Source organism: Nocardia asteroides (assembly GCF_021183625.1).
Lineage (GTDB): Bacteria > Actinomycetota > Actinomycetes > Mycobacteriales > Mycobacteriaceae > Nocardia > Nocardia asteroides_A.
Window position 1 is genome coordinate 3,331,696 of sequence record NZ_CP089214.1, and the last position, 54,143, is coordinate 3,385,838.

At 72.3% G+C, this 54,143-nt stretch carries 63 protein-coding genes (2 of these 63 only partly in view); 23 read left to right on the forward strand and 40 right to left on the reverse strand.

Features of this window, described 5'->3' with window-relative positions; translation table 11 throughout:
- The 10 genes from LTT61_RS15805 to LTT61_RS15850 all read right to left on the reverse strand — a co-directional run.
- Positions 1-48, reverse strand: partial view of a hypothetical protein gene (locus LTT61_RS15805; RefSeq protein WP_233020711.1) — the 5' end (the start) only. Its footprint begins 186 nt before the window's first position; the window shows 48 of its 234 coding nt (coding positions 1-48); its start codon is at positions 46-48; its stop codon lies beyond the left edge, outside the window.
- Between the two features lie 67 nt (positions 49-115).
- Complete coding sequence (locus LTT61_RS15810) at positions 116-367, reverse strand: hypothetical protein (RefSeq protein WP_233020712.1); 252 nt, start codon at positions 365-367, stop codon at positions 116-118.
- An 11-nt stretch (positions 368-378) separates the two neighbouring features.
- Positions 379-1,077, reverse strand: coding sequence for a hypothetical protein (locus LTT61_RS32810; RefSeq protein WP_332909244.1), 699 nt, complete (start codon positions 1,075-1,077; stop codon positions 379-381).
- A 296-nt stretch (positions 1,078-1,373) separates the two neighbouring features.
- Positions 1,374-1,934: a hypothetical protein gene (locus LTT61_RS15820; RefSeq protein WP_233020713.1), complete on the reverse strand. Its 561-nt coding sequence runs from the start codon at positions 1,932-1,934 to the stop codon at positions 1,374-1,376.
- 5 nt (positions 1,935-1,939) lie between these two features.
- Positions 1,940-2,917, reverse strand: a complete 978-nt coding sequence (gene hemB / locus LTT61_RS15825) for a porphobilinogen synthase (RefSeq protein ID WP_233020714.1) — start codon at positions 2,915-2,917, stop codon at positions 1,940-1,942.
- Between the two features lie 31 nt (positions 2,918-2,948).
- Positions 2,949-4,511: a uroporphyrinogen-III synthase gene (locus LTT61_RS15830; RefSeq protein ID WP_233020715.1), complete on the reverse strand. Its 1,563-nt coding sequence runs from the start codon at positions 4,509-4,511 to the stop codon at positions 2,949-2,951.
- Positions 4,508-5,590: a hydroxymethylbilane synthase gene (gene hemC / locus LTT61_RS15835; protein ID WP_233020716.1), complete on the reverse strand. Its 1,083-nt coding sequence runs from the start codon at positions 5,588-5,590 to the stop codon at positions 4,508-4,510. Before hemC ends, LTT61_RS15830 begins: the two co-directional genes overlap by 4 nt.
- On the reverse strand, positions 5,590-6,987 hold the full coding sequence (locus tag LTT61_RS15840; RefSeq protein ID WP_233020717.1) for a glutamyl-tRNA reductase: 1,398 nt from the start codon (positions 6,985-6,987) through the stop codon (positions 5,590-5,592). Before LTT61_RS15840 ends, hemC begins: the two co-directional genes overlap by 1 nt.
- Positions 6,984-7,850, reverse strand: coding sequence for a redox-sensing transcriptional repressor Rex (locus LTT61_RS15845; RefSeq protein ID WP_233020718.1), 867 nt, complete (start codon positions 7,848-7,850; stop codon positions 6,984-6,986). Before LTT61_RS15845 ends, LTT61_RS15840 begins: the two co-directional genes overlap by 4 nt.
- A gap of 271 nt (positions 7,851-8,121) precedes the next feature.
- A complete protein-coding gene (locus tag LTT61_RS15850; protein ID WP_233021038.1) occupies positions 8,122-8,382 on the reverse strand; it encodes a glutaredoxin family protein in 261 nt (86 codons plus the stop codon).
- Positions 8,383-8,515: 133 nt separating this feature from the next.
- Here LTT61_RS15850 and LTT61_RS15855 point away from each other — a divergent pair, with 133 nt between their 5' ends.
- Positions 8,516-9,523 carry an HAD family hydrolase gene (locus LTT61_RS15855; RefSeq protein ID WP_233020719.1) on the forward strand — a complete coding sequence of 336 codons (1,008 nt, stop codon included), beginning with the start codon at positions 8,516-8,518 and terminating at the stop codon, positions 9,521-9,523.
- 198 nt (positions 9,524-9,721) lie between these two features.
- On the opposite strand, the gene LTT61_RS15860 is transcribed toward LTT61_RS15855, so the two are convergent.
- The 9 genes from LTT61_RS15860 to LTT61_RS15900 form a co-directional block, all read right to left on the reverse strand.
- The gene (locus LTT61_RS15860) at positions 9,722-10,747 is read right to left on the reverse strand and encodes a lysophospholipid acyltransferase family protein (protein ID WP_233020720.1); all 1,026 of its coding nucleotides are present in this window, start codon (positions 10,745-10,747) and stop codon (positions 9,722-9,724) included.
- A complete protein-coding gene (locus LTT61_RS15865) occupies positions 10,744-11,817 on the reverse strand; it encodes an NAD-dependent epimerase/dehydratase family protein (protein ID WP_233020721.1) in 1,074 nt (357 codons plus the stop codon). The genes LTT61_RS15860 and LTT61_RS15865 overlap by 4 nt, the downstream gene beginning before the upstream one ends.
- A 284-nt stretch (positions 11,818-12,101) precedes the next feature.
- Positions 12,102-12,203: a 30S ribosomal protein bS22 gene (locus LTT61_RS15870; protein ID WP_003402602.1), complete on the reverse strand. Its 102-nt coding sequence runs from the start codon at positions 12,201-12,203 to the stop codon at positions 12,102-12,104.
- 159 nt (positions 12,204-12,362) lie between these two features.
- Positions 12,363-12,659, reverse strand: coding sequence for a helix-turn-helix domain-containing protein (locus LTT61_RS15875; RefSeq protein ID WP_378613804.1), 297 nt, complete (start codon positions 12,657-12,659; stop codon positions 12,363-12,365).
- Between the two features lie 145 nt (positions 12,660-12,804).
- Positions 12,805-13,623 (reverse strand): pyrroline-5-carboxylate reductase, encoded by an 819-nt coding sequence (gene proC, locus LTT61_RS15880; protein ID WP_233020723.1) that lies wholly within the window; start codon positions 13,621-13,623, stop codon positions 12,805-12,807.
- A gap of 30 nt (positions 13,624-13,653) precedes the next feature.
- A complete protein-coding gene (locus LTT61_RS15885) occupies positions 13,654-14,541 on the reverse strand; it encodes a thioesterase family protein (protein WP_233020724.1) in 888 nt (295 codons plus the stop codon).
- A 94-nt stretch (positions 14,542-14,635) separates the two neighbouring features.
- The gene (locus tag LTT61_RS15890) at positions 14,636-15,502 is read right to left on the reverse strand and encodes a sugar phosphate isomerase/epimerase family protein (RefSeq protein WP_233020725.1); all 867 of its coding nucleotides are present in this window, start codon (positions 15,500-15,502) and stop codon (positions 14,636-14,638) included.
- Between the two features lie 13 nt (positions 15,503-15,515).
- Complete coding sequence (locus LTT61_RS15895; RefSeq protein WP_233021332.1) at positions 15,516-18,056, reverse strand: hypothetical protein; 2,541 nt, start codon at positions 18,054-18,056, stop codon at positions 15,516-15,518.
- Positions 18,053-19,081, reverse strand: a complete 1,029-nt coding sequence (locus LTT61_RS15900) for a Ppx/GppA phosphatase family protein (RefSeq protein WP_233020726.1) — start codon at positions 19,079-19,081, stop codon at positions 18,053-18,055. Before LTT61_RS15900 ends, LTT61_RS15895 begins: the two co-directional genes overlap by 4 nt.
- A gap of 66 nt (positions 19,082-19,147) precedes the next feature.
- Between LTT61_RS15900 and LTT61_RS15905 the strand changes: the two genes are divergently transcribed.
- Both LTT61_RS15905 and LTT61_RS15910 read left to right on the forward strand, forming a co-directional pair.
- Positions 19,148-20,011, forward strand: coding sequence for a hypothetical protein (locus tag LTT61_RS15905; protein WP_233020727.1), 864 nt, complete (start codon positions 19,148-19,150; stop codon positions 20,009-20,011).
- A gap of 53 nt (positions 20,012-20,064) precedes the next feature.
- Positions 20,065-20,430, forward strand: a complete 366-nt coding sequence (locus LTT61_RS15910) for a hypothetical protein (RefSeq protein ID WP_233020728.1) — start codon at positions 20,065-20,067, stop codon at positions 20,428-20,430.
- A gap of 245 nt (positions 20,431-20,675) precedes the next feature.
- Here the strand turns inward: LTT61_RS15910 and LTT61_RS15915 are convergent, their stop codons facing one another.
- The 7 genes from LTT61_RS15915 to LTT61_RS15945 all read right to left on the reverse strand — a co-directional run bounded on the left by LTT61_RS15915 (position 20,676) and on the right by LTT61_RS15945 (position 27,494).
- Positions 20,676-21,365, reverse strand: coding sequence for a response regulator transcription factor (locus LTT61_RS15915; protein WP_233020729.1), 690 nt, complete (start codon positions 21,363-21,365; stop codon positions 20,676-20,678).
- A gap of 64 nt (positions 21,366-21,429) precedes the next feature.
- A complete protein-coding gene (locus tag LTT61_RS15920) occupies positions 21,430-22,659 on the reverse strand; it encodes a sensor histidine kinase (protein ID WP_233020730.1) in 1,230 nt (409 codons plus the stop codon).
- Between the two features lie 274 nt (positions 22,660-22,933).
- Positions 22,934-23,671 (reverse strand): phosphoglyceromutase, encoded by a 738-nt coding sequence (locus LTT61_RS15925; RefSeq protein ID WP_233020731.1) that lies wholly within the window; start codon positions 23,669-23,671, stop codon positions 22,934-22,936.
- The gene (locus tag LTT61_RS15930; protein ID WP_233020732.1) at positions 23,668-24,633 is read right to left on the reverse strand and encodes an ROK family protein; all 966 of its coding nucleotides are present in this window, start codon (positions 24,631-24,633) and stop codon (positions 23,668-23,670) included. The genes LTT61_RS15925 and LTT61_RS15930 overlap by 4 nt, the downstream gene beginning before the upstream one ends.
- Before the next feature lie 78 nt (positions 24,634-24,711).
- Positions 24,712-25,206 (reverse strand): YbjN domain-containing protein, encoded by a 495-nt coding sequence (locus tag LTT61_RS15935; protein ID WP_233020733.1) that lies wholly within the window; start codon positions 25,204-25,206, stop codon positions 24,712-24,714.
- Entirely contained in the window at positions 25,203-26,618 is a 1,416-nt protein-coding gene (gene mshA, locus LTT61_RS15940) for a D-inositol-3-phosphate glycosyltransferase (RefSeq protein WP_233020734.1), read from the reverse strand. Before mshA ends, LTT61_RS15935 begins: the two co-directional genes overlap by 4 nt.
- 54 nt (positions 26,619-26,672) lie before the next feature.
- The gene (locus tag LTT61_RS15945; RefSeq protein ID WP_233020735.1) at positions 26,673-27,494 is read right to left on the reverse strand and encodes an alpha/beta fold hydrolase; all 822 of its coding nucleotides are present in this window, start codon (positions 27,492-27,494) and stop codon (positions 26,673-26,675) included.
- 90 nt (positions 27,495-27,584) lie between these two features.
- On the opposite strand from LTT61_RS15945, the gene LTT61_RS15950 reads away from it, so the two are divergent.
- Positions 27,585-28,319, forward strand: a complete 735-nt coding sequence (locus tag LTT61_RS15950; protein ID WP_233020736.1) for an SDR family NAD(P)-dependent oxidoreductase — start codon at positions 27,585-27,587, stop codon at positions 28,317-28,319.
- Positions 28,320-28,387: 68 nt separating this feature from the next.
- Positions 28,388-28,870, forward strand: coding sequence for a large conductance mechanosensitive channel protein MscL (gene mscL, locus LTT61_RS15955; RefSeq protein WP_233020737.1), 483 nt, complete (start codon positions 28,388-28,390; stop codon positions 28,868-28,870).
- Here the strand turns inward: mscL and LTT61_RS15960 are convergent.
- Together LTT61_RS15960 and LTT61_RS15965 are read right to left on the reverse strand one after the other, a co-directional pair.
- Positions 28,867-30,018, reverse strand: a complete 1,152-nt coding sequence (locus tag LTT61_RS15960; RefSeq protein ID WP_233020738.1) for a L,D-transpeptidase — start codon at positions 30,016-30,018, stop codon at positions 28,867-28,869. The two genes, mscL and LTT61_RS15960, sit on opposite strands and share 4 nt — an antisense overlap.
- A gap of 77 nt (positions 30,019-30,095) precedes the next feature.
- The gene (locus LTT61_RS15965) at positions 30,096-31,187 is read right to left on the reverse strand and encodes a UDP-N-acetylmuramate dehydrogenase (RefSeq protein WP_269821903.1); all 1,092 of its coding nucleotides are present in this window, start codon (positions 31,185-31,187) and stop codon (positions 30,096-30,098) included.
- Positions 31,188-31,227: 40 nt separating this feature from the next.
- Here LTT61_RS15965 and LTT61_RS15970 point away from each other — a divergent pair, with 40 nt between their 5' ends.
- From LTT61_RS15970 to LTT61_RS15980, 3 genes are all read left to right on the forward strand, one after another.
- Positions 31,228-31,713, forward strand: a complete 486-nt coding sequence (locus tag LTT61_RS15970; protein WP_233020739.1) for a DUF2505 domain-containing protein — start codon at positions 31,228-31,230, stop codon at positions 31,711-31,713.
- Between the two features lie 103 nt (positions 31,714-31,816).
- Positions 31,817-32,335, forward strand: a complete 519-nt coding sequence (locus tag LTT61_RS15975) for a DUF2505 domain-containing protein (protein WP_233020740.1) — start codon at positions 31,817-31,819, stop codon at positions 32,333-32,335.
- A complete protein-coding gene (locus LTT61_RS15980) occupies positions 32,305-33,108 on the forward strand; it encodes a class I SAM-dependent methyltransferase (protein ID WP_233020741.1) in 804 nt (267 codons plus the stop codon). Before LTT61_RS15975 ends, LTT61_RS15980 begins: the two co-directional genes overlap by 31 nt.
- A 111-nt stretch (positions 33,109-33,219) precedes the next feature.
- Here the strand turns inward: LTT61_RS15980 and LTT61_RS15985 are convergent, their stop codons facing one another.
- The gene (locus LTT61_RS15985; RefSeq protein WP_233020742.1) at positions 33,220-33,816 is read right to left on the reverse strand and encodes a hypothetical protein; all 597 of its coding nucleotides are present in this window, start codon (positions 33,814-33,816) and stop codon (positions 33,220-33,222) included.
- Between the two features lie 132 nt (positions 33,817-33,948).
- Between LTT61_RS15985 and LTT61_RS15990 the strand changes: the two genes are divergently transcribed.
- Positions 33,949-34,680 carry a DUF2993 domain-containing protein gene (locus LTT61_RS15990; protein ID WP_233020743.1) on the forward strand — a complete coding sequence of 244 codons (732 nt, stop codon included), beginning with the start codon at positions 33,949-33,951 and terminating at the stop codon, positions 34,678-34,680.
- Positions 34,681-34,682: 2 nt separating this feature from the next.
- On the opposite strand, the gene deoC is transcribed toward LTT61_RS15990, so the two are convergent.
- Positions 34,683-35,351, reverse strand: coding sequence for a deoxyribose-phosphate aldolase (gene deoC, locus LTT61_RS15995; RefSeq protein ID WP_233020744.1), 669 nt, complete (start codon positions 35,349-35,351; stop codon positions 34,683-34,685).
- Between the two features lie 71 nt (positions 35,352-35,422).
- Between deoC and LTT61_RS16000 the strand changes: the two genes are divergently transcribed.
- Both LTT61_RS16000 and purU read left to right on the forward strand, forming a co-directional pair.
- Positions 35,423-35,947, forward strand: a complete 525-nt coding sequence (locus tag LTT61_RS16000) for a GNAT family N-acetyltransferase (RefSeq protein WP_233021040.1) — start codon at positions 35,423-35,425, stop codon at positions 35,945-35,947.
- A 23-nt stretch (positions 35,948-35,970) separates the two neighbouring features.
- Positions 35,971-36,852, forward strand: coding sequence for a formyltetrahydrofolate deformylase (purU, locus tag LTT61_RS16005; RefSeq protein WP_233020745.1), 882 nt, complete (start codon positions 35,971-35,973; stop codon positions 36,850-36,852).
- Here purU and LTT61_RS16010 read toward each other — a convergent pair.
- From LTT61_RS16010 to LTT61_RS16030, 5 genes are all read right to left on the reverse strand, one after another.
- Positions 36,849-37,856: an alpha/beta fold hydrolase gene (locus LTT61_RS16010; RefSeq protein ID WP_233020746.1), complete on the reverse strand. Its 1,008-nt coding sequence runs from the start codon at positions 37,854-37,856 to the stop codon at positions 36,849-36,851. The genes purU and LTT61_RS16010 overlap by 4 nt on opposite strands.
- A gap of 69 nt (positions 37,857-37,925) precedes the next feature.
- Positions 37,926-38,231, reverse strand: a complete 306-nt coding sequence (locus LTT61_RS16015; protein ID WP_233020747.1) for a DUF2516 family protein — start codon at positions 38,229-38,231, stop codon at positions 37,926-37,928.
- Positions 38,232-38,289: 58 nt separating this feature from the next.
- Entirely contained in the window at positions 38,290-38,931 is a 642-nt protein-coding gene (locus tag LTT61_RS16020) for a heparin-binding hemagglutinin (protein ID WP_233020748.1), read from the reverse strand.
- On the reverse strand, positions 38,928-39,407 hold the full coding sequence (locus LTT61_RS16025) for a helix-turn-helix domain-containing protein (protein ID WP_233020749.1): 480 nt from the start codon (positions 39,405-39,407) through the stop codon (positions 38,928-38,930). Before LTT61_RS16025 ends, LTT61_RS16020 begins: the two co-directional genes overlap by 4 nt.
- A gap of 84 nt (positions 39,408-39,491) precedes the next feature.
- Positions 39,492-40,745, reverse strand: a complete 1,254-nt coding sequence (locus LTT61_RS16030; RefSeq protein WP_233021041.1) for a DUF445 domain-containing protein — start codon at positions 40,743-40,745, stop codon at positions 39,492-39,494.
- Between the two features lie 282 nt (positions 40,746-41,027).
- On the opposite strand from LTT61_RS16030, the gene LTT61_RS16035 reads away from it, so the two are divergent.
- The 4 genes from LTT61_RS16035 to LTT61_RS16050 all read left to right on the forward strand — a co-directional run bounded on the left by LTT61_RS16035 (position 41,028) and on the right by LTT61_RS16050 (position 45,173).
- Positions 41,028-41,702, forward strand: coding sequence for a TetR/AcrR family transcriptional regulator (locus tag LTT61_RS16035; RefSeq protein WP_420094816.1), 675 nt, complete (start codon positions 41,028-41,030; stop codon positions 41,700-41,702).
- A gap of 125 nt (positions 41,703-41,827) precedes the next feature.
- Positions 41,828-43,258, forward strand: a complete 1,431-nt coding sequence (locus LTT61_RS16040; RefSeq protein WP_233020751.1) for an ABC1 kinase family protein — start codon at positions 41,828-41,830, stop codon at positions 43,256-43,258.
- 32 nt (positions 43,259-43,290) lie between these two features.
- Positions 43,291-44,544: a saccharopine dehydrogenase family protein gene (locus LTT61_RS16045; protein ID WP_233020752.1), complete on the forward strand. Its 1,254-nt coding sequence runs from the start codon at positions 43,291-43,293 to the stop codon at positions 44,542-44,544.
- On the forward strand, positions 44,541-45,173 hold the full coding sequence (locus LTT61_RS16050; protein ID WP_233020753.1) for a class I SAM-dependent methyltransferase: 633 nt from the start codon (positions 44,541-44,543) through the stop codon (positions 45,171-45,173). Before LTT61_RS16045 ends, LTT61_RS16050 begins: the two co-directional genes overlap by 4 nt.
- Here LTT61_RS16050 and LTT61_RS16055 read toward each other — a convergent pair.
- Positions 45,170-45,349, reverse strand: a complete 180-nt coding sequence (locus LTT61_RS16055) for a hypothetical protein (RefSeq protein WP_233020754.1) — start codon at positions 45,347-45,349, stop codon at positions 45,170-45,172. The genes LTT61_RS16050 and LTT61_RS16055 overlap by 4 nt on opposite strands.
- A 106-nt stretch (positions 45,350-45,455) precedes the next feature.
- Entirely contained in the window at positions 45,456-46,247 is a 792-nt protein-coding gene (locus LTT61_RS16060) for a GntR family transcriptional regulator (RefSeq protein WP_233020755.1), read from the reverse strand.
- A 150-nt stretch (positions 46,248-46,397) separates the two neighbouring features.
- On the opposite strand from LTT61_RS16060, the gene LTT61_RS16065 reads away from it, so the two are divergent.
- From LTT61_RS16065 to LTT61_RS16080, 4 genes are all read left to right on the forward strand, one after another.
- Positions 46,398-46,778 carry a hypothetical protein gene (locus LTT61_RS16065; RefSeq protein ID WP_233020756.1) on the forward strand — a complete coding sequence of 127 codons (381 nt, stop codon included), beginning with the start codon at positions 46,398-46,400 and terminating at the stop codon, positions 46,776-46,778.
- A 143-nt stretch (positions 46,779-46,921) separates the two neighbouring features.
- Positions 46,922-47,545 carry a PPE domain-containing protein gene (locus LTT61_RS16070; RefSeq protein WP_233020757.1) on the forward strand — a complete coding sequence of 208 codons (624 nt, stop codon included), beginning with the start codon at positions 46,922-46,924 and terminating at the stop codon, positions 47,543-47,545.
- Entirely contained in the window at positions 47,542-48,300 is a 759-nt protein-coding gene (locus LTT61_RS16075) for an ESX secretion-associated protein EspG (protein ID WP_233020758.1), read from the forward strand. Before LTT61_RS16070 ends, LTT61_RS16075 begins: the two co-directional genes overlap by 4 nt.
- Before the next feature lie 30 nt (positions 48,301-48,330).
- Positions 48,331-49,176: a polyphosphate kinase 2 family protein gene (locus LTT61_RS16080; RefSeq protein WP_233020759.1), complete on the forward strand. Its 846-nt coding sequence runs from the start codon at positions 48,331-48,333 to the stop codon at positions 49,174-49,176.
- 13 nt (positions 49,177-49,189) lie between these two features.
- On the opposite strand, the gene LTT61_RS16085 is transcribed toward LTT61_RS16080, so the two are convergent.
- The gene (locus LTT61_RS16085; protein WP_233020760.1) at positions 49,190-49,618 is read right to left on the reverse strand and encodes a helix-turn-helix domain-containing protein; all 429 of its coding nucleotides are present in this window, start codon (positions 49,616-49,618) and stop codon (positions 49,190-49,192) included.
- A 148-nt stretch (positions 49,619-49,766) separates the two neighbouring features.
- Positions 49,767-50,408, reverse strand: a complete 642-nt coding sequence (locus LTT61_RS16090) for a hypothetical protein (RefSeq protein WP_233020761.1) — start codon at positions 50,406-50,408, stop codon at positions 49,767-49,769.
- On the opposite strand from LTT61_RS16090, the gene LTT61_RS16095 reads away from it, so the two are divergent.
- The 3 genes from LTT61_RS16095 (at position 50,398) to LTT61_RS16105 (ending at position 52,046) form a co-directional block, all read left to right on the forward strand.
- Complete coding sequence (locus tag LTT61_RS16095; protein WP_233020762.1) at positions 50,398-50,589, forward strand: excalibur calcium-binding domain-containing protein; 192 nt, start codon at positions 50,398-50,400, stop codon at positions 50,587-50,589. The genes LTT61_RS16090 and LTT61_RS16095 overlap by 11 nt on opposite strands.
- Before the next feature lie 150 nt (positions 50,590-50,739).
- A complete protein-coding gene (locus tag LTT61_RS16100; protein ID WP_233020763.1) occupies positions 50,740-51,483 on the forward strand; it encodes a DsbA family protein in 744 nt (247 codons plus the stop codon).
- Positions 51,480-52,046 (forward strand): vitamin K epoxide reductase family protein, encoded by a 567-nt coding sequence (locus LTT61_RS16105; RefSeq protein ID WP_233020764.1) that lies wholly within the window; start codon positions 51,480-51,482, stop codon positions 52,044-52,046. Before LTT61_RS16100 ends, LTT61_RS16105 begins: the two co-directional genes overlap by 4 nt.
- 4 nt (positions 52,047-52,050) lie before the next feature.
- Here LTT61_RS16105 and LTT61_RS16110 read toward each other — a convergent pair whose 3' ends face one another.
- The gene (locus tag LTT61_RS16110) at positions 52,051-53,157 is read right to left on the reverse strand and encodes a S1C family serine protease (protein ID WP_233020765.1); all 1,107 of its coding nucleotides are present in this window, start codon (positions 53,155-53,157) and stop codon (positions 52,051-52,053) included.
- A 117-nt stretch (positions 53,158-53,274) separates the two neighbouring features.
- Here LTT61_RS16110 and LTT61_RS16115 point away from each other — a divergent pair, with 117 nt between their 5' ends.
- On the forward strand, positions 53,275-54,143 hold the 5' portion of the coding sequence (locus tag LTT61_RS16115) for an NAD(P)-dependent alcohol dehydrogenase (RefSeq protein WP_233020766.1). It continues 184 nt past the right edge of the window; 869 of the gene's 1,053 nt are visible here — the first part of the coding sequence; it begins with the start codon at positions 53,275-53,277; its stop codon lies beyond the right edge, outside the window.

Genomic DNA, 54,143 nt, shown 5'->3' on the forward strand with positions numbered 1-54,143 from the left:
GGCGACCGCCATCGTCGCCATCCCGAACCGCACCACGAACCGCTTCACAGAAAACCTCTCGCTGGTAGAGCAGAATCCGCGACCCGGCAGACAGACCGGAATCGCCACGGACACACTACTGTTCGCGGTGCGCAGCGCTCGCATTCCGGGCCGTCGCGAGTTGCGCGACGACGTCGACCAGCAGCAGCCCGGCCACCGTGAGCAGGGTGGCGGCGAGGACGATCCAGGGGCCCGCGTACCGGGTGGCCTCGAAGGCCGGGACGTCGCCGGACGGCGCGAACTCGGTGGTGCGGATGCCGTTGCGCCAGGCCAGGACACCCGTGAGCACGGCGGCGAGCGCGAGAACCGCCCCCAGTGCCGCCCGCACGATCCCGTACCTCACCGCTGCGCCCCGTCCTCCCGGTCGTCGTCAGCGGGCACGGTACCCGGTGCGGCGGCACCGCGCGCAGCGGGCTCCCCCGACTTTCCGAGCCGCGCGGGCGCACCCGCCGCCGACGCGATCCCGGAACCCTCCGGGTCGGCCGTGCCAGCGGCATCCACCGGATTCGCCACCCCGCTCGGCTTCACCGGTTCGCCCGGCGGCGTGCCCGCCGCCCCGTCGGCCAGCGCCGCCGTGTCGGCCAGCGCAGCCGCGTCGGCCACCGCCGCCTCGAGCGCGGCGCGCAGACCGCGGTGGTTGCGGGCCCAGCCCTGGACCAGCGCGCCGTTGCGCAGCTTCAGCCCGACGCCGGTGCGCCTGCGCGGCACCCCGTGCAGCTCGCCGAGCGCGCGGGCGGACTCCCAGTCCAGATCGTCCCAGTTGTCGTCGTCGCGCTCGGGCAGCACCGCGGCGATGTCGCGCAGCGGCAGGAGCTCGGTGCCCTGGCGCAGCTGCTCGGGGGTGAGCTCGACGCTCACGTGCCGCTGTCCGGCGACCACCTGCAGCGCGACGAAGCCGCCGATGGCGACCGCGCAGAAGATCAGCGCGAACCAGTGCGGCCGAGCGCCGGTCGCGAGTTCGACGACGAGCAGGATCGCGCAGAGAACGGGTCCGTAGGCGACGCTGCGCCAGCGCGCACCCGGTTCGGCGAAGAGCACTATCGGATCAGCGGGTCAGACCTGGGAGCAACAGCACGGCGACCGTCAGCACGCCGAACAGGATCAGCAGACTCAGCACGAGCAGGTCCCGACGAATGCTCTGCGGCTGTTGGATGACCACGCGCATCGTTGCCTCCGATCTCCCGGAGCCGGTCGGCCGAATCTCACCGCGGGGGTAACTCCGCTGGTGAGCACCCCTCGTCCGGGCGACTCACGGTCTTCACGTCCACTGTGACAGCCCTCACGATACATGCAGGCGTGTCCGAGACAAACTCAGCACCCGGTTCGCACCGGGTTCACCGGCGATTCACCAGGAAGTAGGCGGTGGAGTCCGGGCGGTACGCCAGAAATATGGCACCGGCTGCCAGTACGCCCTGCACCAGGGTGGCCGCGCCGGCCGCGAGCGCCGCGGCGCCTGAGACACCGTCCAGCGCGAAGAGCGTCCCTGCCGCCATGAGCACCAGCCAGACCCCCGCGACGGTGAGCACGGTGCGCGCCCACAGCCTCCCCTTGCCGAGCAGGTGCGCGAAGAGCACGCCGAGCCCGGCCGCCGCGATGCCGATCAGCACGGCGAGCGCGAGGCCGAGCGTCACCATCAGCTCGGACATGGCCTCGGTGGCGGGCTGCCCGGCCCGCTCCAGGTCACCGCGCATCTGCTCGGCCAGCGAGCCGCGCTGCTGCACGCCGGCGATCACCGAGGCGAGCACCTGGATCAGCCCGAAACCGATGACCGCCAGCCACAGTTGCTGCGCGGTGCCGATATCGGTCGGCTTCGGGGCGGGCTCCGGCCGAACCGGCGGCGGGTACGGCCCGTAGGGCGGCGGCGCCTGCTGAGACGGGGTCCGGGAATCGTTCATCGGCGCTATCGCAGCCAGTGCGACGCTTCGGTCGCCCAGTAGGTGAGCACGATGTCGGCGCCCGCCCGCCGGATCCCGGTCAGCGACTCCAGGATCGAGCCGCGCCGGTCGATCCAGCCGCGCTCGGCGGCGGCGGTGATCATCGCGTACTCGCCGGAGATCTGATAGGCCGCGACCGGCACCGTGGAGCGATCCGCGACGTCGCGCAGGATGTCGAGGTAGGACATGGCAGGCTTGACCATCACGATGTCGGCGCCCTCGGCGAGGTCCAGCTCCAGCTCGCACAGCGACTCCCGCCGGTTCGCCGGATCCTGCTGGTAGGTGCGCCGGTCGCCCTGCAGCGAGGAGGCGACGGCCTCGCGGAACGGCCCGTAGAAGGCCGATGCGTACTTGGCGGCGTAGGCGAGGATCGCGGTGTACAGGTGCCCGGCGGCATCCAGCCCGTCCCGGATCGCCCCGACCTGCCCGTCCATCATGCCGCTGGTGCCGAGCAGATCGGCCCCGGCCGCGGCCTGGGCCAGCGCCATCTCGACGTAGCGCTCGACCGTCGCGTCGTTGTCCACGCTGCCGTCGGCCGCGACGACGCCGCAGTGGCCGTGGTCGGTGAATTCGTCCAGGCAGGTGTCGGCCATGATCACGGTGGCGTCGCCGACCTCGGTGGCGAGCGCCCGCAGCCCGCGGTTGAGAATGCCGTCCGGATCGCTCGCCTTGCTGCCGACCGCGTCCTTGTCCTCGGCCAGCGGCACGCCGAAGAGCATGAGCCCACCGACCCCGGCCTCGACCGCCTCCGCCGCCGCCTTGCGCAGCGAGTCCAGCGAGTGCTGGTGCACGCCGGGCATGGAGCTGATCTCCTTCGCCTCGGTCAGCCCGTCGGCGACGAACATCGGCAGCACCAGATGCCGTGGCTCCAGGGTGGTTTCGGCGACGAGGCGGCGCAGGGCCGGGGTGCGGCGCAACCGCCGCGGGCGGTCGATTCCGGTCATGTTTCGCACCTTACGCCTGCGGCGGGAGCCGCTACCGGCTGCGGCGGCTCTTCTTGCGCGGCGGCGGGAGCAGCCCCTCGGCGCGCAGCCGGGCGGCGTGCTCGGCCAGCGCCTCGACCAGCGCGCCGACCTGCGCCACCTCGGGCTGCACATCCACCCGCAGCCCGAACTCCACCGCGGTCTCGGCCGTCTTCGGGCCGATGCAGGCGACGATGGTGCGGGCGTGCGGCTTGCCCGCGATGCCGACCAGGTTCCGCACGGTGGAGGACGAGGTGAAGAGCACCGCGTCGAAGCCGCCGGTCTTGATCATCTCGCGGGTCTCCGCCGGCGGCGGGGATGCCCGCACGGTGCGGTAGGCGGTGACGTCGTCGATCTCCCAGCCGCGGTCGCGCAGCCCCTCGGCGAGCGTCTCGGTGGCGATGTCGGCGCGCGGCAGCAGCACCCGGTTCACCGGGTCGAAGACGTCGTCGTAGGGCGGGAAGTCGGCGAGCAGCCCCTCGGAGGACTGCTCCCCGCTCGGCACCAGCTCCGGGTTGATGCCGAAGGCGCGCACCCGGTCCGCGGTGGCCTCGCCGACGCAGGCGATCTTGACGCCGGAGAAGGCGCGCGCGTCCAGCCCGAACTCGGCGAACTTCTCCCAGACCGCGCGCACCGCGTTGGTCGAGGTGAAGACCACCCACTGGTAGCGGCCGTCGACCAGCCCCTTGACCGCGCGCTCCATCTGCGCCGGGCTGCGCGGCGGCTCCACCGCGATGGTCGGCACCTCGGCCGGGATGGCGCCGTGCGTGACCAGCCGCTCGCTCATCTCGGCGGCCTGGTCCTTGGTGCGCGGCACGAGCACGGTCCAGCCGTACAGCGCGCGCGACTCCCACCAGGACATCTTGCCGCGGCTGGAGACCACCTTGCCGATGGTCAGCACCAGCGGGCCGACCAGCTCGGAGGCGGCGCTGTTCAGCGTGGCCAGCGTGGCCTCGATGGTGCGCTGCTGCCTGGTGGTGCCGCGCACGGTCACCGCGACCGGGGTCTGCGGGGCCATGCCGTGCTCGACCAGCGCGCTCGCGGTCTCGGCCAGGTGCCCGGAGGTGGCGTGCAGCACCAGCGGGCCGGGCGCCGCGGCCAGCGCAGCCCAGTCGACCTCGCCGCGCACGTCGGCCTCGGTGTGCCCGGAGCCGAGCGCGATGCCGGCGTAGCTGGGCACGGCGGAGCCGTTCGGCAGCCCGGGCAGCACCTCGAAGGCGACGTGCGAGCGGGTGACGGCGGTGACCTCGGCGATCACCGAGTCAGTGGTCAGCGGGTCGCCGGCGACCACGCGGACCACGTCGCTGCCTGCCTTGGCCTCGGCGATCAGCGTCTTGGCGACCTCGGCGGGCTCGCCGAGCGCGGGCCGCACGTCGACCGCGCGCTCGCCGTCCTCGCCGTCGGCCACCGCGGAGCCGATGAGCGCGAGCACGCCCCGGTCCACATCGGGGTCGGTGAAGGCGAGCGTGGCCCGGCCGATGACCTCCCTGGCGCGCACGGTGAGCAGCGCCGGGTCACCGGGGCCGGAACCGACGAACAGGATGCGCCCGGGTTGCTTCTTATGGGATCGGCTCATCGGGTGTTCTCCATCGGACTGGGGTGGGTGACGTCAGCGGCGGACGGCGGCGCCGTCCGCGGGGTGGGGTCGCCGTCCCCCGCGGCGATCTCCGGGCGCGCCGCTGCGGCGGCCCCGAGCAGTTCGCGTGCGCCGAGGTCGAGCAGTTCCCTGGCGAGCGCTCTGCCGAGCTCCTCCGCCCGCTCCGGCGCGCCGACGATCGAGGCGCGGACCACGTCCGAGCCGTCGATCGCGGCGGCGCACCCGCGCAGCGAGAGCTCATCGACGATGCGGCCGTCGTCGTCGAGCGACTCGACGACCTCGGCCAGTGCGCCGACCGGCGCGGTGCAGCCCGCCTCCAGCTCGGCGAGCAGGCCGCGCTCGGCGACGACCGCGGCGTGCGAGGCGGCGTCGTCGAGGCCGCGCAGGATCTCGATCAGCTCCGTGTCCTCGACCCGGCACTCGACCGCGAGCGCGCCCTGCGCGGGCGCGGGCAGCATCTGCACCGGCTCCAGCGCCTCGGTGACGGCGTCGGTCCGCTCGATCCGGACCAGCCCGGCCCTGGCGACGACGACCGCGTCCAGCTCGCCGTCGGCGACCCTGCGCAGCCGGGAGTCCAGGTTGCCGCGCAGCGGCACGATCTCCAGCCCGAGCCCGAGCGCGAGCAGCTGGGCCGCCCGGCGCGGCGCGGATGTTCCGATGCGGGAGCCTGCGGGCAGCTCGCCGAGCACGAGGCCGTCCCGCGCGACCAGCGCGTCCCTCGGGTCGGCGCGCGGCGGCACCGCGGCGATCACGAAGCGCGGGTCCTGCGCGGTCGGCAGGTCCTTATAGGAGTGCACCGCGATATCGACGCTGCCCTTGGCGAGCTCGTCGCGCAGCGCGGTGGTGAAGACCCCGACCCCGATCTCCTGCACCGGCGCCTGGGAGAGGTCACCGGCGGTCTTGACCACCACCAGCTCGGCCGGCTGCCCGGCCGCGACCAGCGCGTCCCGCACCGTGCCCGCCTGGGTCAGCGCGAGCAGGCTTCCCCTCGTCCCGATGCGCCACGGCGCGCGGGCGCCGACACCGCTCACATCGCCCTCTTCGTGCACCATGGTCATCAGGAAAGCCCCTGTTCGTCGCCGCGGTGACCCGCGGTGAAGTCGTCGGCGAGACCGGCGGGAACCTCCCCGCCGAGCGCGGTCACCTCCATGGGTGCCGCGACGGCCTGGGCCGCTCCCGGTTTGAGTTCGAACAATTCGCGCAGCGCCTCGGCGTAGCTGTCGCCGCCCGGCGTCGACGCCAGCTGCTTGACCCGCACCGTCGGCGCGTGCAGCAGCTTGTCCACCACCCGGCGCACCGTGCGCGCGACCTCGTCGCGCTCCGGGTTCGCCAGCCCGGGCAGCCGCGAGTCCAGCCGCAGCAGCTCGGCCTCGACCACCTCGGCGGCGCGCTGCCGCAGCGCCGCGACGGTCGGCGTCACCTCGGCCATCCGCTGCCCGGCCAGGTACTTGGCCAGCTCGGCGGCGACGATGCCGCGCGCGGCGGTGGTGTCGTCGGCGGCAGCGCCCGCGGCCGGGTCGCGCTGCAGCGTCTCGATGTCGATCACCGAGACGCCGGGCAGCCCGGCGACGGCGTGCTCGACATCGCGCGGCAGCCCGAGGTCGCAGAAGACCAGCGGCCGCTCGGCGGATTCCCGCCCGGCCAGCGCGCGGTGCACATCGGCCAGCGTCACCACCGCGCCGACGGCCCCGGTGCAGGTGACCACGACATCCGCCGTGGCCATCGCCTCCGGCAGCCGGGAGAACTCCAGCCCTTCGGCCTCGACGCCGTAGCCGCCGGCGATCTCGGCGAGCCGCTTCGCCCGGCCGAGCGTCCGGTTCACCACGACGATCCGCTCGATCCCGGCGCGCGCCAGGTGCGCGACCGCGAGGCCGCCCATGGCGCCGGCGCCGACCACGACCGCGGTGCGGGCGGCCAGCGTGCCGACGATCTCCTGCGCGCGGTCGAGCGCGACCGAGACCACCGAGGCGCCCGCCCGGTCGATGCCGGTCTCCGAGTGCACCCGCTTGCCGACCCGGAGCGCGTGCTGGGCCAGCTCGTGCAGGGTCCGGCCGACGGCCTGCTGGGAATCGGCGGAGGCGTAGGCGCCGCGGATCTGGCCGAGCACCTGCTGCTCGCCGACCACCATCGAGTCCAGCCCGCTGGCCACCGCGAAGAGGTGCTCGGCGGCGGCCTCGCTGTAGCGCACGTAGGCGTGCTTGGTGAGCTCGGTCATCGGCAGCCCGGAGTGCCTGGTCAGCAGCTCGCCGACCTCGGCGAGGCCGCCGTGGAAGGCGTCGACGACCGCGTAGACCTCGATCCGGTTGCAGGTGGAGAGGATCATCGCCTCGGCGACGTGGCTGGAGGCGAGCAGCCGGTCGACCAGCTTGGGCCGGTCGGTGTCGGTGACGGCCACCTTCTCCAGGACCGCCACCGGCGCACTGCGGTGCGAGATACCGACGAGAAGAACGCTCATGGTGTTACCACCGATCCCTTGCTGCTTGGCTCCGTTGCCGAATGGGATGAATTCGATCGACTACTGCGGCCGCTGACCCGATTGGCGGCTCCGCCACCGCGGACACCGGGCGCCCGGCGCGCGATCCGTCCGGAGACGGCGTGCGCGACCTCGGGCGGCGGCGCGTCGCGGGCCGTCTCGAAGGAGAGCATCTGCAGCTCGACCGCGAGGTCGACCCGGCGGATCTGCACCGCCGCCGGGGCGTGCAGCTCGCAGGGCGCGAAGCTGAGGATGGAGCGCAGCCCGGCCGCGACCAGCCGATCGCAGACCTGCTGGGCCGCGGCGTCCGGCACCGCGATCACCGCGATGGTCGGGGCAAGCGCGCCGACCTGGTCGGTAAGCTGCGCGACGTCGGCGACGGCGAGCCCGGCGACCTCGGCGCCGACCAGCCGCGGGTCGCTGTCGAAGATCCCGACCACGCTGAAGCCGCGGCGGCGGAACCCGCCGTAACCGACCAGGGCGCGGCCGAGGTTGCCCGCCCCGACCAGGACCACCCGGTGGCCCTGTGCGAGCCCGAGCACATCCTCGATCCTGGCGCGCAGCTTGACCACGTCGTAGCCGACGCCGCGGACGCCGTTCGGGCCGAGGAAGGAGAGATCCTTGCGCAGCTTCGCGGAATTGACACCCGCCGCGACAGCCAGTTCCTCACTCGATACGATGGCAACACCCTCGTCGGCGATCCCGGCGAGAACGCGGAGATAGGTCGCCAGCCGGGCGACCGTCGCCTGCGGAATGTCTTTCCTGCCGTCGCCCGGTCTGGAGCCGTCGGGCCCGCGCAGAGCCCCACCGGAGACGCCACCGGGCGTCTCGTGCTGCTCTGTCACGTTCGTCGGCTCCTCGTTCCGGCCCGGCGGTCCGGCTTGCGTCGCTCGACCCGGGGGCTGCGGCTCCCGGTGCTGCGCGGTCGGGAGGCGGGTCGACTCGAGATGGTGGCGGGGTGCGCCCGGGGCTTCGGCGCGCGGCAGCGCGGCTCGGCGTGCGGGGTGCTGCCACCACCGTAACCGCTTGTGAACGCCTGCACAAAGTCGGTGAACCGGGCCTCATTTTGCCCCGGCAAACCGCCGGCGAGCGAAACCCGGGCGAACCGGCCCGGAGTCAGCGGCCGAGATCGGCGCGCAAGCGCGGCTCGTCGACGTCGAAGTAGGAGTGCTCGCGGCCGTCGAGCAGCACCACAGGCAGGCGATCTCCGTACTCCGCGCGCAGTTCCGGGTCGGTGGCCGCCGCCTCGTCGACATCGACGGTTTCCGGGGTCAGCCCGTAGTCGGCACAGATCGCGCGCAGTTGTTCGAGTGCTGTAGCACACAGCCCGCAGCCGGTACGTGTCAGCAAAGTCACCGAACGAGAGGGTCCGCTCATGGTCATCATCAAAACACTGCGCGGCACGGCCGATCCGGCGGACCGGGTCGCGGGAATCCGGCGGCTCCGCCGGTTAGTGTGGGATGTGGTTCGCGCGAACGGGCGGAGGTAGTCGGTGCCGGAACGATCGAGGATGGCTAGGGGCGGCTTCATCGCGGGCCGGTTCGGCGAGTTCCCGGTGCGCTGGAACGTGGGGTCGATCGGCCAGGGGCTGCAGGATCAGATCGCGCGCATCTCGCGCAGCCCGTTCGGGCCGAGCGAGGAGGAGGTCAGGGCGAACCTGGCAGGCGAGGCGAGCGCCGACGCCGCGCTCACCCTGCACGAGTCCGAGCTGGCCGAGGGAATCGACATCGGCACGCCGGAGGTCCCCCGCGACCTGACCGCGGCCGCCTTCTTCGACGTCGACAACACCATGGTGCAGGGCGCCTCCATCGTGCACTTCGCCCGCGGCCTCGCCGCGCGCAAGTACTTCAAGACCTCGGACCTGATGGACGTGGCCTGGAAGCAGGTCAAGTTCCGGGTCACCGGCAAGGAGAACAGCGTCGACATGGCGACCGGGAGGGAGAAGGCGCTCGCCTTCATCGCGGGCCGCCCCACCGCCGAACTCGCCATGCTCGGCGAGGAGATCTACGACGAGATCATCGCCGACAAGATCTGGCCGGGCACCCGCGCCCTCGCCCAGATGCATCTCGACGCGGGCCAGCAGGTCTGGCTGGTCACCGCCACCCCGGTCGAGCTGGCCCAGGTGATCGCCAAGCGCCTCGGCCTGACCGGCGCCCTCGGCACCGTCGCCGAGAGCGTCGACGGCAAATTCACCGGCCGCCTGGTTGGCGACGTGCTGCACGGCCTCGGCAAAGCACACGCCGTCCGCGCGCTCGCCATCCGCGAGGGCCTGAACCTGAAGCGCTGCACGGCGTACTCCGACAGCCACAACGACGTCCCCATGCTCTCGCTGGTAGGAACCTCGGTAGCCATCAACCCCGACTCCGACCTCCGCGAGGTGGCCCGCAACCGAGGCTGGGAGATCCGCGACTTCCGCACCGGCCGCAAGGCCGCCAAAATCGGCGTCCCCACCGCCCTGGCGCTGGGCGCAGCCGGCGGCGCAGTAGCCGCAGCGGTCACCCACCGCAAAAACAACTAACAACTGACCCGGGTTACCGCGCGCAACACCCCCGCCCCTCCCCAGCCCCGCACGGGGCGAGTCTTACGAGCCCCGTTCGCCGCCCGTCCCGCTGTTCAGCGCTCGAAGCGCATGCGCCGAAGGCGCGAGTCTCGAGCGCTGAACAGCGGGACTCCCCAGGGCGGCGAACCCGTCGCGCCGAAGGCGCGACAATCCAATTCAGCCGAGTACGGGGTTGCGCCGCTTCGCCAGCTGCTTGTAGAGCGTCTGCTGGATGGTCTCGCGCACCTGGTCGGTGACCTCGAACATGAGCATCGGGTCGTCGGCCGCCTCCGGCGAGTACTGCGTGGTGGTGATCGGCTCCCCGAACTCGATGTACCACTTGCTCGGCAGCGGCACCGCCCCCAGCAGCCCGAGGTGCGGGAACGTCGGCGTCACCGGGAAGTACGGCAACCCGAGCAGCCGCGCCAGCGGCTTGATGTCGGCGAGCTTCGGGTAGATCTCCTCCGACCCCACGATCGAGACCGGGATGATCGGCACCCCGGTCCGGACGGCGGCGGCAACGAACCCGCCCCGGCCGAACCGCTGCAGCTTGTACCGGTCGGCGTAGTCCTTCCCGACCCCCTTGAACCCCTCCGGGAACACCCCGGTGAGCTCACCGGATCGAAGCAGCCGCTCCGCGTCCGGCGGGCAGGCCAGCGTATGCCCCGCCTTCCGGGCGAGCGTCCCGAGCACCGGCGTCTCGAAGACCAGATCCGCCGCGAGCAACCGCAGCGCCCGCTGCTTGGCGTGGTGATCGTGCACCGCGAGCTGCAGCATCAGCCCGTCGATCGGGATGGTCCCGGCGTGGTTGGCGACCAGCAGCGCCCCGCCCACCTCGGGCACGTGCTGCATCCCGTTGACCTGCACCCGGAACCAGTGCTCGGCGAGCGGCCGGAGCGCGGGCAGCAGCACCGACTCCAGCAGGTGCTCGTCGAAGCCGAACTCGTCGACCTGGTAATCGCCGGAGAGCCGGCGCCTGGCGAACTCGGCGGTGCGGTTGATCCCCCTGCCGAGCAGCCCGCGGACCAGCCCGGAGACCGACTGCGGCGGCTTCGGCGCGGCCGCTGGTAGCCGGTCGGTGAGCGAGGTGACCGAGCTGGCCGGGGTCCGGCCGGCGCTGTCCGGCCAGCGCCGCGAGGTTGGTCGCTGGCTGGTGTCGACGGCGGCCTCCGGCAACCGGATGACCTTTGCTACGTCGTTCATCTCTGTGCTCCCGTACCGGCCCCGATAAGGCCGAGCAGTTTGTTTTCTGCGGCATCGATCCACCTGGGGTCGATGACGGGTCGCAACGCTGCGCCCCCGATGAAGTCGTCGAAAGCCTGCACCGTGGTCCAGCGCGGCTGGAAGCCGAGCTCGGTGCGCATGCGGGTGGTGTCCAGCCCGCAGCCGAAGTGGAAGTAGTCGAGCTGTTCGCCGCTGAATTCGCGCATGACCCGGCCCATCAGCGTGCGCCCGGCGGTGCGGAAGACCGAGAACGGCACCGGCACCTGGATCCGGCCTGCCCGGCGCACGGCCTGGGAGAGCGTGAGCGCGCCGTCGCCTGCCACGTTGAAGGTGCCGCTGGCGACGGTGTGCGCGGCGTGCACGAGCGCGGCGACCGCGTCCTCCTCGTGCAGCAGCTGCATTCTGGCGTCCCGGCCGAAGACGGTCGGCGTCACCGGCGACCGGAGGTATTCGATGCCGCGCGCGGCGAGCCGGGGCCCGAGGATCGGGGCGAGCCGCAGGGTGCCGATGGCGATGTCCGGCCTGCGCCTGGCCAGCCCGCGGACGAAGCCCTCGACCTCGATCATGTCCCTGGCGAAGGCGCCGCTCGGCGGCCTGCGGGCGCCCATCTCCTCGGTGAACTTCGCCGGGTCCTTGGCGCTGCCGCCGTACACCGCCGACGACGAGCGAACCGCGACGCGGCGCACGGTCGGCGCCTTCTGGCACACGGCGAACAACTGCATCGCGCCGAGCACATTGAGGTCCTTCATCACCGCGCGGCCACCGCCGGCGGGCGGATGGGTGAGCACCGCGGTATGGATGAGGGTGTCGACCGCATTTCCGTCGACCACCTTGCGAATCAGGGGATTTCGAATATCGGCGCGCACGAATTCGGCCCGGCCCATGCGACGGCGCAGTTCCGCGCTCGGCATCACGGAATCAACCGCGAGTACCCGCTCGATCGCGGGGTCGCGGGCGAGCCTGGCGACGACGTCACCGCCGAAGAACCGGCTCGCACCGGTCACCATCACCACCGTGGGCTGATGGCCGTCCTTCGTGTCTGAACCCATTCGCACCGGATCCCGCCTGATCGGCCCCCCAGGCATATGTTCCGCGTTCCAGCGTAGCGGCTGTGAAGTGCGGCGCCGACAGTATTAACCAGCTTCTAACGATGACTTCAGTCACCGGATACATGGCGCGCCGATACCCAGGGATAAACCCGACCGTTCGCTCGCAATAACCCGGTTACGGCGGAGATCGATGCGGGTGTTGAGCACGCAACAATATCGCGTGGAAAGAAAACGAAAAACCCGCCACCGCGATCGGTGACGGGCTCCACGCACGACGCGAGGTACTACTTGCCGAGTTTGCGCCGCTGCACCCGCGTGCGGCGAAGCAGCTTCCGGTGCTTCTTCTTCGACATGCGCTTGCGACGCTTCTTGATCACTGAACCCATAGGGTCGTCCTCGCGTTTCCTCTACTCGGCGCTCTTGGCGCGGCTGACACTGTTTCGCTCGCCCCGCCGGGCTCCGGACACACCGAAGCGGTGCCACCGGCGGGCGAACACGAACCGACTGTTCATCCTACCGGGACACCGGAGCCACTCCGAATCCGCCTATCCGGCGTCGAAGTAGGAGGTCTCCAGGTATTCGTGCACCGCCTTGGCGTGCACCCGGAACGACCGACCCACCCGCACCGCGGGCAGCTCTCCGGAGTGCACCAGGCGGTACACCGTCATCTTGGAGACCCGCATCAACTCCGCGACCTCGGCAACCGTGAGGAATTGCGTCCCACCGGCGAATACCGATTGCCCCGGTACGGGGCCGCCAGGTGGTCGTGTTCCACCGCGGTTCGACGGCGAGCCCGGCCCGCCGGTTCCGTTGTTCGCAGACATCTTGTTCGCAGACATCATCGCACCATCGACCTCCGGCACGTCCGCGCCGCCGGCTTCCCCACCGGCGGAACAGACACGCACGTGCTCCTTGAAGCTTAGCGGGACCAGTGGTGTTGCTGCGACGGGAGTGAGAAATCGGGTTTCCCCAGCGTGAACCGCACGGTCACTCCGCCGACGACCCCTGTTCCGCCGAGCGTCGCGCTGCGGCGTGCAGCGCTTCCAGAAATGCCGAGCGTACGCCGGATCGCTCGAGTTCGCGAAGGGCTGCGGCGGTGGTCCCGGCCGGTGAGGTGACCGCGGCGCGCAGGTCGACGGCGCTCTGCTCGGCGCCCTCCAGCAGCGCGGCGGCGCCGAGCATGGTCTGCACCACGAGGGTGGTCGCGACATCGCGGGTCAGCCCGAGGCTCACGCCCGCGTCCACCATTGCCTCGACGACCAGGAAGAAGTAGGCGGGGCCGGAGCCGGAAACCGCCGTGACGGCGTCCATCTGCGCCTCGGCGACGGTCACCACCTTGCCGACCGCGCCGAGCAGTCCGGTGACCAGCGCCAGATCCTCGGCCTTGGCGTGCCTGCCCGGGGCCAGCGCGCTCATGCCCTGCCCGACCAGCATGGGGGTGTTCGGCATGACCCGGACCACCGGCGAACCGGCGGGCAGCTTGGCCTCCAGCCGCGGGGTCGGGACCCCCGCGGCCAGGGATACCACCACCTGGTCACCGTCGCCGCCGAGCATCGCCTTGCCGAGCGCGGTGAGCACCCCGTCGACATCGGCCGGCTTGACCGCGATCACCAGCACGTCGGCGCCGACCGAGGCGTCCTCGATCGAGCCGGTGACCCGGACTCCGAAGCGCTCGGCGATCAGCTCGGCCCGATCCTGGTGCGTCTCGACGACCACCAGATCCTTCGCCACCCGCCCGGATTCGAGCAGCCCGGCGACCAGCGCCTCCCCGATCCGGCCCCCGCCGATCACCGCGATTCTCGTCATGGGCCCCAAGGCTAGCCTTACCGGCGCGGGCTACCGCTGCGGGATCAGCGCGAGCTGCCTGCTCTGCGCCACCACCGCTCCGGTGCTGTCCAGGACCAGCTGGTCCTCGTCGAACATCCGGCCGCCGATCTCGTGCGTCGTCGCGATGATCCGCAGCCAGCCGGGCGCCGGTCGCCTGCGCAGGTAGGTGGTCATCTGCACGGTGGGGGCCCAGCCGAAGTGGCCGCGGTTCATCGCCACCGGCGGGCTCATGTCGGCGGCCATCATGGCGAAGTACGCCGCCACCGCGGGGTCGCCCGCGTCGCCCGCGCGCGGGCGCATCCAGAGCCGCAGCCGCGGCTCGGCGGCGTGGTCGCCGTCCAGGAAGCGGGCCCAGGTGCGGTCCATGAAGACGTCGGCGCCCTTGGCCACGTTCACGATCTTGCCCATCGGCGAGCCCGGCTCGTAGCCGATGGCATCGGCCGTCGGCTCGGCGGGCATGTCGCCGTGCTGCGGTGCGTAGATCGGCTCGGCGTCGTCCAGCGCGCCGAAGGTGAAGGCGGTGCGCACCATGGTCCGGTCGCCCTGCGTCAGCTCCGCGTCGACCAGGCAGATCTGCCTGCCCACCTTGCGGATGCGCACGGCGTACTCGACCTGGCCCGCGTCCGGCGCGCCGAGGAAGTCGGAGCTGGCGGCGATCGGGGCCATCGCGGTGAGCTCCGGCTCGACGGTGTGCAGCCAGCGGGTGGCCGCGGCGGCGCTGCCCGCGACCATGGTGCCGCCGTGCACCTTCGCGCCGATGGTCCAGATCGGCTCGATCTCGCCGAGGTACCGCCCGGTGCCCGCCGCCGCGGCGGGGAGCTCGGTGACCGCGCAGACCCGGCTGAACGGGGCGTCGGTGGCGGTGGACCGATCGAGATCGGCGGTCGACTGCGACATCGTCACTCCTGTCCCGCCGCGGCCGGGGCGGCGCGACGTTCGTACAGCGTAAACCAGGCGCCCGAGGAGGCGTCCCGATGGTGGGCGGTCGCCCTCAGTTCTGGTTGGCGCCCGCCACCGGCCGGCCGCCGCAGTGCGCCCGCGCGAAGGCGAGCGTGCGGCGCAGCATGGCCGCCCGCTCCTGCGCGGTCTTCGCGGTCTGGGTATTGATCTCGGCCACGACGTGCCCGCGGAAACCACTGCGCAGCAGGCGATCGCAGAGCTCGGCGCAGGGCTGGGTGCCGTCGCCGGGCACCAGGTGCTCGTCGTTGGCCGCGCCGCGGCCGTCGGCCAGGTGCAGGTGCGCCAGGCCGGAGCCCATCCGCTCGGCCAGCGCCAGCGCGTCGGTGCCCGCGGTGGCGGTGTGCGAGAGGTCGAGGGTGTAGTTGCGGAAACCGACGTCGGTGGGGTCGTAGGAGGGGCTGAAGGCGGTCAGCCCGCGCCCGGGGCCGCCGCGCCGCTCCAGCCGCCGCACCGCGCGCTCGCCGCGGCCGAACAGGGTGTCGGCGCGCATCGGGAACATGTTCTCCACCGCGACGATCACCCGGCTCCGCTCCTCCAGCTCGGCCACCTGCTCCGCGAAGCCGTCGGCGTAGCGGCGCTGCCAGCGGAACGGCGGGTGCACGACGACGGTCTCCGCGCCGAACTCCTCGGCCGCGCGCACGCTGCGGTCGAGCTTGGCCACCGGGTCGGCGCCCCAGACCCGCTGCGAGATCAGCAGGCACGGGGCGTGCACCGCGAGCACCGGCATTTCGTAGCGTCGGACGTAGCTGCGCACGGTGGCCGGGCTCTGGCTGGCCGGCTCGGCCCAGACCATGAGCTCGACCCCGTCGTAGCCGAGCTCGGCCGCGTACCGGAAGGCCGACTCGGTGTTCTCCGGGTACACCGACGCGGTCGAGAGGCCGATCTTGATGTTCGTCATGCCCGCGGACCCCTCAGGCGGTACTGAGCAGGAATGCCAGCGGGCCGAGCGTCACGAAGGTGCCGACCACGACGGCGATCACGGTGCTCAGGATGTCGTCGGTGCGGCGCAGCACGCGGACCAGCGCGACCAGGCCGAGGATGACGATCATGGCGAGCGCGAGCGCGACCCACGGCAGCATCTCCCACATCCGCTCGAAGCCCTTGAACAGCAGCATGCCCGCGACCGCGGCGGCGGCGCTCTGGCCGCCGAGGATCATCCACTGGCGGCGGTTGAGCTCCTGCTCGGAGAGGTGTGAGCGGCTGCTCGCCTGCTGCTCGGCGCCCTCGCCGCGGTTGGGGAGCTTGTCCTTGAGCGAGCGGCTCAGGCCGCCGATCCCGGCGGCGACGCCCCCGAGCAGCGCGGCCTTCGGCTTCTTGCCCCGCTTGCCCTTGCCCTTGCCGCGCTTGCCCCGGCCCGGTGCGTCGAACTCGGCGGATTCGTAGTCGTCGTCGAAGTCGGAGCGGTACTCGCCGGACTCGTAGTCGTCGTACTCCCCCGTCTCGAACCGCTCGTTCTCGAACTCGGGGTCGTAGTCGTCGTACTCGTCGTCGAAGTCGCGCCGCTCCTGCTCGCCGTTGCGGAGCAGATCGCCCGCGACGGTCTGGCCGGAGACCAGCGGCTGCTCCTGCGGCGGGGGCCAGCCCGGTTGCGGCTGGCCCTTGACCTCGGGGCCGGGTGCGGGCGGTGCGGGCTGCCGTCTGCGCGCGGACCAGGCGGGGAGCCCGCCCGCGGGCGGCGGGGTGCGCGGGACCGGGCCGGATTCGGGGTCGTCGCGCAGGGACCAGGCGGCGGTGGAGGGGGATTCCTCGTCGAGGCCGGGGGGTTTGGGGCCGTACGGGCCCACGCCGTTGCGGGAGTCGAGATCCGGGCCACCATTCGGGCCGTGCCCACCGTTCGGACCCGGGCCACCGTTGGGGCCGTGCCCACCGTTCGGACCCGGGCCACCGTTCAGGCCGGGGCCACCGTTCAGGCCCGGGCCACCGTTCAGGCCCGGGCCACCGTTCAGGCCGGGGCCACCGTTCAGGCCCGGGCCACCGTTCAGGCCCGGGCCACCGTTCAGGCCCGGGCCACCGTTCAGGCCCGGGCCACCGTTCAGGCCCGGGCCACCGTTCAGGCCCGGGCCACCGTTCAGGCCCGGGCCACCGTTCGGGCCGGAAGGGCCGTTGAAGCCCGGGGCGCCGTTGCGGGACTCCGGCGCGCCGTTCGGCCCGCCGAAGCCGCTGCGGCCGGGGTCGGGGGGGCCGTTCGGGCCGGGAGCGCCGCCGAAGCCGTTGCGCCCGGGCGCGGCGCCGAGGTCGGGGCCGTTCGGGCCGGGGAAGGGCGGGGCGCCGTTGCGCGACTCCGGAGCGCCGTTCGGCCCGCCGAAGGCGTTGCCGCCGTTGCGACCGGGGGCCGGAGCAGGGCCGAAACCGTTGCGGCCGTGGTCGGGGCCGCCGAAACCGTTGCGGTCGGCATCGGGGGCACCGCCGAAACCGTTGGCGCCGTTGCGCCCCGGGTCGGGGGCACCGAGCCGGCCCGGCGCGCCGAACGGGCGCTCACCGTTGCGATTGTCCCCACCGCTGCGGCCGAAATCCGTGCGCGGCCCGAAGGCACCACCGGCCTCGGCGCCGGGATCGGCCTGCCCGTTGCCGAATTCACCGCGCCCCGCGTCGGCATCGCGGCCGCGCCGCCCGCCGGCGAACGGGGTGATCCTGGTGACCTCGGTCGGCCGCCCGGCATGCGGCGCCGGGTCGACCCCGCGGGCACCGCCGCGCGCGTTCTCCCTCGCCGCGCGGACAGCCTCCTCGGCCGCCCGCTCCGTCGCGGCCCGCGCGGCCTCCGCCGCCATCGCCTTCTCGACGCGCGCCGACTCCGATTCCTGATCGGCCTCGGCCGCTTCCGCCGCCTCGGCGGCGCGCCTGCGCTCGGCCCGGCTCAGCCGCGGACTCTCCGAGGTGTCGATGCCGATGCCGCTCGGCGGCGGGGCAGCCTCTTCCGGCTCGTCCTCGTCGGCGCGCCTGCGCCTGCGCCGCCCGGAACCGGTCTCCGGCATCGGGAACGACGGCTGCTCGTCCTCGTCCCTGACCCGGCGCCGCCGCCCCTGCTCCGGCGCGGCGGGCCCGCCCGCGAGCGGGTCGTAGTAGGCGATGGGGCCGGAGACCGGCGAGTAGCTCGGCAGGTCAGAGGCCGGGCCCGGCGGCGGGTAGGCGGGCGGCGCGGCGGTCTCCGGCGGGCCGTAGGCGGAAGGGGCGGGCGCGGAGGGGGTTCCGGCGTCCTGGCCGTACGGGGTCAGCCCGTAGGCGGCGAGATCGAAGCCGCCGGTCGGCGGTGGCTCCGGCGGCGGCGGCTCCGCGTCCGGCGCCGCGTGCGACGAACCGCCGGGCGTCACCGCGGGCTGATCACCGGTCAGATCGGCGACCGAGATCCCGCGGCCAGCGCGCCTGCGCCTGCCACTCGACGCGGTCGACGAACCACCCTGGCCGTTGCGGGCCAGCAGTTCGGCGACCGAAAGCTGTTTGGGGTCCTCACTCATGACGGCACCGTTTCGATCGGACCCGCCGACTCCGCGGCACCGGAGTTCGCGGTCTCGACGACCTCGCCTCCGGACAGCAGCGCGTCGACCGGTCCGCCATTCATGTCAGTATCCAGTTTGCGCAGGATCAGACCTTCGCGCAGCGCCCAGGGACAGATCTCGAGCGTATCCAGCGACAGTGCTCGCATACTCGCCTCCGCGACCAGCGCGCCGGCCACCAGTTGCTGCGACCGGTCCGAACTCACGCCTTCCAATTCCGCCCGGTCCGCCGCCGTCATCCGGGAGATGAACGCGATCAGCTGACGCAGGCCCGAACTCGTGAGTGTACGGCGCACCCGGGGCCCCGCGCCGGACGGTGCCGCTCCGGTCAATCGGGCGAGCGAGCGGAAGGTCTTCGAGGTGCCCACCGCGAGGTCCGATTTGCCGGGTTCGAGCAGTTGCTTTGCGGGCGCGACGAGTTCGGCGTCGAGCCAGTCGCGCAGCACCGCGATCCGGCGCTTGCCCGGCGGATCCTCGCGTAGCCAGTCCCTGGTGAGGCGGCCGGCGCCGAGCTGCAGCGAGATCGCGGCATCCGGCGCCTCGTCGGAGCCGGTCGACATCTCCAGCGAGCCGCCGCCGATGTCCAGGTTGATGATCCGGCCCGCGCTCCAGCCGTACCAGCGGCGCACCGCGAGGAAGGTCAGCCTGGCCTCGTCGACGCCGGTGAGCACCTGGAGGTGCACCCCGGTTTCGGCGCGCACCCGGTCGAGCACCTCTTCGGAGTTCCCCGCCTCGCGCAGCGCCGAGGTGGCGAACGGCATCAGCATCACGCAGCGCGAGGTCTCCGCGATGCTGGCGAACTCGCCGACGGTGTCGATCAGCCTGCGGGCGCCCGCCTCGGTGATGCAGCCGTCGTCGTCCATGTTCTCGGAGAGCCGCAGCGCCGCCTTGGTGGAGCTCATGGGCATGGGATGCCCACCACGATGCGCGTCCACCACAAGCAGATGGACGGTGTTGCTTCCGACGTCGAGCACTCCGAGCCGCACTCCGAAAAGGGTACCGGTACCGTCCGGCCTGCGAGTGCCTCGGCGGGACTGTTAGCGTCTGGCATCGTGACGGCAGGCGCATCCGCGAGCGAACCGGCCCCGCCCCCATCAGGGCGGAAACTGGATCCCGCGCCCGAGGTCGAGCTGGACTTCCCGCGTGAATGGATCGAGTTCCAGGACCCGGCTAATGACGAGCATCTGATAGTGGCCGATCTCACCTGGCTACTATCCCGGTGGACCTGCGTCTTCGGCACCCCCGCCTGCCAGGGCATCCTCGGCGACCGCCCCGACGACGGCTGCTGCTCGCACGGCGCCTTCCTCGCCGACGACGACGACCGCAAGCGCTTGCAACGCGCCGTGAAGCTGCTCACCCCGCAGGACTGGCAGCTCATGCCGGAGGCGACGGACGAGAACGGCAAGGTCACCAAGAAGAAGTACCTGGAGCAGGACGAGCTGGATGACGAGCCCGCACTGCGCACCAGGCGCCACGAGGGCGCCTGCATCTTCCTGAATCGCCCCGGGTTCGCCGGCAGCGTCGGCTGCGCGCTGCACACCATGGCGCTGCGCCGCGGCATCGAGCCGCTCGAGGTCAAGCCGGACGTGTGCTGGCAACTGCCGATCCGGCGCACCCAGGAGTGGGTCGACCGGCCGGACGGGGTGCAGATCCTGCGCACGGTGGTCACCGAGTACGACCGCCGCGGCTGGGGCCCGGGCGGGCTCGACCTGGACTGGTACTGCAGCGGCTCCCCCGACGCGCACGTCGGCGCCCGCCCGGTCTGGCAGTCCTACGGCCCCGAGCTGACCGAGCTGCTCGGCGCCGAGGCCTACGCGGAGCTGGCCAGGCACTGCCGCAGGCGCGAAGGACTCGGGCTGATCGCAATTCACCCGGCAACGGTGCACGCGGGGCGTTTGCCGGATCCCGAGAAGTAGGCGTCACCGTCAAGACATGCGGACTTCACCTGGATAGGGTTCACTAGTTTCCCATGTCCGGAAACACCCTGTTCACAAAGGCTCGCTTCAGCAAGGCCGTCGCGGCCGCGGCCATCGGAGCGGGTGCCTGCCTTGCGCTCGCCGCCCCCGCCTCCGCCGACGACGTCGACCCCGCCAAGTTCGGCGACTACACCCACACCTTCGTCACCGGCACCGATCCCGCCGCGGCGGCAAGCGCTGCGCGGGACGGCAAGAACGTCATCGTCAGCCCCTACGGGACCTCGCACACCATCGCGTGCAAGGGCAACGGGACCACGGTTCCGCTCTACGAATGCCTGCAGGAAGACGACCTCGGCTGGATCACCCTGCAGAAGATCGACCTCCCCGCCATCGGCCCCGCCTGGGTCTACCTGCCGTGATGTTTGGCGCGCCTTCGGCGCGCGGGTTCGCGGCCCTGAAGGCTCGCGTTCGAGCACTCGAGACTCGCGCCTGCGGCGCATGCGCTTCGAGTGCTCGAACGCGAGCCGGCCGCGAACGGGGCTCGTAAGACTCGCCCCTTCGTATCTGGACCGGGTGTCCGCACTTCTGTGCGGGCGCCCTTTTGTTGCCGGGGGGCGACTGCGGGGATGCCGGCCTGGGGGTACGGGGCCGGATGTCTCGGGCTTTATGCCTCTAGTTTGTAGCCCAGACCTCGGACGGTGACGAGGTGCTCCGGCTTGGCCGGGTCGGACTCGATCTTCGAGCGCAGCCGCTTGACGTGCACGTCCAGCGTCTTCGTATCTCCGACGTAGTCGGCACCCCATACGCGGTCGATGAGCTGGCCCCGGGTGAGCACGCGGCCGGAGTTGCGGAGGAGGTACTCGAGGAGGTCGAATTCCTTGAGGGGGAGCGTCACGGGCTTGCCGTTGACCAGGACGGTGTGCCGGTCGACGTCCATGCGCACCGGCCCGGCCTCCAGGACGCCGCTCTCGGTGCCGCCGTCGAGATCGTCACCGGCGCCGCGGCGCAGGACGGCGCGGATGCGGGCGATGAGCTCGCGGGCGGAGTACGGCTTGGTGACGTAGTCGTCGGCGCCGAGCTCTAGCCCGACCACCTTGTCGATCTCGCTGTCCCGCGCGGTCACCATGATGACCGGAACGCCGCTGCGGGTGCGCAGCTGCTTGCAGACGTCGGTGCCGCTCATGCCGGGCAGCATCAGGTCGAGGAGGACGATGTCGGCGCCCGCCCGGTCGAACTCGGCGAGCGCGGACGGCCCGTCGCCGACGACGGTGACCTCGAAGCCCTCCTTGCGCAACAGGAACGCGAGCGGGTCGGCCAGCGACTCCTCATCTTCGACGATCAACACACTGGTCATGCGAGTTCCTCCACGCGATCTTCTCGGCCTGGCGCTTCGGCGGCCGCCGCGATCGACACACTGGTCATCGACGTGCCTCCACACCATTGACTCGACCCGGCGCCGGGCGCGGGCTCGTTTCCTTCTTGACCGCTCCCGACGGTGCCGGGCGCTGGTCGGCATCCGCCTCGAGGTGGGCGGGTATGCGCAGGGTGAACGTGGAACCGGTCCCCAGCTTGCTCCACAGCGTGATCTCGCCGTTGTGGTTGGCCGCGACGTGCTTGACGATCGCCAGCCCCAGCCCGGTGCCGCCGGTGGCGCGGGAGCGCGCCTTGTCCGAGCGGAAGAAGCGCTCGAAGACGCGCTCCTGGTCCTCCTTGGCGATGCCGATGCCGCGGTCGGTGACGGCCATCGCCACGTGGTCGCCGCGCAGCGATCGGCTGACCGAGACGTGCGAGCCGGTCGGCGAGTAGGCGATGGCGTTCTCCACCAGGTTCGACAGCGCGGTGACCAGCAGCGTCTCGTCGCCGAGGACCTCGAGCCCGCTGGGCCGGTCGGTGCTGACGGTGATCCCGGCCGCCTCGGCGGCGGTGCGCGAGCGGTCGACCGCGGAGTTCACCACGGTGTCGACGTCGACCACCTCCAGCTCCGGCAGCTTCTCGGCCCCCTGCAGCCGGGAGAGCGCGATCAGCTCGGTGACCATCTTGCCCAGCCTGCTCGACTCGGCCAGCACCCGCTTGCCGAAGTGCCGCACCGCCTCGGGGTCGTCGACCGACTCCAGCAGCGCCTCGGCCAGCAGGCTCATGGCGCCGACCGGGGTCTTGAGCTCGTGGCTGACGTTGGCGACGAAGTCGCGTCTCGTCGCCTCCATCCGGGCCTGCTCGGAGTCGTCGTCGGCGAAGAGGACGGTGAAGTTGTTCTCCCTGGAGAGCGGCCTGGCGACGCCGCGCACCGCGATCCGGCTGCGGCCGGGCAGCGGGTTCTTGGCGGTGAGGTCGAACTCGGCGGGCTCGGTGTTCGCCAGGACCTTCTCGACGGCGGCCCACGCGCGTTCGTCCAGCAACCGGTTGCGCACCAGCCCGAGTTCCTCGGCGCGAGGATTCACCAGGACGACATCGCGGTACTCGTCCACCACCGCGATCCCGCTCTCCGAGGCGAGCACGATGAGGTCGAGCACCTGGGAGGTCGTGAGCCCCGCCTCGGCCTGCCGCTTCTCGGCCTGCCTGGCGTTCACATAGGGGATGACCAGCCCGCCGACCGCCAGCCCGACAACGGCTGCGAGGACAGCCAACAGGACGGCCTGGGGAACGCTCACACCCAGAATCGTACGGTCGCCGACCGGGCAACCAATGGCCGGTACACGAAGTTTCCCGCAGGTCACAGCCACTTCCAACCCTGTTGGCCGGGTGTTAACGCAATGTTGGCCGTGTGCAGCCGGGTTCGCCCCGCTCCGGGACGTTCACGAAGCTCGGGCGTGTCGGATCGAGCTGCAGGTGCCGCGGCGGCAGCCCCGTGGCGAGGCCCCCTCGGCCCGGAAAGGGCGAAGCCCGGCCTCCCCTCGGGAAACCGGGCTTCGAGTTACGCCGGGGCTACTTGCCGCCCTGGTTCGCGACCGCGGCGGCGCCCGCGGCGGCGGCCTCCGGGTCGAGGTACTCGGCGGGGCGCACCGGCTTCAGGTTCTCGTCCAGCTCGTAGCGGAGCGGGATGCCGGTGGGGATGTTCAGCCCGGCGATGTCGTCGTCGGAGATCCCGTCCAGGTGCTTGACCAGCGCGCGCAGCGAGTTGCCGTGCGCGGCGACCAGCACGGTCTTCCCGGCGACCAGCTCCGGCGCGATGGTGGACTCCCAGTACGGCAGGAAGCGCCGCACGACGTCGAGCAGGCACTCGGTCTTCGGCACGTCGATGCCTGCGTAGCGCGGCTCGCCCTCCTGGCTGTACTCGTTGGCCGCGTCGATCGGCGGCGGCGGGGTGTCGTAGCTGCGCCGCCAGAGCATGAACTGGTCCTCGCCGTACTGGTCGCGGACCTGGGCCTTGTTCTTGCCCTGCAGGTCGCCGTAGTGCCGCTCGTTCAGCCGCCAGTCCCGGACAACCGGGATCCAGTGCCGGTCGGCGGCGTCCAGCGCGATGTTCGCGGTGCTGATCGCGCGGCGCAGCAGCGAGGTGTAGACGACGTCGGGCAGGATCCCGTGCTCGGCGAGCAGCCTGCCCGCCCGCTTGCCCTCGGCGACACCCTTGTCGGTGAGGTGCACGTCCACCCAGCCGGTGAACAGGTTCAGGGCGTTCCATTCGCTCTCGCCGTGGCGCAGCAGCACGAGGGTGTACGTCATGCGGGCCATTCTGGCACGTCACCGGCGTCCGCTCCCGGCCCGGCGGCGAGCACCGCCGCGCCCGCGAGCGTGGCGCCGACGGTGATCTCGGAGTGCAGCACCCGCAGCGGGCGCAGGAAGCCGAGCCTTGCGTGCCTGGTGACGGCGGCGCGCAGCGGTTTCCAGAGCGGCTCGCCGGAGGCCGCGAAACCGCCGCCGATCACCACCACGTCGATGTCGAGGGTGGCGGCGGCCGAGGAGACGGCCCGGCCGAGCGCGGTCCCCGCCCGTTCGAGTGCGGCCTGCGCGGTGGAGTTGCCCGCCGCGGCGGCGGCCGCCAGCTCGACGCCGTTGCTGCCGCGCCACCCCCGCGACCTGGCCCAGCGCACCGACGACAGCCCGCTCGCCACCGCCTCGACGCAGCCGAAGCCGCCGCAGCCGCACGGCACCTCCTCGCCGGGGACGACGATGTGCCCGACGTGCCCGGCGTTGCCGGTGCGCCCGGCCAGTACCCGGCCGCCGGCCAGGATGCCGCCGCCGATCCCGGAGGAGACGGTCATGGCGAGCGCGTCCGGCACCCCGCGCAGCGCGCCCGCGCGCTGTTCGGCCAGGGCCAGGCAGGCGCCGTCGATGGCGAAGCGGACGGTGGCGCCGGGGAAGAGCGCGCGCACCGAGTCGACGATCGGGAAGCCGGAGCGCCACTCCGGGATATTGAGCGGGCCGGTCACGCCCGCGGTGACGTCGACCGGGCCGGCCGCGCCGATGCCGATCGCCTCGACCGGCTCGCCGCCCGCGACCTCGAGCAGGAGTTCACGGCAGACCTCCCAGACACCGCTGGCCGGGACTTCGGCTCGATGCACGGCGCCGAGGCCGAACTCCGCGCCCGGCGGCCCCACCTCGGCCTCCCCCGGCCGCGCGGACTCCGGGCGCACCCGTGCCGCGGCGAACTTGGTGGCACCGATGTCGAGCGCGATCCGCGTCATCGCCGACTCCACCGACACCCCGGACCCCCCGAACACCGCGGAAAAGACTGCTTCACCGGGTGATCATCCCCGGACAGCTCAGCCCCTGTCGGCGGAATCCACGAGGTGCTCGAAGGCGCGCAGGTTCTGCAGCGACTCGCCGCGCGCGACCCGCCACTTCCACTCCTTGCGGATCGACTCCGCGAAACCCAGCTCGAGCAGGGTGTTGAAGTCGTGGTCCACCGCCTCCAGGATCTGGCCGAAGAGGCGATCCAGCTCGTCGGCGGTGACGGCGTGCGCGGAGATTCGGCCGACCAGGTAGATGTCGCCGACCTTGTCCAGCGTGTACGCCACCGCGTAGAGCCTGCGGTTGCGGCGCAGCAGGTACTTGTAGACGCCCTCGAAGTTCTCGTCCGGTTTGCGGCAGACGAAGCTCTCCACCCGCAGCCCGTGCGTGCCGACGGTGAGCATGACGTTGGTCTTGAGTTTGCGCTCGCCGGGGAGCACCACCACGAAGGTGGCGTCGCCGGGGCGGGTGTACTCGATCTCCCGCTCGCGCAGGGTCTCCTCGATCAGCTGGGCCGTTCCGGTCATCGCCGTACTCCCGTCCGGCGCCGCCACAGCGCCCGCGTCCTTGCCTGCCCCGGCTCGCCGAAGACGGGCTCGGGCCTTGCCTCCTCGGCGCTTACCCGCGGCAGGGCGGAATCATTCGCGGCCAGTTCGGCGCGCAGCCGCTGGCCGCCGCGGCGGCGCCCGCCGAACTCGTCCAGCGCGGCGTCGTAGCAGGTCAGCAGCCCGTCGGCGGTGTGCTCCCAGGAGAATCCGGCGCCGTGCGTCACCGCGGCGGCGCCCATGGCGCGCAGCCCGGGTTCGTCGTCGAGCAGGGCGCCGAGCGCGTCCGCCCAGTCCGGGGTGCGGTGGCCGGGGACGAGCAGCCCGGTCTCGCCGTGCCGCACCGCGGTGCTCAGCCCGCCGACGTCGGCCGCGAGCACGGGGGTGCCGCTGGCCTGCGCCTCGATGGCGACCAGGCCGAAGGACTCGTTGTGGCTCGGCACGGCGACCAGGTCGGCGGCGCGATACACCTGCACCAGCCGCTCCGGCGGCTGCGGGGGAAGGAAGATCACCCGGTCGCCGATGCCGAGCGCCGCGGCCAGCTCGATCAGCGCGTCCGGGCGCTGCAGCCCGGTACCGGACGGTCCGCCGACGATGAGCACCCGGAGCCGGCGCGCGGGGTCGCGGCGGAGCAGCTCGGCGGCGGCGCGGACCAGCACGTCCGGCGCCTTGAGCGGCTGGATCCGGCCGATGAAGGCGACGATCCGCTCGTCCTGCGGCAGCCCGAGCTCGCGCCGGGCGGCCGCCCGGTCACCCGGGTGGTAGCGGGTGAGGTCGGCGCCGGGCGGCACCACGTCGACCCGGTCCGGCGAGGCGCCGTAGAGCTCGATGAGCTGCCGCGCCTCCTCGACGGTGTTGGCGATCATCCGGTCGGCCTCGGCGATGACCTGCTTCTCGCCGATCTCCCGGCTGGCGGGCTCCGGGGTGTCGCCATCGGCGAGCGCGGCGTTCTTCACCGCGGCCAGGGTGTGCGCGGTGTGCACCAGCGGCACCCGCCAGCGGTCCCGCGCCAGCCAGGCGACCTGGCCGGAGAGCCAGTAGTGCGAGTGCACCAGGTCGTAGTAGCCGGGCGCCTGCCGCGCCTCCTGGCGCAGCACCTCGGCGGTGAACGGGCACAGCTGGGTGGGCAGGTCGTGCTTGTCCAGCCCCTCGAACGGGCCCGCGACGACATTGCGCACCAGCACGCCGGGCGCGGCCTCCTGCACCGGGGGCAGGTTCGACGACGTCGCGCGGGTGAAGATCTCCACCTCGACCCCGCGCCGGGCCAGCTCCCTGGCGGTTTGCAGCACGTAGACGTTCATCCCGCCCGCATCGCCGGTACCGGGCTGGGCCAACGGCGATGTATGGACCGACAGCACGGCGATGCGACGCGGACAATGAATCACACACTCCATAGTGCACCGGTGACCGATACCCGCCACCACCGCTGCGGGCGTTGGTGAGAGCGGTCACAGGGAGTCGGCGAACTCCGTCACCTCGGCCACCCAGCGGGGCCGATCCTCCAGGAAGAGCCCGTGCTTGGCGCCCTCCCAGTAGGAGCCGCGCGCTTTCGGCGCGGTCTCCGCGATGTACCTGCCGCATCCGACGGGGACCACCGGATCGGCGGTGCCGTGCAGGACGAGCACCGGGATGTCGAGCGCGCGCAGCGTCGCGGTGTTGTCGACGGTCCGGTAGAACAGCGCCTTGCGCACCGCGGGCGGGGTGGCCAGGCTCGCGCCGAAGAGCCGCTGGGCGTCGACGCCGCGCTCCCGGCTCGGCCCGGTGTTGGCGTCGCCGAACGCGCCGAAGGCGCGCAGCGCCCGGCCCGGGCTCTCCTCGAAGACGCCGGGTATCGCGGCGCCGAGCGCGGGGCCGGGCTCGGCGCCGGGCACGCCCTTGCCGATGTTCGCCATGGCGCCGGTGTAGATCGCGCCCGCCACCGCGCCGGTGCCGTGCGCGGCGAGGTAGTCGGTGAGCACGATGCCGCCGTAGGACCAGCCGAGCAGGATCGCGTCCCGCTCGATCCCGGCGTCGGCGAGGACCGCGGCGACGTCGGCGGCCCAGTTGGCCGGGTCGTCGTAGCCGCTCGCCGGGATACCGGAGTAGCCGTGGCCGCGCGAGTCGACCGCGAGCACCTGGAAGCGCTCGGCCAGATCGTCGGCCGCCGCGCCCCAGCAGCGCAGATCGGCGGACCAGCCGTGCAGCAGCACCAGCGGTCGCGCGCCCGCCCGGCCGCTCGACCGGTACACGATGCCGGTGCCGTCCGCGCTCTGCACTTCGCGTATCGCCATGATCCGAAGGCTAGCCCCGGCCGGTGCAGCCCGGTTTCGCCGTACCCGGCCGGTCGGGTGCCGAGGACGGCCCGCCTACGATCGACAACCATGAGCCGCCGCAATGCCGTCGTCACCGGAGCCAGCTCGGGAATCGGGGAAGCCACCGCCAGGCAACTCGCCGCCGACGGCTACCACGTCTACGTGGGCGCGCGCAGGCTCGACCGGCTGCGCGGGCTCGCCGAGGAGATCGGCGGCACCGCCCTCGAGCTCGACGTGACCTCGGACGAGTCGGTCGCCACCTTCGCCGAGGCGATCCCGACGGCAGCGATCCTGGTGAACAACGCGGGCGGCGCCAAGGGGCTGGCCACCGTCGCCGAGGCCGACCTGGACGACTGGCGCTGGATGTGGGAGACGAACGTGCTCGGCACGCTGCGCATCACCAAGGCGCTGCTGCCGAAGCTCATCGACTCCGGCGACGGCCTGATCGTCACCATCACCTCGGTCGCCGCCTTCCACGCCTACGACAACGGCTCCGGCTACACCTCGGCCAAGCACGCTCAGGCGGTGCTGCACCGCACCCTGCGCGGCGAGCTGCTCGGCAAGCCGGTGCGGCTCACCGAGATCGCGCCCGGCGCGGTGGAGACCGAGTTCTCGCTGGTCCGCTTCGACGGCGACGCGGAGAAGGCGGCCAAGGTGTACGAGGGGATCGACCCGCTGGTGGCGCGGGACATCGCGGAGATCGTCGGCTTCGTCGCTTCCCGCCCGCCGCACGTGAACCTGGACCAGATCACCGTCGCGCCGCGGGACCAGGCCGCGCCGGGGCGGTTCGCCCGCCGCTCCTGAGCCGCGCGCGCCCGGGCCGCAGCCGTTAGCATCGGACCGGTTCGGCAGTCGAGACGGTGGGAGTGGTCGTGTTCAAGGGTTTCCGCGATTTCCTGCTGCGGGGCAACGTCATCGATCTCGCGGTCGCGGTGGTGATGGGTACCGCCTTCACCGCGGTCGTCACCTCGTTCTCGAACGGGTTGATCAACCCGCTGCTCGCGGTCTTCGGCGGCACCGACGAGCTGGGCCTCGGGTTCCGGCTGGTGTCGAGCAAGCCGGCCACCTTCGTGGCGATCGGCCCGATCATCAGCGCGTTCCTGAACTTCGCGATCGTCGCCGCGGTGCTCTACTTCGTGCTGATCATGCCGATGCGGCACCTGACCAACCGGTTCGGCACCAAGAAGGCGGCCGAGCCTACCGAGACCGAGCTGCTCATCGAGATCCGCGACCTGCTCGCCCAGCGCGACGCCGAGGTGGCGCGGCACGAGGCCGACCACAAGCGGGTCGAGGCCGAGGTCGAGGCGGATGCCGCCGTCGACAAGGGCGCCGGCCAGGATTCACCGCGCCGCTAGCCGTCGAGGGCGGACATCGACGCCCAGGTGGGCCAGTCGATGGCCCAGTCGTAGATGTCGCCGTCCGCGGCGGAGAGCGCGATCGAGGTGTTGGTGACCTCGACCGGGTCGCCGTACAGCGCGGTCGGGAAGTAGGCGGCGGCGTCCTGCGGTGAGAGGTTGATGCAGCCGTTGGTGACGTTGGCCGAGCCCTGCGCCGCCAGCGACTCCGGGTTGGCGTGGATGAACTCGCCGTTGTTCGAGATCCGCACCGCCCAGCGCTCGCGCACGTTCTCGTAGAACGGCGGGTTGGACATCAGGAAGTCCTCGTACTTCTCGGTGACCACGTGGACGCCGGAGCGGGTGACGTTGCGCGGTTCGTTGCCCTCGCCGTAGCTGGCGGCGAAGTCGAAGACGGTGCCGCCGTCGCGGAGCACCCGGATCCGGTGCGTGGTCGCGTCGGCCAGCACGATCTGGCTGCGGCCGATGCTGAAGTCGGTGGTCAGGTCGCCGTCGCCGTACGTGCCGCCGCCGAGCGCGACGCCGTAGAGCTTCGCGTCGACGTGCACCCGCGTGCCCGGCTGCCAGTAGCTCTTCGGCCGCCAGTGCGCGCGGGCGCCGCCGTCGTCCGGCAGCCAGGCCCATGACCCCTCGGTGGGCGGGTCGGTGGTGACCGTCAGCGCCTTCTCGGCCGCGGCCTTGTCCGGCACCGGGCCGGTGAACTTCAGGATGATCGGCGCGGCGATGCCGACCTCCTGGCCGTCGCCGATGTTCAGCGTGGCCGGGGTGGTCCCGGTCGGCGCCAGCGTGCTGAACCCGCCCTCGATCGGCACCGGCTTGCCGTCGGTGCCGATGGCGGTGCCGGTCCACCTGTAGGTGGCGTCGTAGCCGAGCGGCTCGGTGACGGTGTACTCGCGCCGGTCCGCGCTCAGCACCCCGCTGACCTGCTTGCCCCCGGCATTGCTCAGCGCGACCTCGTCGATGGTGCCGTTCCGCACCGAGACCGAGACCTTGGCGGTCGGGCTGACGCCGGTCGCGTCGGCGCCGGGGTCGAGCGTGACCTGGGCGACCGGCTCGGCCGGTTCGGGCTCCGACCCGGAGCCGCCGGAGCCGCAGCTCGCGAGCAGCAGCGCGAGCACGGAGAGCACGACGGCCGCGAGCAGGGCCACTGACCTTCGGGAAGCCTGGCGTATGCGCACTTCCGCGAATCTACGCGCGGCGGCGCGCTACCGCCGGTCCGAACCGGTCACACGGTGAGCCCGACCGTCACCGGCTCGGGGTGCAGCCGGATGCCGAACCGCTCGGCGACGCCGTCGCGCACGGTGTGCGCCAGCGCCACCAGGTCGGCGGCGGTGGCTGCGCCGCGGTTGGTCAGCGCCAGCGTGTGCTTGGTGGAGAGCCGGGCCGGGGCATCGGCGCCGGGAAAGCCCCTGCCGAACCCGGCCCGCTCGATCAGCCAGCCCGCGGAGAACTTCACCCCGTCCGGCGCCGGGTAGACCGGCACCGGGACATCGCCGACCAGGGCCGCGATGGCCGCCCGCACCCGCTCCACCTCCGGCTCCGGCACCACCGGGTTGGTGAAGAAGGAGCCGGCGCTCCAGGTGTCGTGGTCGTCCGGGTTCAGCACCATGCCCTTGCTCGCCCGCAGCCGCAGCACCGCGTCGCGCACCTCGGCGGCGGGCCTGGTCTCGCCCTCCTCGGCGCCGAAGGTGGCGGCCAGCTCCCGGTAGCGCAGCGGCGCGCTGGCGCCGGTGCGGTCGAGCGCGAACTCCACCGCGAGCACGACCGCGGCGTCGGAGTGCTTGAGCAGGCTGGTCCGGTAGCCGAAGCCGAGCTCCGCCGGCTCGGCCCAGCGCACCGCGCCGCTCGCCCGATCCAGCAGCCGGACCCGGCGCAGCAGCCCGGCCACCTCGACGCCGTACGCCCCGACGTTCTGCACCGGGGTCGCGCCCGCCGAGCCGGGGATGCCGGAGAGGCACTCCAGCCCGCCGAACCCGGCGGCGACGGTCCGCGCCACCACGTCGTCCCAGACCGCGCCCGCCTCGGCGAGCACCGAGTCGGCGGTCAGCTCGACCCCGGCGTTCGCGATCCGCACCACGACGCCGGGGAACCCCTCGTCGGCGATCAGCAGATTCGAGCCGCCTGCGAGCAGCAGCACCGGGATCTCCGCCGCGTCCAGCGCGCCGACGGTGCGGACGAGGGCCGCCTCATCGGCACATTCGGCCACGGTCGCGGGGCCGCCGACGCGGAGCGTCGTCAGCCCGGCCAGCGGCACGTCGGGGCGCACTTCGGCACCGGAATCGGCCAGTAGTTCGCGCACCTCGTCCGAGGAGGCCACCCGAGTAGATCGCACGCTGCAGACGGTAGCGTGTCCGACCATGGCGACCCCCCTGGCGTACACCGCCCGCTACTCCCATTCGGCCGCGGCCGTGCGCGCGGCGATCGCCGACGAGCAGTACTGGAAGGACCGGATCGCCGAGGTCGGCGGGCCGAACGCCAGGCTGGATCGGATCACCATCGATGGCGACCGGGTGCACGCGGAGCTGGTGCAGGCCATCGCCGCCGAGCTGCTGCCCGCGGCGATCACCGCGGTGCGCCCCGGCGACCTGATCATCCCGCGGGTCGAGGAGTGGACCGGCGACACCGGGACCTTCACCGCCAAGGTCGATGGCGCCCCCGCCGAGGTGCGCGGCAGCATCGCGCTGGCCGCCGACGGCGCGGGCTCGGTGGCCACGATCACCGGCACCATCGAAGTCAAGGTGCCGCTCTTCGGCGGGAAGATCGAGGCGGCCATCGCGGAGCGGCTGGTCGAGCTGCTCGGCAACGAAGCCGAGTTCACCGACACCTGGCTCGCGCAGCGCTGACGCCGGGGCGCGGCAGCACGCCGCGGGCGAGTGGATTGTGGGCGTTCGCCACATCGCCCGCCGTGTGCCGCGCGGCGAGCGGGCACCGGTAACGTGTCGGCTCATGGCTCGTCGACTCGACTACTCCGCCCGGTACCCGCTGCACACCACCAAGGAGCTGTACGCGGCGCTGTCGACCCGCGACTACTGGGAGGCCAGGGTCGAGGAGATGCGGAAATACTCGCCGAACCACGTGGTCAGCGTGGATTCCGCGGAGACGGGGATCGAGGTCGTGCTGGAGCACATCATCCCGCGCGAGATGCTCCCGGAGATGGCGCAGACCGTGCTCCGCAAGGACATGGTGATCACCCGCAAGGAGAGCTGGGGCCCGTTCCGCGACGACGAGGTGCACGGCAAGTACTCGGCCTCCATCCCGGCCGGGCCGGGCAGCCTGAACGGCACCATCCGGCTCTTCCCGACCGAGACCGGCAGCACCATCCGCTACTCCTCCGAGGCGAAGGTCTTCATCCCCATGGTCGGGCCGCGGCTGGAGCAGCTGATCCTGGTGAACCTGGTCGACCTGTTCCGCGCCGAGGCGGAAGAGACGCTGAAGTGGCTGGAAGCGGGAACGCCGGCGCGCTGAACCGGCGGCCGATCGGCACCGTCACCCGCGGCACCACCGGGGTCAACCGGCTGCGCCGCAGTGACCGCCAGCTGGTGGCCGACCCGCTGGTCCGCGCCCGGCTGCTGGAGTCCGCCGACCCGCTCGTCGTCGATCTCGGCTACGGCGCGCAGCCGTGGACCACGCTGGAGCTCGCCGCCCGCCTGCGCGCGGTGCGCCCCGGCGTCCGGGTGACCGGACTGGAGATCGATCCGGAGCGGGTGGTACCCGGCCGCGACGGGGTGACCTTCGCGCGCGGCGGCTTCGAGCTGGCCGGGCTGCGGCCGACCCTGGTGCGCGCCTTCAACGTGCTGCGCCAGTACCCGGAGTCGGCGGTGCCGGAGGCGTGGGCGACCGTGCTCGGAAATCTGGCGCCGGACGGGCTGCTGGTCGACGGCACCTGCGACGAGCTGGGCAGGCGCTGCGCCTGGATCCTGCTCGACCGCACCGGGCCGCTGACGCTCACCCTGGCCTGGGATCCGTTCACCGTCGAGCGGCCGTCCGACATCGCGGAGCGGCTGCCCAAGGCGCTGATCCACCGCAATGTGCCCGGCGAGCCGATCCACGCGCTGCTCAGCGCCGCCGACCGCGCCTGGGCGCAGGCCGCGCCGGTGGCCACCTTCGGGCCGCGGTTCCGCTGGCGGGTGGCCGCCGAAGCGCTTGCCACCCAGGGCATCCCGCTGCGCACCTTCCGCCGCCGCATGCGCGACTGCGTGCTCAGCGTCCCCTGGGAACACGTGACGCCACTGCCCTGAGCCCGCGACAGCCGCGAGCCGCGACTTCCCCCTCGCGAGGCGCCGAGCGCACCGAGTTCGCCGCGATCGCCGCGCCCCGTGCCCGGGGTGCGGACGCGGGTGCGGCGATTCCTACACCGCCGCCAGCGCCCGGTGCACCCGGGCGGCGGCGCGCGGCCCGAGCCCGACGCCCGCGGCCCGGATCTCCCCCGCCGCGCACCGGCCGATGGCGACCGCGTCCGCAACCACCTCGTTCAGCGCGACCTGCGCGATATCACCCTCGGCGAGGTCGAGCACGGTGCGCACCGGCGTCGTCACCAGGAACGGCCCGGCCGACTCCACCTCGTCGCCCGCCAGCGCCCGGCGCAGCACGACGACCCGCGGCGTCACCGGCGGGCGCCCGGCGGGGACCGAGAGGTGCAGGAACCGCGGCCGCAGCCGCCCGAGGCCGTGCAGGTCGGCGGCGCTCTGGTGGGAGACCGCCACCTCGTCGTCGAACCAGGCCGCCCACATGGCGTACTCGTCCAGCGGCCCGATCGGTGACCCGGCGATCCGCAGCATGCCCATGGCGGCCCGCGCTATCGAGCCGTCCGCCAGCCCGGCGCGCACCCGCGCCTCACATCCCGCGCGCATCACCTGACGCGCCGTGAAGAACCCGGCGTGCCGCGCCGCCAGTTCGTGCAGTTCCGCCCAGCCGTGCAAGCGGCGGCTCGCATCATTGCCCGCCATGATCCGAGATTACGCCGTAAGGCTGTGCCTCATGTCACATTCCGCCCGGATCCGTCCCAACCGGTGGACCTTGGCAGAGCCTTCACCATGTCCACAGAACCGGCTCAGACTTGTGCGGAAGAATCGAGCGCCATGAGCACAGCACCGTCCCTCGCCCGGCGCACCGACCGGCGGCGTCCGCTGGTGATCGCCCTCGTCGTGGTCGTTCTACTGCTCGGCAGCGCCATCGTCGGCACCGAGGCCTACGCGCGGCACCAGGTCTCGCAATGCATCAGTTCCCAGTTCGAGCGGGAGATGGGCTCGACCATCGACGTCTCCTTCGGCCCGAAGCCCCTGCTGCTCACCTACATCGACGGCAAGGTGCCGGAGGTGACGGTGAACAGCAACGACAACCGCTTCGGCCCGGCCGAGGGGATGGTCGTGCACGCGACCTTCTCCGACGTCGTCCTGAACGACGACGGCGGCGGCAGCGTCGGCGCCTCCTCGGCCGAGGTCACCTGGAGCAACGAGGGCATCGCGCAGACCCTCGCGGGCATGGTGACCGGGGTGAAGTCCGCGGCGGGCAGCGGCACCGTCACCATGGACGTGCTCGGCGGGCTGGCCAAGCTGGAGGTGCGCCCGCAGGTGCGCTCCGACAAGGTCGTGGTCGACACCACCGCCGCCCAGTTCCTCGGCATCGGGCTCCCCACCGACCTGGTGCAGGGCATCGTCGACCTGTTCACGCAGAGCCTGCAGGCCTTCCCGATCGGCATGCGCGCCGACCGGATCACCGTCACCGACGGCGGGATCGACGTGCACCTCACCGGCGGCCACTTCGACCTGGACCCGAACGCGCAGAACAGCAACCGGGAGGTCCGCTGCTGAGCTCAGCCGGGAAACCCGTCGAGCACCGCGCGCGAGCCGGAGAGGCCGAGCCGGGTGGCGCCCGCGGCGAGCAGCTCCGCCGCGGCCGCGGCCGTGCGGATGCCGCCGCTCGCCTTGACCCCGAGCCGTCCCCCGACGGTCTCGGCCATCAGCCGCACCGCGGCCACGCTCGCCCCGCCCGCCGGGTGAAAGCCGGTGGAGGTCTTGACGAAGTTCGCGCCCGCCCGCTCGGCGGCCAGGCACACCTCCACGATGGCCGCGCGGCTCAGCGCGGCGGATTCGATGATCACCTTGAGCACCGTCCGCTCGCCGACCGCCTCGCGCACCGTGACGATGTCGGCGAGCACCGCGGCGTAGTCGCCGGCGACGGCGGCGCCGACGTCGATCACCATGTCGACCTCGTCCGCGCCCTGCTCCACCGCCAGCCGCGCCTCGGCCCCCTTGACCAGCGAGTGGTGCTTGCCGGAGGGGAAGCCGGCGACGGTGGCGACCACCAGTCCGTGCGCCCGCACCGGCAGCATGGACGGCGAGACGCAGATCGCCAGCACCCCGAGCTCGCGCGCCTCGGCGATCAGCGCGGCGACCCGGTCCGGCGTCGCCTCGGGGGCGAGCAGCGTGTGGTCGATGACGGCGGCGACTTCGGCCCGGCTCGGCCACGCGGGTTCTGCCATGAGGTGAAAGTCTGGCACACGGGCGGCGAATTGCATTGCGGGCCTCGGCCGCTCGAGGGGAGACTCGAATGGTGCTGATCCGCCGCGAACACGCCGATGACATCGCCGGGATCGCCGTCGTGCATCGGAGCGCGTTCGCCCAACGCGACACCGAGCGGGCCGCCCCCGACCCGGCCGAGGCCGGGCTGGTCGGCGCGCTGCGCGGCGGCGACGCCTGGATTCCGACGCTCTCGCTGGTGGCGGAGGAGCACGGCGCCGTCGTCGGGCACGTCTGCCTGACCAGGGCCGCGGTCGGGCCGTTCCCGGTGCTCGCGCTCGGCCCGCTCGGCGTGCTGCGGGAACGGCAGCGGGACGGCATCGGCGGCGCGCTGGTGCACGCGGCGCTCGGCGCGGCGGACGCACTGGACGAGTCGCTGGTCGGGCTGCTCGGCAGCCTGGACTACTACCCGCGCTTCGGCTTCGCGCCGGCCGCTCGGTACGGCATCGCGCCGGACCGGCCGGAGTGGGCATCGCACCTCCAGGTACGCCCGCTCACCACCTTCGACAGCCGGATCGCGGGGGAATTCCGCTACGCCGACGCCTTCTACGAGCTCTGAGCCCGGTTTGCAAGGATGGGCGGATGACCTCCGCCCCGAACGACCGGCGCTTCGTGCTGACCCTCGGCTGCCCGGACCGGCCCGGCATCATCGCCAGGATCACCTCGTTCATCGCCGAGTTCGGCGGCTCCATCGTGGAGGCCGGCTACTACTCTGACCCGGACAACGCCTGGTTCTTCACCCGGCAGGCCATCGCGGCCGGGACCGTCCCGTTCGAGCTCGCCGAGCTGCGCGACCGGTTCGCCGGGGTGGCGGCCGACTTCGGGCCGGGCACCGAGTGGCAGCTGCACGACACCGGCGAGCGCCGCCGCGCGGTGCTGCTGGTCAGCCGGGACGCGCACTGCCTGCACGACCTGCTCGGGCGGGCCACCAGCGGCGAACTACCGGCCACCATCGAGGCGGTGATCGGCAACCACCCCGACCTGGCCGGGATCACCGAGGCGCACGGGGTGCGCTTCCACCACGTCCCCTTCCCGAAAGACCCGGCCGAGCGCGGCCCCGCCTTCGCCAGGGTGCGCGAGCTGGTCGACGAGCACGACCCGCACGCCGTCGTCCTCGCCCGCTTCATGCAGGTGCTCCCCGCGCACCTGTGCCAGCACTGGGCCGGGCGGGCGATCAACATCCACCACAGCTTCCTGCCGTCCTTCGTCGGCGCGCGGCCGTACCACCAGGCGTTCGCCCGCGGGGTGAAGCTGATCGGCGCGACCTGCCACTACGTCACCGCCGAGCTGGACGCCGGGCCGATCATCGAGCAGGACGTCACCCGGATCGACCACGCCGACGAGGTCCGCGACATGGTGCGGCAGGGCCGCGACATCGAGCGCGTCGTGCTCGCCCGCGGGCTGCGCTGGCACCTGGAGGGCCGGGTGCTGGTGCACGGCCGCCGGACGGTCGTCTTCTCCTAGCCCGCGGCCGGGATCCGCTCGTCGCGCGCGCCGACGAGCACCCGGGCCAGCTCCTCGTTGAACTGCGGGTACGCCTCGACGTTGCCGAGGTGGCCGGTGGGAAGCACGGCCTGGCGCTCCAGATTGCCCGACTCGCGGAGCAGCTCGGCGATCCGGTCGGCGTGCACCCGCGGGGTCAGGTGGTCGAACTCCCCCGCCAGCAACGTGGTCGGCACCGAGAGGTGCCGCGCCGCGTCGCCGAGGTCCATCTCGGCCAGCAGCAGCCCGAACTTGGCGCGCACCAGCGACGGGCAGGAGCGCACCACGCCCATGCTGTAGTCGAGCAGCTCCCTGGTCGAGCCGGGGTGCATGATGCCGCGGGCGAAGAGCCAGCGGATCGGCGCGACCGGCGGGAAGAGGATCGGCAGCCCGAGCCCGAGCCTGCCGACCACCAGCGGCAGCGCCAGCTTGCGGCGCAGGAAGCGCGCGGTCCGGTTGAACCAGGGCAGCACCGTGGTCTCGGCGACCAGCCGGCCGGAGGCGGTGTTGGTCAGCAGCACCGCCCGCGCCTGCTCGCGCACCCGCTCCGGGTAGCGCGCGGCCCATGCCTGCACCGTCATCCCGCCGAGGCTGTGCCCGACCAGCACCGCGCGCTCACCCGGCGCGAGCGCGGCGTCGAGCACCGCGACCAGGTCGTCGGCGAGCACGTCCATGGTGAGCTTGCCGCGCCCGAGTTCGCTGCCGCCGTGGCCGCGCTGGTCGTAGGCGATCACCCGGTACTCGCCGGCGAAGGTGTTGATCTGCGCGTTCCAGTATTCGATGGCGCAGGTCCAGCCGTGGATCAGCACCACGGGCTTCGCGTCCTCCGGGCCGTAGGCGTACACCCGCAGCCTGGTGCCGTCCGCGGCCCGCACCTCGAGCGTGCGATGCGGGGCGGTCGGGCGGTTCAGCAGGGCGGTGGCGTAGGTGCGGGAGCGCAGCCCCGCCCGGTACCCGGCCATCCTGCGCAGCTTCTTCGCACGCATCGGACACTCCTTCGTGTTACTACTACTCACAGTAACTCCGAAGGGGCGGTGGAGCCAGCCCGGCGGGTGCTACCAGCGCGGCCCGCGCTGCACCTCGTCCACCTTCGGGCGGACGTCGGCCAGGTAGATGCCGGTGGCGATGATCGAGATGAAGGCGAGCAGTCCGAGCCCGCCGAACGAGAGCAGCAGGAGCAGCAGCGCGACCGCCAGAATCCCGGACCAGATCGGCTTGGTGAGCTTGTCGACCGCCGTGAAGGCATCGGAACGCTGGCGCAGGGCGTGGATCAACGCGAATGCCGTCGCCCCGAACGCGAGCGCCCAGAGCACGAGCATGATGATCCCGGTCATTCCGTTCACCGTGTTCACGCCACCCATGATAGGGGTGCGCCCCCGCGTCCAGGCAGGACGCGGGGGCGCGGTGGTGCGGTGCGGATCAGGCCTCTTCGGTGGTGGCCTTCTTGCGCGGGGCGGGCTTCTTCTTCGGCGCGGCGGCCTGGCCCTCGGTCGGCGCGACCTCGGTCGCGACGGCGACCACCTCGGCCTCGACCACCGGCGCGGCGTCGACGACCTCGGCCGCCTTCTCCTCGGCGGCCTTGGCCTGCCTGCCGAGCAGGTCGCTGACCCGGCCGACGACGCCCTCGGCGCTCTTCACGGTGTCGTTGTAGATGGTCTCGACGCGCTGGATGCGCTCGTCGACGACCTGGTTGGTGCGCAGCCGGTCGACGGTCTCCTCGCCGCGCGAGGCGAGATCGGCGTAGATGTCGAGCGCCTGGCGGTAGTACTGCTCGGCGATCCGGCGCAGCTCCTCCGGGGTGAACTTCTCGCGCAGCGCGGCCAGATCCTCCGGCAGCTCGGACGGCAGCCCGCTCAGCCGCTCGCGCAGCGAGTCGAACTGCGCCTGCACCTCGGTCTTGGTGAGCCGCTCGCGGGCCTCGCCGACCTTGGACTGCACGTCGGTGGTCACGGCGCGCTCGCGCACCTGGCCGACCGCGTCCAGCACGGCGGTGTAGACGGCGTCACCGGCGCCGACGGTGGCGAAAACGGTCTTGGTCACGGTGGCGTTCTTCTCGGTCATGGTGTTTCGCTCTCCTGGCTCCGGGGGGCCTGTTCGGTCAGGCCGTCGGTATGGGTGCGTGGAACGTCGTCGTCCCGGCCGGTCCCCGAGCCGCCGCCGTTCTCCCGGCGGAACGACTCGTAGATGTCGAGGAGCACCTGCTTCTGCCGCTCACTGATCGTGGTGTCGGCAAGCAGGGCGTCCCGGATCGGACCGTGTGGCCGTTGCTCGAGAAAGCCGGCCCGTACGTACAACACCTCCGAGGACACCCGCAGCGCCTTGGCGATCTGCGCGAGCACCTCGGCGGAGGGGTTGCGCAGCCCGCGCTCGATCTGGCTGAGGTACGGATTGCTCACCCCGGCCAGAGCGGCGAGCTGTCGCAGCGACACCTGCGCGGATTCCCGCTGCGACCGGATGAAACCTCCGATGTCCTGCGCCGCGTGGACGACGCGCGCCGTTTTCTCGCCGGCTCCGGACAGGTCGGGGTCTTCTGCCATCACTCACCTTCCGGTGGGTTGTACACACACGAGTGTAGGGAAAAGTGCTAGCTATTGCAAGCACCTTGCTAGCAGGGCGCGAACTCAGCCACCGAACATCAGATGCGACACCGTGTAGATCGCCAGCCCGGCGAGCGAGCCGACGACCGTGCCGTTGATCCGGATGAACTGCAGGTCACGACCGACCTGCAGCTCGATCTTCTTGCTCGCCTCCTCCGCGTCCCAGCGGGCGACGGTATCGGTCACCAGGGTGGAGATCTCGGCCGCGTAGTTGCCGACCAGGTAGCGCGCGCCGCGGTCGATCCAGCCGTCCACCCGGCCGCGCAGCTCCTCCTCGTCGCGCAGCCGCTCGCCCAGCCTGCGCACGTTCTCGTCCACCTTGCGGCGCAGCGTGCTGTTCGGGTCGTCGGCGGACTCCAGGATCAGCCGCTTGGCCGCGCGCCAGGTGGCCTCGGCCATGCCGGTGATCTCGGCCCGCCCCATGACCTGGCTCTTGATCCGCTCGGCCTTGGCGATCAAGGCCTCGTCGTGCTGCAGGTCGTGCGCGAACTCCTCGAGGAACTTGTTGGCCGCGAGCCGCAGCTCGTGCTGCGGATCCGAGCGCACCTTCCAGGTGAACTCGACCAGCTCGCGGTAGATGCGCTCGGCGAGCATGACGTTGACGAACTTCGGCGCCCACTGCGGCGCGTCCCGGTGCACGATCCGGTCGATCGTCTCCTGGCTGCCGAGCGCCCACTGGTGCGCGCGCTCGGCGAGCAGGTCGAGCAGCGCCAGCTGCCGGTTGTCCGCGAGCAGCTCGGCGAGCACCCGCCCGATCGGCGGCCCCCACTGCGGCTCGGCGATCCGCTTGACGATGGTGTTGTCGATGATCTGCTCGACGTCGGAGTCGCGCAGCGCCCCGACCACCGCGCGCAGCAGCGTCGAGCTCTCCTGGGCGACCCGCGCGGCGTTCTCCGGCGTCGCCATCCAGCGCCCGACCCGCAGCGAGACCTGTGCCGACGCCAACCGGGCCGACACCACCTCCGGGGCGAGGAAGTTGGTGCCGACGAAGCTGCCGAGGCTCGCGCCGAGCTGGTCCTTCTTCTTCCGGATGATGGCGGTGTGCGGGATCGGCAGCCCGAGCGGATGCCGGAAGAGCGCCGTCACCGCGAACCAGTCGGCCAGCGCGCCGACCATGCCCGCCTCGGAGGCGGCGCGCACGTAGCCGACCCAGGGCGCGACCCCGCCGCGCGACTCCAGCCAGCGGCAGAACAGGTAGACCACGGTGGCCAGCCCGAGCAGGCCGGTCGCGAAGACCTTCATCCGGCGCAGGTCGCGCTTCTTGGCCTCCTCGTCCATGAGGCCGGCGAGTCCCGCCGGCGCGGGCTTGCGGCCGGCCGGTTCGAGCACGGCGGCGGTGCCGGGATCAGTGTGCATGTGTCCATTCTGTCCATCCCGGGGCGGAAGTGCCCAGATATGTGTTACCGGCCGCATCGGCGGCTATTCCCCCCTATCCCGCGCGCCGGGAACTAGGCTGGAGCCCGCACCGGCACCGAGCACGCCCGACAACACGACCGAGGAGTCACGCTGTCCACCGAAGATCTCGTCGAGATCGGCGAAGTGACCGATCGACCGCCGGCGGTGCGGACCGGCCGGATGGACGGCCGGAAACGCCGCTGGCGCCAGCACAAGATCGACCGCCGCGAAGAACTCGTCGACGGCACGCTCGCCGCCGTCCGGGTGCGCGGCAGCACCGCGGGAATGGACGAGATCGCCGCCGAGATCGGGGTCTCCAAGACGGTGCTCTATCGCTACTTCTCGGATAAGAACGACCTGGTCCGGGCCACCATGCAGCGCTTCATCGAGACCACCCTGATGCCGAAGGTCTACGGCGCGATCAGCCTGGACGCCGACGAGTACCAGCTGGTCCGCTCGGCGCTCGCGGAGTACGTCGGCACCGTCGACGAGGATCCCGAGGTCTACCGCTTCATCATGGGCAACGGCTCGGCCGACCAGTCCTCGCTCGCCGAGTTCGAGCGGCTCTTCGCCGAGGTGGTGGCCGCGGTGATCACCGACCGCGCCACCGAGAAGGGCATCGAGACCGAGGGCGCCATGCTCTGGTCGTACGTGCTGGTCGGCGGCATCCAGCTGGCGACGCACTGGTGGACGACGCACAAGACCATGGACCGCGACCAGGTCATCGACCACCTGACCATGATGACCTGGAGCGCCATCGAGGGCATGGCGCGGGCGGGCGGCTCACGGCAGACCTTCGCCGCGCAGGAGCACGTCCTCCCCGACCCGCCGCAGGCGTAGAACCGACCGGTAACTTCGTTGGAGTGGCCCGGGTCACAGACATTCTCGACACGTCGGTGGCTCCGGTTAGTCTGATTCCGAGCGGGTGGCCCATGTCACCGCGCGGGCACCAACGGAGGTACTCGATGGCGAAGCACGTGCCGACGTCCCGGCTCGCTCGCGGCACCAAGCTGGGCGCGGTCGCCGCCGGCTCCATGATCCGCTCCCGCCGCACCAGGCTCTCCATGCGCGGCCGCTCCGAGGCGGTGCGCGCCAAGATGGCCGAGGAGTCGATGATCCGCACCACCGAGCAGGTGGTCATGGTGCTCGGCACCATGAAGGGCGTCGCCATGAAGCTCGGCCAGATGATGTCCGTGCTCGACCTGGACCTGGTGCCCGAGGAGCACCGGGAGCGGTTCCAGCAGCGGCTCGCGGTGCTGCGCGATGCCGCGCCGACGGTCTCCTTCGCGGCCATGCGCGCGGTGATCGAGGAGGATCTCGGCAAGCCGCTCGGCGAGCTCTTCGCCGAGTTCGGCACGGAGCCGGTGGCGGCCGCCTCGATCGGGCAGGTGTACCTGGCCGTGCTGCACGACGGCCGCCGGGTCGCGGTGAAGGTGCAGTACCCGGGGATCGACGCGGCGGTGCGCGCCGACCTGAAGAACCTCGCCATGTTCCGCAAGGTGCTGCAGTCCGCCATGCCCTGGGTGACGCCCGCGGTACTGGACGAGCTGCGGCTCAACATGGAGGGCGAGCTCGACTACCTGGCCGAGGCGCGGACCCAGCAGCAGATCGCCGCGCTCTACGCCGACCACCCGTTCATCGTGGTCCCGCACGCCGTCCCGGAGCTGAGCAGCACCCGGGTGCTGGTCAGCGAGTACATCGACGGCCGCGGCTTCGAACAGGTGCGCGGCCTGCCCGAGGCCGAGCGGAACCGGATCGGCGAGATCATCTACCGCTTCTACGTGGGGTCGCTGTTCACCTTCGGCGAGTTCTGCGGCGACCCGCACCCGGGCAACCTGCTGCTCGCGGCCGACGGGCGGGTCGGCTTCCTCGATTTCGGGCTCTACAACCGGATGGACACCGACCACGTCCGGTTCGAGATCACCTGCCTGCGCGCCGCCGCCGAGGAGCGCGCCGATGACCTGCGCGAGCTCATGATCCAGCGCGGCGTGATCGACTCGCCGGAGGAGATCGGCGCCGAGGAGTGTCTGGAGTACGTGCTCTCCGCCTCCGAGTGGTGCCTGATCGACGAGGAGATCGCGATCACCCCCGAGCTGGCGAGCGGCGCCTTCCTGCTCGCGGTGGATCCGCGGGCGAGCGAGTTCACCGGCATGAAGCAGCAGAACCTGCCGCCGGAGCACCTGTTCTCCCGGCGCGCCGACTTCCTCACCTTCGGCATGCTCGGCCAGCTCGGCTGCACCGTGAACTGGCACCGCGTCGCCCGCGAGTGGCTCTACGACGAGCCGCCGGTGACCGAGCTCGGCAAGGCGCACCACGCCTGGCTGGCGGAGCGCCCGGCAGCCCGCCCGACCACCCCGCCCGCACCGGCCGCCCGCCGCCGGGCCAAGCGCTCCTGACCTGCCCATCCATCGAAAGGGAAGCCGCACCCATGCCCGAGACCCGTGAACTCGACCTCGTCCTCTTCGGCGCGACCGGCTTCGTCGGCAAGATCATCGCCGAGTACCTGACCGGGGCGGCGCCCGCGGGCGCGCGGATCGGGCTGGCCGGGCGCACCAGGGGCAAGCTGGAGCAGGTGCGGAGCGGGCTCGGGCCGGTCGCGGCGGAGTGGGAGCTGATCGAGGCGGACGTGAACGACCCGTCCACGCTGAACGCCATGGTCGCCAGGACCACCGCCGTGCTCACCACGGTCGGGCCGTACCTGCGCTACGGCATGCCGCTGGTGGCGGCCTGCGCACACGCGGGCACGCACTACGCCGACCTGACCGGCGAGGTGCCCTTCGTCCGCGAGGCCATCGACCGGTACCAGGACGTCGCGGTCGGCAGCGGCGCGAAGATCCTGAACTCCTGCGGCTACGACTCGGTGCCCTCCGATCTCAGCGTGTACCAGCTGTACAAGCGGACGCTCGCGGACAACACCGGCGAGCTCACCGACGTCACCCTGATCGCCGCGGTCAAGGGCGGGGTCAGCGGCGGCACCGTCGACTCGCTGCGCGCCATGGTCGAGGAGGTCGCGACCGACCCGGCCAAGGCGAGGCTGCTCAGCCACCCGTACGCGCTGAGCCCGGACACCGATCGCGAGCCGAAGGTCGGCAGGCAGACCGACCAGGCGCTGCAGCGCGCGAGCGGCATCCACCCCGGGCTGCCCGGCTGGGTCGGCACCTTCGCGATGGCGGCGCACAACACCAAGATCGTGCGGCGCAGCAACGGCCTGCTCGGCTGGGTGTACGGCAAGAACTTCAAGTACCGCGAGGTGATGACGGCGGGCCGCTCGCCGCTCGCCCCGGTGGCCGCGGCGGCGCTCGCGGGCGGCACCGTGGCCGGCGTGGCGACCACCGCCGTGCTGAGCCGCTTCGCGCTGGGGCGCAAGATGCTCGACACCGTGCTGCCCGCGCCCGGCACCGGCCCCAGCGAAAAGACCAGGGCGAACGGCTGGTTCCGGATGAAGACCTACGCGAACACCACCTCCGGCACCACCTACCTGGCCACCTTCGAGGGCAAGGGCGACCCCGGCTACCAGGCGACCGCGGTGATGTTCGCCGAGACCGGGCTGGCGCTCGCCTTCGACCGGGAGAAGCAGAGCGAGCTGACCGGCATCCTCACCCCCGCCGCCGCCATCGGCGACGCGCTCACCGACCGGCTGCGCGATGCCGGGATGACCATCGAGGTCGAGCCGGTCCGGTGAATCTCGCCCGCCGCACCATGAACGCGCCCGCGCTCGCCGCCGTCTACGAGCGGGCGTGGCGCCCGGCGCTGTTCTACCTGGCCAGCGGCCGCAGCATGGACACCGACCGCCGCGACGCGGTGCGCACGCTGCGGCTCTCCGGCCCCAAGCGGGTGCTCGACCTGGCCTGCGGCCCCGGTAATTTCACCAGGCACCTGAGCCGCGAGCTCACCGGCGACGGCCGGGTGATCGGCCTCGACTACTCCGAACCCATGCTCGCGCAGGCGATCCGGGACAACTCCGCACCCCGCGCCGGTTACGTCCGCGGCGACGCCCGCACGCTCCCCTTCGCGGACGGCACCTTCGACGCCGTCTGCTGCTTCGGCGCGCTCTACCTCATCCCCGACCCCGTCCGCGCCACCCGCGAGATGATCCGGGTCCTCGCCCCCGGCGGCCGCATCGCGATCAGTACCAGCCACCGCACCCCCGGCTGGTTCGGCGCGCTGAGCAGCGCCGTCGGCGGAGCGGGCGGCCTCCGCGTCTTCGACACCGAGACCTTCCCCGCGCTCTTCGCCGAGCACGGCCTCACCGACATCGACCAGCAGGTGCACCGGCTGCTGCAGTACGTGAGCGCCACCCGCCCCGCCTAGTTGCCGCTCAACTCCAGCATGCGACGCAGGATGCCGGGTGCGAAACTGATCTCGAATTCGGTTGCGCCGCCGTCGAAGACGAAGGTCACGTGCTCCGGCCGGGCAGCGCGCCCGAGCCGGACCACGCATCGCTCATCGACGATCAACCACCCGCCGCCGGTCAATGGATCGACCATGACACCCCTCCCCACTCCCCTTGGACGGGCTGCACCAGAGCCCGTTTGGATTGTTCCAGCGAGGCCCCCGGTGGTGTCAATGCGGTGGCGGCGTGTCGTCGGCGCGTCAGGCCGCGAACCAGCGGTCCGGTTGCTGGACAACGTCGTCCACCCGGACGAGCACTCCGTCGGCGGTGTGCCGGGCGGAGCGCCGCACCAGCACCGCGGCCGGGTCGGGCAGGCTCAGCTGCTCGCGTTCGAAGGCGCTCGCCAGCCGCGCGGTGACCCGGTCGTGGCCGAAGGCCACCCGCACTCCCGCCACCTCGGCCAGGTACCGGCCGGAGCCGCCCGGCAGCGCCTCGGCCCGTGCGAGCAGTGGCGCCCGCGCGGCAACGCCGGGCGCGAACCACGAGGTCACCAGCGCGGCGACCCCGGACCCGCCGCGCACGAGGCGAATTCGCGCCACCGGCGTGCCGTCGGGGAACTCCGCGCGCAGCGAGTCCGGCGCGGGTTCGGCGCCGGCCCGCAGCAGCCGCACGGCGGGGTCGGTGACGGCGCCGCCCGCCAGGCCGGGCTCGGCATCGGCCACCACGTCCGGGGTGGCGCCGAGCGCGGGCCAGCGATAGCCCTCCGCTGGGTAACCCAGATGTAGCCCCGGCTCGTCCCGTGCGATAGCCGCGACCGCCCGCTCGACCACGAAACTGCCGGACTGCGGCCGCGTTTCGATCAGCCCGAGCCTGCGCAGCTCGCGCAGCGCCTTGTTGGCGGTCAGCCGGGCCACGCTCCACTGCGCCGCCAGCTCCCGCTCCGACGGCACCTCGGCGCCCGGCGGCAGCTCGCCCTCCTCGATCCGGGCGGCGAAGTGCCTGGCGATCTGCAGGTACTTGGGCAGCGCCGGATTTTCGGCAGCCTCGCTCACGGTTCCCCTCCCCCTCGGCGATCGGGCGCCAGTCTAGGCGACAGGCTCGGCGCGCCAGATCACCCGGCACCGGCGTTTTCCGTGGACCACCCGCGCATACCCGCCGGTACAGTGCGGATGAGCAGGGGTAACGCCAGAAGGGTGGGGCACATGGGGATTCCGGATACCGGGCAGTCGGCGGCGCGTGCGCTCTACGCCGCGGCGCGGGAGGGCGACCCCGGCGTCGTCGCGCTGGACGAGGATGTCGCGAGCGGGCTCGCCGCCGCCTGCGACAACCTGATCGCCGAGCTGGGCCGGATCGCCGAGCGCGGGCAGGGGCTGGACGCCGTACGCGGCTTCCCCGCCCTGCCCACCGGCAGCGGGCTGGCGCGCGGGTTCGGCGCCAAGGGGCAGGAGTTCCTCGCCACCGTGACCGCGTTCCAGCAGACGGCGCTGTTCTACAAGGCCGCGTATCTGGCGGCGGGGCGCCGCTTCGCCGATGCCGAGGCGGCGGCGGGCGCGGCCTTCGCCCTGGCCGGAGGCAGATCGTGAACCGTGTCGATCGAAATGTCGCTGGCCCGAACGGGTTACCGCCCGGCGTTCCCGCCGCGACGCGGCCGGGCGGACCGCCGTCCGGCCGCGATGCCGGGGCGCGGTCCGGCGCCACCTCCGCGGCGGGGAACTGAGGCGGCACCGTGGCCGACCACGCGGCCAGGGCCGCCGCCGACGCCATCGGGGTGCGCAGCCGCGCACTGAGCGGCGCGGGCGCCACCGACCCGCCCTACGCCCCGGTCCGCGAGCGCTTCGCCGGCTACCCGCACCGGGAGATCTGGGAGCGGGTGCACGAGCAGCTCGACCCCGCCGCGCTCGGCCGCGCCGCGACCGGCTGGCAGGGCGCCGCGGACGCGCTCGGCGAGGCCTTCCAGTCCTTCGCCGACGCCACCGCGCCGCTCTTCGCCCGCTGGTCGGGGCAGTCGGCAGCCACCGCGGCCACCGCGACGAGGGAGTTCACCGCCGCCGGTATCACGGCGAGCGAGGTCTGCCGCACCATCCAGCGGCTGCTGGAGCTGAATGCCGAAGCGGCGCAGACGGTCCGCGCCGCCATCGTGCCGCCGCCGGAGTACCCGGCGCTCCCGGACCCGGTGGCCGAGGCGGTGCACGGCGGCCGCAGGCGCATGGAGTACGAGGTGCTCGCGGCGACCGCGCTGGCCGACGCGCAGGACACCATGACCCACGTCTACACCCCGACCATGCCCGCCACCGGCGACGCGGTCCCCCGCTTCGCCGCGCCACCCGCGGGCCCGGACGGCGCGCGGTGAAGTGGGTGCTCGGCCCGGACGAGTTCAGCTACGTCTGGGAGAACGAGACCGGGCTGGACCGGCGGCCCTACCCCATCAACATGGCGCCGGCGGGCACCGTGCGCAGCGAGCGCGAGCACGCGGCGCTGCGGCTGCCGCAGCGGTTCCCGCGGCAGGCCGACCCGGATCTGGCCGCCGCGCTCATGGTCTGCGCCCGCCCGGACGCCACCACGGTCACCGTCTCCGGCGAGCGCACCGTGCGCAGCCGCAACAACGGGAGCGCCCCGCACACCGAGCGCATCCTGCTCTACGCCGCCGTCGTGCACCACCACGCGAGCATCCTCGCCGCCGACCCGAAGCAGGTCACGGTGGTCATGTGCCACGCCCGCACGCTCGGCGAGCGGCTGGTGCAGCTGATCGGCTCGGCCCGGGCGGGCCGGAACCCGGCGCTGCGCGAACCGCAGGACGCCGTGCTGCACGGCCACTCCGAGACCTTCGGCTCCGGCGCCCGCCCCGGCGCGGACCCCACCGGCGAACCGGACGGGGGCGCGGCCCGCTTCCGGAAGATGCTGCGCCGCCCGGTCGACGGCCGCGGCTTCGTCACCGTGACCGTCTCGCCGGACGACCCCATGTCGCCGCCGACCAGGCACCGCAGCTGGCTCGATCTCAGCGGCGACGGCCGATACCTGCTCACCACCGCGCACGACCTCACCCTGACCCCGGTCGACGACGCGGAGTTCGCCGCGCAGCTGACCCGGCTGGCCCAGATCCGCTGAGCGGGGCCGCCCGCGTGGTAGGTGTGGGAGATGTCGCCGAACTGGACAACACCCGCCGCCGCAGCGCTCAGGGCCGACGGCCTGCGCGTCGCCGACCTCGACACCTCGGCGACGCCGGGCTTCTCCGGCGACAAGGCCGCCGGGCAGCAGCTGCTCGCCGAGCGCACCGGGGTGCTCTCCGCGCTGCAGGAGAAGCTCTACGCCAACGGCCGCTCCGGTGACCACCGCAATGTGCTGCTCGTCCTGCAGGGCATGGACACCGCAGGCAAGGGCGGCATCGTGCGGCACGTGATCGGCTCGGTCGACCCGCAGGGCGTCGACCACGCCTCCTTCGGCGTGCCGACCCCCGAGGAGCGGCGGCACCACTACCTGTGGCGGATCCGCAAGGCGCTGCCGCGCGGCGGCCAGCTCGGCGTCTTCGACCGCTCGCACTACGAGGACGTGCTCGTGGTCCGGGTGCACGACCTCGTCCCGCCCGCCGAGTGGGAGCCGCGCTACGACGAGATCAACGAGTTCGAGCGCGAGCTGGTGGCGGAGGGAACCACCCTCGTCAAGGTTGCCATGTTCGTCTCCCTCGACGAGCAGAAGAAGCGGCTCCGCGAGCGGCTGCAGCGCCCGGAGAAGTACTGGAAGTTCAATCCGAGCGATATCGACGAGCGCGCCTTCTGGCCGCAGTACCAGGCCGCCTACCAGGCCATGCTCGACCGCACCAGCACCGAGCGGGCCCCCTGGCACGTCATCCCCTCCGACCGCAAGTGGTACTCCCGCCTCGCCGTCACCGAACTCCTCATCGATGCCCTCACCGCCCTCGACCTGCACTGGCCCCCGGCCCAGTTCGACGTCGCCGAGCAGTTGAAGAGGTTGGAGAAGGCGTAGGGGGTCCGCCGTATCAGGCGTGTTTATCGCGTGCGGCGACGCTTGCGGACAGCAGAATCCACGCGCTGCCTACTTTCCGCGCGGTGAGCTTGCCCTGGTCGATGAGCTGCTGCACCCGGGTGCGGGTGATCCCCAGCGCCGTGGCGGCATCGGTCACGGTCATCAGCGCGGGCAGCGTCATCTCCGCCATCCGATCGAAGTCATCGGTCAGCATGGCCTGGATGGAGGTGACCTCCCACGCTGCGAGCGCCGCCAGTGCCCGAGAGGTCGCGGAGGTCAGATCAGGCGCCTCCATGGTGAGGATCAATTCGGTGCGTCCGAATGCCGAGTGTGCCAGGGCAGCGTGGAACTCGGCGAATTCGGTGAGCAACTGAACGGCAGCAGAGTCGGAGTCGGCCTCCGCGAGTTCGGCAATGACGTTGAAAGTGCGGTTACGAGCCATGGACAGCGTCCTTTCCGTGTGGTCACGTCTCGCTCGGCGATGCGGTGGTGACGGTCTCGCGTCGGTCTGGGTTGTGATGATCGCCGGAGAGAAGGGACTGCTGACGGATCGGCGGCTGCCCTGCCCCCGATCCGTCGGCGCGACTATCTCAGGGCCAGAGGAATCCGGCCCTGCGGAGCGGAGCGAGCGCGTTCTTGAAGGAGCGGTGATCGCTGGGTGTTCCAGCGAAGGTCGTCACAGGCGATCCACCCTTGAAGACCCGGATATGCCCCTTGCTGGTCACGCGGTACTCGAAGCCCTGCCTTTCGAGGGCCGCAAGTAGTTTTCGCCTGTCTATCCCCACCGCACATAGACCTTCCCCCTTGTTGATTGACAACCCAACGATAGCGCGATGCTTGTCAATCAACAAGGATCGATGTGGGGTACACCATCTACCCATACCGACCGGTTCCCGGGCGTAGCCCGCATCGCGGAAGCGAACGACGTCGACGGGCTCGCCGACATGCCACGATCGCGGCATGGGGACTCTCAGGGGGATCGGGATCGGGCTGGCCGGGCTCGCGGTGCTGACCGCGGTGGGGTGCGGGGGTGAGGCGGCGCAGCCGCGGGCGGCGAGCACCACACGGCCGCCGAGCAGCACGTCCGCACCGAGCACCACATCGGTGACGAGCACGACGCCGACGACCACCAGCCCGGCGCCGACGACCACGCAACCGGCGCCGACGACGCAGGTACCGACGACGACCACGCAGGTACCTGCCCCGCCCCCGGTGGTGATCGTGCCGACCACCACCCTCGCGGTACCCGCGCCACCGCAGATCGACGCACCGCAGCCGCCCCCGGCCCCCCGGGTCTCGTACAGCAGCTGCAAGGAGGCCAAGGCCGCTGGCGCCGCTCCCCTGCACCGCGGCGACCCGGGATACAGCCGCAGCCTCGATCGCGACGGCGACGGAGTCGCCTGCGAAACCTGACCGGTGACCGAAGGCACCCCGCCGCCTTCGGAAACTCTCAGCTCCCTGCGCCAGGATGGGTCGCGATGCCCCCAGCCCGCGTTCCCGACGCGGCACTACGATCGGTGCGGCAGCGATCGGAAGCCGGACGAAAGGCGTGGTGAACGCACGGTGAGCAAGGGAAGCAACAATCCGCTGGCGGCAGCGGAGCGCGCCGACCGCAAGCGCAAGCTCCTCATTCAGGTCGCGGTCGCCGTCGTACTGGTCGGACTGGTCGCCGCCATCGGCATCGGCATCGCGATCAAGAACGCCGCGAACAACGATGACGGGCCGACCCCCACCATCGCGGCCACCGCCCCGCAGAACCCCGCGGGCATCACCGGCACCATCACCGACAGCGGCTACATCCGCATCGGCAAACCCGACGCGAAGACCACCGTGCGCCTCGTCGCCGACCTGCAGTGCCCCGCCTGCAAGGCCTTCGAGGCCCAGTACGGCCAGGTCCTCGAAGACGCGGTGAGCAACGGCACCGCCGCCGTCGAGTACAACATCATCGCCTTCCTGGACCGCGCCTCCAGTACCGAGTACTCCTCGCGCGCCGCCAACGCCGCCTACTGCGTCGCCGGCACCGATCCGGCCAAGTTCCAGAGCTGGCTGAAGACCATGTACGCCCAGCAGCCCGCCGAGGGCACCGCCGGCCTGCCCGACGCCTCGCTGCTGCAGATCGCCAGGACCGTCGGCTACACCGACCCCGCGATCGAGCAGTGCGTCACCGACCGCACCTACGACAAGTACGTCGCCGCCCGCACCGACGAGACCCTGAACGGCGGCGTGCAGTCCACCCCGTCGGTGTTCGTGAACGGCACCCAGGTCACCCCGGACCAGCTTGCCGGCGCGATCACCGCCGCGCAGTGACCGCGGCTCCGCCCCGGGCGGCCTGGATCCTGCTGCTCGGCGGCCTGCTCGGCTGGCTGGCGGCGGTCGCGCTGACCGTCGAGCGCTTCAAGTTGTTCACCGACCCCGGCTACACGCCGTCGTGCAGCTTCAACCCGGTGCTCTCCTGCGGCTCGGTGATGACCACCGACCAGGCGGCGGTCTTCGGCTTCCCGAACCCGCTGATCGGCGTGGTCGGCTTCTCCGTTGTGGTCACGCTCGGCCTGCTCTCGGTGGCGGGCGTGAGCTTCCCGCGCTGGATCTGGGGCGGGCTCTGGCTCGGCAACCTGCTCGGGTTGCTCTTCGTCGGCTGGCTGATCTTCCAGAGCCTGTACCGGATCAACGCGCTCTGCCCGTACTGCCTGGTGGTCTGGGCGATCATCACGCCGCTGCTCGCGGTCGTCACCGAGCAGCTGTGGGGTAGCTCCGCGGGGCCGCTGCGGATCCTGGCCGAGTGGCGCTGGACCTTCGTCGCGGTCTTCTACGCGACCGTGCTGGTCCTGGTCTTCCTGCGCTTCCAGGACTACTGGCTCTCGCTGGCCTGACCGCTCAGCGCGGCGGGCTCTCCGCGAGCACCGCCTCGACGACCCGGCGCCCGCCGTTCTCCAGCACCTCCAGCCGGACCACGTCGGCCGGGCGCCTGGCGTCGATCTCCGCGCGCAGGGCCTTCGCGTTCGCGATCGGGCGGCCGTCCACCGCCACCACCACGCTGCCGTCGGCGAGCCCGGCGTTCCAGGCCGGGGTGCCGTAGAGCACCACGTCCAGCCGGGCGCCGTCCGCCGCGTCGGAGATCAGCACCCCGAGCGTCGCGGTGGGGCCGACGTGCACCGTCCCCGCCGACACCCCGGCGCGGATCTGCTCGACAACGGTCATGGCCCTGTCGATCGGCACCGCGTACCCGTTCGGCGCCCGCCCGGCGGGCACCGGCTCGCCGCCCTGCCCCGAGGCCGCGGTGATCACCCCGACCACGTCGCCGTTGCGGTCGGCCAGCGCCCCGCCGGACTGCCCCGCCGTCACCGCCGCCGCCACCTCGACCATGCCGCGCAGCGCGAGCCGGGAGAGGTCGGCGGCGTTCTGCGCGACGATCGTGCTGTTCAGATCGGTGATCCGCCCGGCGACCGCGGTCGGCGTCCCACCGACGCCGCCCGCGTTGCCGAGCGCGAGCACCTCGTCGCGCAGCCGCAGCCGGGCCGACGAGCCGAGCCGCGCGGTCGGCAGCCCGCCCGCGCCGGTGAGCGCGAGCAGCGCGATGTCCGCGGTGGCGTCGTAGCCGAGCACCTCCGCCGAGTACTCCACACCCGTCCCCACATCGGTGACCAGCACCGTCTCCGCGCCCTTGACGACATGGTGGCTGGTGAGCACCTCGCCGTCCGCGCCGAGCACGATGCCGGAGCCGGCCGCCGCGGCGCCGAACGGCCGCAGCGTGACCGCGATGTTGACCAGTGCGGGGCCGACCGTGGCGGCCACCACCGCCGGGTCGAGCGGCGGCGCGGGCGGCGCGACCTCGGCGGGCACCCGCTCCGGCCCGGTGAAGGCGTCGAGCAGGTCGGCGCGGAAACCGAGGAATCCGGCGACGGCCAGCGCCACCACCAAGAGCAGCGCGGCGCCGCGCCCGCCGCCGCGTTCGGGGTCGCGCGGCTGCCATCCGTCGTCCATGGTCGTCCCATCTCCGGCCGGCTCGAAACCTCCATTGTGGCCGCAGGCGGCGGTTCGCACCCGGCGAGCTGGGCGGCCGGTTGGCAAACCCCGGCATGCGACGGTAGGCATGTACGCATGAGCACCGCTGCCGCCTATGCCGTGTCCGGCCCCGAGGGCCCGTTCGAGAAGGTCACGATCGAGCGCCGCGACCTCGGTCCGCACGACGTCCTGATCGACGTGAAGTACGCCGGCATCTGCCACTCCGACATCCACACCGCGCGCAACGAGTGGGGCGGCGCCAAATACCCCTGCGTGCCGGGCCACGAGATCGCGGGCATCGTGGCCGCGGTCGGCTCGGCGGTCACCACGCACGGCGTCGGTGACCGGGTCGGCGTCGGCTGCATGGTCGACTCCTGCGGCCGCTGCGCCCCCTGCCTGGACGGCAACGAGCAGTACTGCGAGCGCGGCCCCGTGATGACCTACAACACCCCCGTCGACGAGACGGTGCAGCCGGGCGGGGTGACGCTCGGCGGCTACTCGACGCAGATCGTCGTCACCGAGAACTTCGTGCTCGCCATCCCGGATGGCATCGGGCTCGACGTCGCCGCCCCGCTGCTCTGCGCGGGCATCACCACCTACTCGCCGCTGCGGCACTGGAACGCCGGGCCGGGCAAACAGGTGGCCATCATCGGCATGGGCGGGCTCGGGCACGTCGGCGTGCGGATCGCCGCCGCGCTCGGCGCCGAGGTGACGGTGCTCAGCCAATCACTGCGCAAGCGCGACGACGGGCTCCGCTTCGGCGCCACCGGCTACTACGCCACCGCCGACAAGCAGACCTTCAAGGACCTGCGCAACCGCTTCGACCTGATCATCAACACCGTCTCCGCCGACCTCCCGCTCGACAACTACCTCAAGCTGCTGAAGGTGGACGGCACGCTCGTCGCGCTCGGCCTCCCGGAGAACCCGGCGAGTATCCGCCCCTTCCTGCTCGCCAGCTACCGCCG

Excerpts from the sequence above, each read along its gene's own strand:
- LTT61_RS15950 (WP_233020736.1), top strand. The coding sequence starts at position 27,585 with ATGAGCCGCCGCAATGCCGTCGTCACCGGAGCCAGCTCGGGAATCGGG.
- LTT61_RS15985 (WP_233020742.1), bottom strand. The coding sequence starts at position 33,816 with ATGGCGGGCAATGATGCGAGCCGCCGCTTGCACGGCTGGGCGGAACTG.
- LTT61_RS16065 (WP_233020756.1), top strand. The coding sequence starts at position 46,398 with ATGGGGATTCCGGATACCGGGCAGTCGGCGGCGCGTGCGCTCTACGCC.
- LTT61_RS16045 (WP_233020752.1), top strand. The coding sequence starts at position 43,291 with ATGCCCGAGACCCGTGAACTCGACCTCGTCCTCTTCGGCGCGACCGGC.
- LTT61_RS15990 (WP_233020743.1), top strand. The coding sequence starts at position 33,949 with ATGAGCACAGCACCGTCCCTCGCCCGGCGCACCGACCGGCGGCGTCCG.
- hemC (WP_233020716.1), bottom strand. The coding sequence starts at position 5,590 with ATGACCATGGTGCACGAAGAGGGCGATGTGAGCGGTGTCGGCGCCCGC.
- LTT61_RS15895 (WP_233021332.1), bottom strand. The coding sequence starts at position 18,056 with ATGAGTGAGGACCCCAAACAGCTTTCGGTCGCCGAACTGCTGGCCCGC.
- LTT61_RS15945 (WP_233020735.1), bottom strand. The coding sequence starts at position 27,494 with ATGGCGATACGCGAAGTGCAGAGCGCGGACGGCACCGGCATCGTGTAC.
- LTT61_RS15855 (WP_233020719.1), top strand. The coding sequence starts at position 8,516 with ATGGCTAGGGGCGGCTTCATCGCGGGCCGGTTCGGCGAGTTCCCGGTG.
- LTT61_RS16055 (WP_233020754.1), bottom strand. The coding sequence starts at position 45,349 with ATGGTCGATCCATTGACCGGCGGCGGGTGGTTGATCGTCGATGAGCGA.
- deoC (WP_233020744.1), bottom strand. The coding sequence starts at position 35,351 with ATGGCAGAACCCGCGTGGCCGAGCCGGGCCGAAGTCGCCGCCGTCATC.
- LTT61_RS15860 (WP_233020720.1), bottom strand. The coding sequence starts at position 10,747 with ATGAACGACGTAGCAAAGGTCATCCGGTTGCCGGAGGCCGCCGTCGAC.
- LTT61_RS15970 (WP_233020739.1), top strand. The coding sequence starts at position 31,228 with ATGGCGACCCCCCTGGCGTACACCGCCCGCTACTCCCATTCGGCCGCG.
- LTT61_RS15915 (WP_233020729.1), bottom strand. The coding sequence starts at position 21,365 with ATGACCAGTGTGTTGATCGTCGAAGATGAGGAGTCGCTGGCCGACCCG.
- LTT61_RS15890 (WP_233020725.1), bottom strand. The coding sequence starts at position 15,502 with ATGACGAACATCAAGATCGGCCTCTCGACCGCGTCGGTGTACCCGGAG.
- LTT61_RS15850 (WP_233021038.1), bottom strand. The coding sequence starts at position 8,382 with ATGAGCGGACCCTCTCGTTCGGTGACTTTGCTGACACGTACCGGCTGC.
- LTT61_RS15975 (WP_233020740.1), top strand. The coding sequence starts at position 31,817 with ATGGCTCGTCGACTCGACTACTCCGCCCGGTACCCGCTGCACACCACC.
- LTT61_RS16040 (WP_233020751.1), top strand. The coding sequence starts at position 41,828 with ATGGCGAAGCACGTGCCGACGTCCCGGCTCGCTCGCGGCACCAAGCTG.
- LTT61_RS15875 (WP_378613804.1), bottom strand. The coding sequence starts at position 12,659 with ATGATGTCTGCGAACAAGATGTCTGCGAACAACGGAACCGGCGGGCCG.
- hemB (WP_233020714.1), bottom strand. The coding sequence starts at position 2,917 with ATGACCGGAATCGACCGCCCGCGGCGGTTGCGCCGCACCCCGGCCCTG.
- LTT61_RS15870 (WP_003402602.1), bottom strand. The coding sequence starts at position 12,203 with ATGGGTTCAGTGATCAAGAAGCGTCGCAAGCGCATGTCGAAGAAGAAG.
- proC (WP_233020723.1), bottom strand. The coding sequence starts at position 13,623 with ATGACGAGAATCGCGGTGATCGGCGGGGGCCGGATCGGGGAGGCGCTG.
- mshA (WP_233020734.1), bottom strand. The coding sequence starts at position 26,618 with ATGGAGTGTGTGATTCATTGTCCGCGTCGCATCGCCGTGCTGTCGGTC.
- LTT61_RS15820 (WP_233020713.1), bottom strand. The coding sequence starts at position 1,934 with ATGAACGATTCCCGGACCCCGTCTCAGCAGGCGCCGCCGCCCTACGGG.
- LTT61_RS15865 (WP_233020721.1), bottom strand. The coding sequence starts at position 11,817 with ATGGGTTCAGACACGAAGGACGGCCATCAGCCCACGGTGGTGATGGTG.
- LTT61_RS16010 (WP_233020746.1), bottom strand. The coding sequence starts at position 37,856 with ATGCGTGCGAAGAAGCTGCGCAGGATGGCCGGGTACCGGGCGGGGCTG.
- LTT61_RS16025 (WP_233020749.1), bottom strand. The coding sequence starts at position 39,407 with ATGGCAGAAGACCCCGACCTGTCCGGAGCCGGCGAGAAAACGGCGCGC.
- LTT61_RS16020 (WP_233020748.1), bottom strand. The coding sequence starts at position 38,931 with ATGACCGAGAAGAACGCCACCGTGACCAAGACCGTTTTCGCCACCGTC.
- LTT61_RS16080 (WP_233020759.1), top strand. The coding sequence starts at position 48,331 with ATGTCGCCGAACTGGACAACACCCGCCGCCGCAGCGCTCAGGGCCGAC.
- LTT61_RS15930 (WP_233020732.1), bottom strand. The coding sequence starts at position 24,633 with ATGACGCGGATCGCGCTCGACATCGGTGCCACCAAGTTCGCCGCGGCA.
- LTT61_RS15935 (WP_233020733.1), bottom strand. The coding sequence starts at position 25,206 with ATGACCGGAACGGCCCAGCTGATCGAGGAGACCCTGCGCGAGCGGGAG.
- LTT61_RS16030 (WP_233021041.1), bottom strand. The coding sequence starts at position 40,745 with ATGGACGAGGAGGCCAAGAAGCGCGACCTGCGCCGGATGAAGGTCTTC.
- LTT61_RS15840 (WP_233020717.1), bottom strand. The coding sequence starts at position 6,987 with ATGAGCGTTCTTCTCGTCGGTATCTCGCACCGCAGTGCGCCGGTGGCG.
- LTT61_RS15830 (WP_233020715.1), bottom strand. The coding sequence starts at position 4,511 with ATGAGCCGATCCCATAAGAAGCAACCCGGGCGCATCCTGTTCGTCGGT.
- LTT61_RS15910 (WP_233020728.1), top strand. The coding sequence starts at position 20,065 with ATGTCCGGAAACACCCTGTTCACAAAGGCTCGCTTCAGCAAGGCCGTC.
- purU (WP_233020745.1), top strand. The coding sequence starts at position 35,971 with ATGACCTCCGCCCCGAACGACCGGCGCTTCGTGCTGACCCTCGGCTGC.
- LTT61_RS15885 (WP_233020724.1), bottom strand. The coding sequence starts at position 14,541 with ATGTCGCAGTCGACCGCCGATCTCGATCGGTCCACCGCCACCGACGCC.
- LTT61_RS15925 (WP_233020731.1), bottom strand. The coding sequence starts at position 23,671 with ATGACGTACACCCTCGTGCTGCTGCGCCACGGCGAGAGCGAATGGAAC.
- LTT61_RS16085 (WP_233020760.1), bottom strand. The coding sequence starts at position 49,618 with ATGGCTCGTAACCGCACTTTCAACGTCATTGCCGAACTCGCGGAGGCC.
- LTT61_RS16110 (WP_233020765.1), bottom strand. The coding sequence starts at position 53,157 with ATGGACGACGGATGGCAGCCGCGCGACCCCGAACGCGGCGGCGGGCGC.
- LTT61_RS16015 (WP_233020747.1), bottom strand. The coding sequence starts at position 38,231 with ATGGGTGGCGTGAACACGGTGAACGGAATGACCGGGATCATCATGCTC.